Genomic DNA, 52,662 nt, shown 5'->3' on the forward strand with positions numbered 1-52,662 from the left:
CGCGGGCCCGGCCCGCCTGGGCGGGTGCTGGCCCGGGTGTGGTGGCCCAGGGGCGGGTTGCCCCGGCCGTGGCACTCCACTCACAACCACGGGAGCTGCAGGACCAGGTCCAGGTCGTCGGGCGCGGTGCCGTCGCGGACCAGCCGGTTGGGCTGGCGGTGGCCGCACGCGGTGCAGCGGTGGACCACCTGCCAGCCCTTGCCCGACTTCTCCACCAGCCCGATCGGCTCCATCAGCGCGCGGCACTCGCTGGCGCGGTCACCGGGCAGGTCGTCGACGTGCAGCGACCACAGGCAGTACGGGCAGTGGTTGCGGTAGTGCCCGTCGGTGTTGGCCGGCACCGGGGCCGAGCAGTGGCCGCACGTGAAGCCGGTGTTCTCCGCCCGCCGGGAGCGCGCGGTGCGGCTCACGCCGGCCTCAGGGGACGAACGGCTCGACGGCGACGACGTCGACGGTGATGGCACGGCCGTTGGGGGCCTGGTAGGTCACCGTCGCGCCCGGCTCGGCGCCGAGGATCGCCGCGCCCAGCGCCGACTCGGGGGAGTACACCGTCAGGTCGGTCGTGCCGGCGATCTCGCGGGAGCCGAGCAGGAACTTCTCGGTCTCGTCGTCGCCCTGGAAGCGGATGGTGATCACCGTGCCGGTGGCGGCGCGGTCGGCCTTGGTCGGCGGCTCGCCCACGTGCGCCTTGCGGAGCAGGTCGGTGAGCTGGCGGATCCGGCCCTCCTGCTTGCCCTGCTCCTCCTTGGCGGCGTGGTAGCCACCGTTCTCCTTGAGGTCGCCCTCCTCGCGGCGGGCGTTGATCTCGGCGGCCATCGCCGCCCGGCCGGCCACCAACTGGTCGAGCTCGGCCTTCAGCCGGTCGTGGGCCTCCTGGGTCAGCCAGATGCCCTGCTCGTTCTCAGTGGGGGTGGTCACGCGTGGAACTCCTGCACGTCGGGGAGCCGCCCCCCGGTCGGGAGGCGGCGATGTCGATCCGGCCAAGCTAACACCGGCCCGCGGAGGGGTGCACGGACCGAGCCGAGCGCCGCGGGAATGCGGAACGTACCCGACCCGTTGGTGACGAGCACCACATCCACCCGTCCGTGTGCCCCGACGGCGGCGGCGCCTCCCCGAGGCGGGGGATGATGGCCGGGTGACCGACGCAGACCAGCTGCGGCTGCTCGCCGTGCACGCCCATCCCGACGACGAGTCGAGCAAGGGCGCCGCGACGATGGCCAAGTACATCGCCGAGGGCGCCCGCGTCATGGTGGCCACGTGCACCGGCGGCGAGCGCGGCTCGGTGCTCAACCCTGCCCTCGACAAGCCGGAGGTGTGGGAGCGCCTGCCCCAGATCCGGGTCGAGGAGATGGCCCGCGCGCGGGAGATCCTCGGCATCGAGCAGGAGTTCCTCGGCTTCGTCGACTCCGGGCTGCCCGAGGGCGACCCGCTGCCGCCGCTGCCCGAGGGCTGCTTCGCCCTCGTGCCGGTGGAGGAGGCGGCCGCGCCGCTGGTCGAGCTGATCCGCCGGTTCCGGCCGCAGGTGATCACCACCTACGACGAGCGCGGCGGCTATCCGCACCCCGACCACATCAAGACCCACGAGATCTCGGTGCACGCGTTCGAGGCCGCGGGCGATCCCGATCGCTATCCGGAGCTCGGCGAGCCCTGGCAGCCGAGCAAGCTCTACTACCACATGAGCTTCACGCTGCCCCGCACGCGGGCGCTGCACGAGGCGATCCTGGCCTCGGGCGCCGAGTCGCCCTACACCGAGTGGCTGGCCAACTGGGATCCGGAGCACGACATCAGCCACCGGGTGACGACGAAGGTGCCGTGCGCCGAGTACTTCGCCGTCCGCGACGCCGCGCTCATCGCGCACGCCACCCAGATCGACCCCGAGGGCCGCTGGTTCGCCTGCCCGCTGGAGGTCCAGCAGCGGGTGTGGCCGACCGAGGACTACGAGCTCGCCCGGTCGCTGGTCGACTCCCCGACGCCGGAGGACGACCTGTTCGCCGGCATCCGCAGCGAGGTGGGCGTCCGATGATCGTCTGGGCCGCGAGCGAGCAGCTGCCGGAGGACGTCGGCAAGTCGGGCCCGCTGGGCCTGCTCCTGCTGGTGGTGCTGCTCATCGCCACGGCGCTGCTGGTGCGGTCGATGTCCAAGCACCTCAAGCGGCTGCCGCACAGCTTCGACGAGGACGACCAGCCGCGGGTGGCAGTGCCCGACACCCCGGCCGAGCTGGTCGAGGAGCGCCGACCCGGGCAGGACCTGCTCGACACCCTCCGCCGCGCGCCGCTGGCCATCGAGCCGCCGCGGCGGGAGGACGAGCGCCCGGAGTGACCGACCGGCCGGCCCGGGCGGGTGCCCGGGCCGGCCGGCGTGCTCACCAGGTGTGCGCGACGTCGAGGACGAGTCGTGCGTCCTCCCCGGACCCCACGACGAACGTGCGGAACGGCGTCCGCGCCCGCACGCCGACGCCGACGGTCGTCGTCGCCTCGTAGGAGCCACCCCACGCGACCTGCCGGAAGGTGTCGTACCCGCTGACGGGCACGACCTCGGTGCGGTTGGCCGGGGTGTAGGTGGCCCGGCCGTCGACGTAGGCGGGGACGTCGATCACGACCTGCAGGTCCGCCCCGCCGCGCAGCGGGATGGCGGTGCCGGAGCCGTCGGCGCGGAACGTCGGCACGTACCGGACGTCGTAGCCGACCGCGGAGACGCCCGCGGGCAGGTCGAGGTCGATCACGAGCCGGTCGTAGCACGCGTGCCGGCCGGCGCGGATGCCGTCGACGGTGCCGGTGCTCGCCGCGTCGGACACCTCGGGCGTGGAGCCCCAGGGCGTCGAGCAGGACGGCGCCGCGGCGGCAGGTCCGGCGAGGGTGGTGACCGCCAGTGCGGCGGTGCCCACGACGGTGGCCAGCCGTCGGGCGGAGCGGGAGCGGGTGCGGGTCATGGCAACCTCCGGTACGGGGTGGGTGGATGACCGGCAGGGTCCGCCGACACGCCGGGGACCGACAAGGTCGGGAGATGTCCAGGACCGCCGAAGCGCGACGCTTCCCGTTGGCGAGCTACTGCGCGTGTGACCGGATGATCACGACGGGCTCTGTGCAGACCTGCCAAGGGCGCCTCACCGCGGGTCGAGGTGCGGCTCGAGCGCCTGGAGGATCGCCGTCCGCGGGCGGGCGCCGGTGATGGAGGCGACCGGACGGCCGGCGCGGAAGAGCGTCATCGTCGGCATGCCGAGCACCGAGTGGGCGCGGGCGGTCTCCGGATCGCTGTCGACGTCGATCTGGACGACGCGCAGCCGGCCGGCCTCCTCGGCGGCGATCTGCTCCAGCACCGGGGCGACCATGCGGCACGGCGGGCACCAGTCGGCGGTGAACTCGACCAGGACGGGCACGTCGCTGGCCAGGACGTCGGCGGCGAAGGTGGCGTCGGTGGTGCGGGGCAGGGTGCTCATCGCGGTTCCTCCCGGAGGACGGAGGCGACCAGTCGGTCGCCGGGGGTGAGGTCGGCCCCGCAGTCGCACACCAGGTGTGCGCCCACGTGGCCTCCGCAGCCGCCGTGCCGGTAGGTCACGTCGGCGGGGCGGTCGTCGGGCAGGTGCCGGGCCGCCCAGTCGGAGAAGGCGGCCAGCACGGGCAGCAGGTCCAGGCCGGCGGGGGTCAGCCGGTACTCCTGGCGCGCGCGGGCGCCGGGCAGCACGTACTCGGACCGGTCGAGGACGCCGGCGGCGACCAGGCGCCGCAGCCGCTCGGCCAGCACCGACCGCGGAGCGCCGGTGGACGCCTGGAGGTCGGAGAACCGGCGGACGCCGAGCGCCACCTCGCGGACGACGAGCAGGGCCCAGCGGTCGCCGACGAGGGCGAGCGCGTCCTGGAGTGCCATGGTTCTGAGTATGGACCATGGACTCAGGCCGGTCCAGGCCCGTTTGACCCTGCCGTCGTCCGTGGCGTCCTGACACGCTCGCGGCGGAGGTGGGCCGGATGACCACTGCGACGTCGGCGCAGGCCGTGGAGGCCGGCACGTCGGGCAACGGGATGCCCTACCTGCGGTGGGGTGACGGGCCGAGGAGCCTGGTCTTCCTGCCGGGCGGGCCGGGAGGTGTGCCGCCGTCGCCGCGCTCGCTCCGGTGGTCCGGCGGCATGTACCGGCCCTACGTGGACGCCGGCTACGCGGTGTGGGTCCTCGTCCGGCGGCGGAACATGCCCGCCGGTCACACGATCGCCGACATGGCCGACGACGTCGCCGACGTCATCCGCGACGAGCTCGGCGGCCGCGTCGACGCCGTGGTGGGCATGTCCTACGGCGGGCTCATCGCCCAGCACCTGGCGGCGCGGCATCCCGGACGCGTGGGCAGCGTCGTCCTGATCGGGGCGGCGGCGCGGCTCAGCGACTGGGTGCAGGACGCCGACCTCCGCTGGGCCGTCGCCGCGTCGCGGGGTGACCGGACGGGCCTGGGGGTGGTGATCGCGGAGTACCTGGTGCCCGGCCGGGCGCTGAGTCCGGTCCGCCGGCTGCTCGCGCCCGTGCTGGGCCGCGCGATGTTCGACGAGATCGCGGGAGGCGTCCCGCCGGGGGACCTCCTCGTCGAGGGCCGGGCCGAGCAGGGGTTCGACGCGCGGCCGGTGCTGCCCCGGATCACCGCACCCGTGCTGGTGGTCGCCGGGGGGCGCGACCGCGCCTTCCCGCCGGCCGTCGTGGAGGAGACGGCCGGCCTCCTCGCCGACTGCCGGGTCGTCCGGTTGCCGAGGCGCGGGCACGTCGGGGCCGGGCTGAGCCGGCGCGGCCGCCGGGAGGTGGTGGCCTTCCTCGCCGAGCAGGAGCGCGCCGGGCGCTGAGGAGCTGCCGGCCGTGCCGTGAGGGGGTGTGTCCGCTGAGAGCGGACGCCCGACGGCTGCGGTTCGATGATTGCAGGCCTAACGTGTAAGCGTGTAATCAACGCTGGCGAGGAGGCCACCGTGTACGCATCCCGTTTCGCCGATCTGCCCTTCGGTCGCGGTGCCGGCCGGGCCCGCGGCCGCGCCCCGGAGGCGCCGCCCGTCGACCGCGCGGAGGTCGCCGGCTGGTTCGCCGGCCGGCTGCCCGAGGGCTGGTTCACCGGCCCGGTCGAGCTCACCGTGGACCGCGACGAGATCACCGTCGTCGGCACGCTCGCCGAGCCCGACGCCGGGGACGGCGACCCCGCCGCCGCCCGCGCCGGCCGCATCTCCCGCTTCCGGGAGGAGACCCGCGCCCAGCGCATGGCGATCGCCGACGCCGCCCAGGCGCGGTACGGCCGGTCCGTCGCCTGGGGAGCCGCCTGCGGGGAGACCCGCGAGCTGTTCACCACGCTGTCCGTGCCGGTCATGACCCGGCTGCGGCAGCCCGAGCGCCTGGTGCTCGACACCCTGGTCGACGCCGGCGTCGCCCGGTCCCGCTCCGAGGCGCTGGCCTGGGCCGTGCGGCTGGTCGGCCGGCACGCCGAGGACTGGCTGGCCGAGCTCCGGGCGGCCATGGCCTCGGTCGAGGAGGTGCGGGCGCGCGGGCCGCAGCCGGACTGAGGCACGCTGCGGGCATGACGCCCCCCGACCTGCTGCGCACCGCGTTCGCCGAGCTGGGCGAGGAGCTGTACCAGCTGGCGACCGCGCGGCAGGACTGGGCGCCCACCGGCTGCCGCGGCTGGGCGGTCACCGACCTGGCGTTCCACCTGCTCGGTGATGCCCGCCGCGCGCTGGTCGCGCTGGCCACCCCCGCCGAGGGGCCGGCCGACACCGACGCCGTCACCTACTGGCGGGCGTGGCGGTCGCCCGATCCGGACGACGACGAGGCGCTGCGTCGCACCCGCACGCTGGCCAGTGGCCTCTGGCTGGGCGACCTGGCCGAGGAGTACGCGGGGACGACGGCGGCGGTGCTGGTGGCCGCGGGCCGGGTCGGCGGCCGGGACCCGGTGCGCACCCAGGGCCGGGTCCTGACCGTCGACGACCTGCTGTCCACGCTGGTCGTCGAGGCCGCCGTCCACCACCTCGACCTCGTGGCGCACCTGGACCGGCCGGGCCCGGCCGGGGGGCCGCTGCGGGAGGTCCGCCGGGTGCTCGAGGGGCTGCTCGGCGCGCCGCTGCCGCCGGGCTGGGACGACGTCACCGCCGCCCGCCGCGGCACCGGCCGGGAACCGCTGTCCGACACCGACCGGGCGGCGCTGGGGTCGGCGGCGGCACGGTTCCCGCTGTTCGGGTGACGGGGCGCCGGCCCGCGTCGCGGCTCGGGGACACTGGGCCGGTGACCAGCACCGTCGTCCCCCCGGCCGTCACCGACGTCCTCGTCGTCGGCGCCGGCCCCGCGGGCGCGGCGGCCGCGGCGTGGGCGGCCCGCGCCGGACGCGAGGTGCTGCTGGCCGACGCCGCCGTCTTCCCGCGCGACAAGACCTGCGGCGACGGCCTGACGCCCCGGGCGATCGCCGAGCTGGACCTGCTGGGCCTGGGCGACTTCGCGCGGGGCCGGGCGCGCAACCGCGGCCTGCGCGCCGCCGGCTTCGGCCGGACGTGGGAGCTGCCCTGGCCCGGCGGGGAGTTCCCCGACCACGGCAGCGCGGTGCCGCGCACCGAGCTCGACGCCCGCATCCGCGACCGCGCGCTCGCCGACGGCGCCACGCCGCTGGACGGCGCGCGGGCGGTGGACGTCGTCCGCGACGGCGACCGGGTGACCGGCGTCGTCTTCGAGCTCGACGGCGACGTGCGGGCGACCGTGCGCTGCAACCGGCTGGTCGTCGCCGACGGGGTCCGCAGCCCGCTGGGCCGGGTGCTGGGCCGCCAGTGGCACCGGGACACCGCCTACGGGGTCGCCGCCCGCGGGTACGTGACCTCCGGCCGGGCCGGCGACGAGTGGATCTCCTCGCACCTGGAGCTGCGCGGCGCGGAGGACGAGCTGCTGTCCGGCTACGGCTGGGTCTTCCCGCTGGGCGCCGAGGCCGGCGAGGTGAACATCGGCGTCGGCACGCTGGCCACCGCCCGCCGTCCGGCCGGGGTGCAGCTGCGGGCGGTCATGGACGCCTACGCCGCCGCCCGCCGCGAGGACTGGCAGCTGGAAGGTCCGGTGCGCGCCCCGGCGTCGGCGCTGCTGCCCATGGGCGGCGCGGTCTCGGGGGTGGCGGGCCGGAACTGGGCACTGGTCGGGGACGCCGCCGGCTGCGTGAACCCGCTGAACGGCGAGGGCATCGACTACGGCCTGGAGACCGGCCGCACGATCGCCGCGATGCTGACCGAGCCGGACTGGTCGGCCGCCTGGCCGGCCACGCTGCGCCGGCACTACGGCGAGGCGTTCTCCATCGCCCGGCGGCTGGCCGGGCTGCTGACCCTGCCGCGGCTGCTCCCGGCGGCCGGGCCGGTGGGCATGCGCTCGCGGGGGCTGATGACCGTGGCGCTGCGCGTCATGGGCAACCTGGTGACCGACGCCGACCGCGACGTCGTCGCCCGGGCCTGGCGGGCCGCCGGCCGGGTGTCGGCGCGCGCCGACGAGCGTCCGCCGTTCTCCTGAACCGGGCGGCTCAGCCCAGGAACGGGGAGTTGTAGACCGCGAAGTACACCGCGATGTAGTGGCAGATCGCCGCCACGATCGTCATCGCGTGGAACACCTCGTGGTAGCCGAACACCCCGGGCCACGGGTTGGGCTTCTTGATCGCGTACGCCACGCCGCCGAGCGTGTAGAGCACGCCGCCGACCGCGAGCAGCACCAGCGAGGCCACCCCGGCGATGTGCAGGATGTCGGTGAGGATGAAGACCGCGACCCAGCCCAGGCCCACGTAGAGCGGCACGCCCAGCCAGCGCGGCGCGGTCGGCCAGGTCAGCTTCAGGCAGACGCCGGCCAGCGCGCCGGCCCAGACCCCGGCGAGGATCCAGTACCCCAGCGGCTGGTCGACCGCCAGCAGCGAGAAGGGCGTGTACGTGCCCGCGATGAACAGGAAGATCATCGAGTGGTCGAGCCGCTTCATCACCTTCCAGCCGCGGGGTGACCAGCGGCGGCGGTGATAGAGCGCGCTGATGCCGAACAGCCCGCAGATGGTGAGGCAGTAGACCGCGACGGAGAAGCCGGCCCGGGCGCCCTGCACCGCGGCCAGCGGGATGAGGACGGCGCCGGCGGCGATCGCGCCGAAGAACGCGAACAGGTGCAGCCAGCCGCGCATCCGGGGGCGGGTGTCGGGGTGGTCCCAGTCCTCGTCGGCGAAGTCCGACGCCGTCCACTCCCGCTGGACCCGCTCGCCCTCCTCGCGGACGGCGGTGAGGGCCTGACCGCGCGGGGCCTCGATCTCGGCGCTGTCTGCCTCCACCCGGATCGGTTCGCGTTCCTCGGGTGCACCGCTCATGGTCCGAGGTTACGGAGGCGTAGGTCGGCCCGCACGGCCGGTCGACTGTGAACTGCCTGTCAGTGCGCGGGGTCCCCGGCGGCGCGGGGAGGGACACTCGGGGCATGGGGACCGACGCCGGCTACCTGCCCAGCAGCGTGCCGTGGGTGCGCGACGAGGTGGCGCTCATCGAGCGCAGCGGGGTCGCCCTCGGCGGCCGGGCGGTCGTCGTCCTCACGACGCGCGGGGCGCGCACCGGGGCGGTGCGCAAGACGCCGCTGATGCGGGTCGCCCACGGCGGCGTCTACGCCGCGGTGGCCTCGGCGCGGGGAGCCGACCGGCACCCGGACTGGTACGCCAACGCGCTGGCGGACCCCGAGGTGACCCTGCGCGACGGCGACCGGGTGCTCGCCCTGCGCGCCCGTGAGGTCACCGGTGCCGAGCGGGCCGCCTGGTGGTCGCGCGCCTGCACCGTCTTCCCCTCCTACGTCGGCTACCAGAGCCGCACCCGCAGGCGGATCCCGGTGCTGCTGCTGGAGCCGGGAGCGGCGGGCTAGCGTTCCGGAACACCCCGCCGGCCGCGCCGGTTGGTCGGGGGGAGGGCCCGATCGGCGTCGAGCCGGTCCTGCGGGGGGATGTCCCGGCAGGGCGACGCTCCGCCTGGCGGGTCCACCGGCATCCGTACCTGCGCGGGATCCCCTGCGCGCGCACTGAGGAGAACCCCCTGTGAGGGCCAGCCAGACCGCCGTCGACGCCGCCGTCGACCCCGCCGGCGACAGGGAGGGGACGGCGCGCGCCGAGGCCGCCCGCCGCCGCACCTTCGCCGTCATCAGCCACCCCGACGCCGGCAAGTCCACCCTGACCGAGGCCCTGGCCCTGCACGCGCGGGTCATCGGCCAGGCCGGCGCGGTGCACGGCAAGGGCGGCCGGCGCGGCACGGTGTCGGACTGGATGGACATGGAGCGTGACCGCGGCATCTCCATCACCTCGGCGGCCCTGCAGTTCGGCTACCGCGGCGCCGTCGTCAACCTGCTGGACACCCCGGGGCACGCCGACTTCTCCGAGGACACCTACCGGGTGCTCACCGCCGTCGACGCCGCCGTGATGCTCATCGACGCGGCCAAGGGCCTCGAGGCGCAGACGATGAAGCTGTTCGCCGTCTGCCGGCACCGCGGGATCCCGGTCATCACGGTGGTGAACAAGTGGGACCGGCCCGGCAAGGACGCCCTCGAGCTGATGGACGAGATCAGCGAGCGCACCGGCCTGACCCCGACCCCGCTGACCTGGCCGGTGGGCATCGCCGGCGACTTCCGCGGCGTGCTCGACCGCCGCGACGGCACCTACCGCCGCTTCACCCGCACCGCCGGCGGCGCCACCATCGCCCCCGAGGAGGTCCTGCCCGCCGACGCGGCCGCGGCCCGCGAGGGCGGGGACTGGTCGCGGGCGGTCGAGGAGTCGGAGCTGCTGGAGGCCACGGGCGCCGCGCACGAGCAGTCGCTGTTCCTGTCCGGCGTCACCACCCCGGTGCTGTTCGCCTCCGCCGTCTCCAACTTCGGCGTCGGCATGCTGCTGGACGCCCTGGTCGACCTCGCGCCGGCGCCCTCGGGCCGCCCGGACGCCGAGGGGGCGCTGCACCCCGTCGACGAGCCCTTCAGCGCGTTCGTCTTCAAGGTCCAGTCGGGCATGGACTCCGCCCACCGCGACCGGCTGGCCTACATCCGCGTCTGCAGCGGCGTCTTCGAGCGCGGGATGGTCGTCACCCACGGGCGCACCGGCCGGCCGTTCACCACCAAGTACGCCCAGCACGTGTTCGGCCGCGAGCGCGAGAGCATCGACCTGGCCTTCCCGGGCGACGTCGTCGGCCTGGTGAACGCCTCGGCGCTGGGCGTGGGCGACTCGCTCTACAGCGACAAGCCGGTGACCTACCCGCCGCTGACGACCTTCGCTCCCGAGCACTTCGCCGTCGCCCGCAGCCTGGAGACGGCGAAGCACAAGCAGTTCCGCAAGGGCATCGAGCAGCTGGACTCCGAGGGCGTGGTCCAGGTGCTGCGGTCGGACCGCCGCGGCGACGGGGCGCCGGTGTTCGCCGTCGTCGGGCCGATGCAGTTCGAGGTGGCCGCGCACCGGATGGAGCACGAGTTCTCCGCCCCGGTGTCGCTGGAGCGCCTCGGCTACACCCTGGCGCTGCGCACCGACGAGGCCTCGGCGCCGCTGGTCGCCTCGGCCTCGGGGGTGGAGGTGCTCCAGCGCGGGGACGGCGAGCTGCTCGCGCTGTTCCCCGACAAGTGGGTCCTGCGGATGCTGCAGCAGCGCCACCCCGGGATCACGCTGGAGCCGCTGGTCGCCGCTCAGCTGGGCTGATGCCGGTGGTACGCGCGGCTCGCGCGGGACACCCCGGACGGTGCGGTTCGCTGCGTCCCGCGGGGGCCTAGGGTGGCCTCCGTGGGGGCCCGTCAGTTCGTGCGCGACGTCCTCACCGAGGTCTACGAGCGGCGCCTGGCGCGCGCCCTCGTCGGGGCCGACATCCCGCGGCACGTCGGCGCCATCGTCGACGGCAACCGGCGGTGGGCGCGGTCGATCGGCCTGGAGGACCCCAACGCCGGGCACCGCCGCGGCGCGGACCGGATCGCCTCCTTCCTCGGCTGGTGCGACGAGGCCGGCGTCGAGGTGGTCACCCTCTTCCTGCTGTCCACCGACAACCTCTCCCGGCCCGAGCCGGAGCTGACCCCGCTGATGCGGATCATCGAGGGCGTCGTGGAGGATCTCGCCGCCCCCGACCGCCGCTGGCAGCTGCGCCCGATGGGCGCGCTGGAGCTGCTGCCGGCCGAGACCGTCGCCGTCCTCAAGCAGGCCGAGGAGGCCACCCGGGGCCGGCCGGGGGCCACGGTCAACCTCGCCATCGGCTACGGCGGGCGGCGGGAGATCGCCGACGCCGTCCGGTCGCTGCTGGCCGAGCACGCCGAGCGCGGGACGACGCTGGAGGAGCTGGTCGGCTCGCTGGACGTCGAGCACATCGCCGAGCACCTCTACACCCGCGGCCAGCCCGACCCCGACCTGGTCATCCGCACCAGCGGCGAGCAGCGCCTGTCGGGGTTCCTGCTGTGGCAGACCGCGCACTCGGAGTTCTACTTCACCGACGTCTACTGGCCGGAGTTCCGCCGGGTGGACTTCCTCCGCGCGCTGCGTGCCTACGCCGCCCGGCACCGCCGTTTCGGCGGCTGAGAGACTCGGGCCCATGGCGGCCGGCGCGGTGGACCTCCCCCTCGAGTACGTGCGGCTGGGCCTGCGCTTCGACCGGCTGGAGAGCGGCTTCGTCGACGCCTACACCGGCGACAAGCGCATCCGGGCCGAGGTGGAGAGCGAGCCCGCGCCCACCCCGCAGGGGCTGCGCGACCAGGCCCGCGGCCTGCTCCGCGAGCTCGACGCGGCGGGGCTGCCGGCCGACCGCACCGCGTTCCTCCGCGGCCAGCTGACCGGCCTGGAGTGCAGCGCCCGCAAGATGAGCGGCGAGCCGGTCGGCTACCTCGACGAGGTCGCCGGCTACTTCCAGGTCGAGGTGGCCCTCGGCGACCCGGCCGAGTACGCGGCCGCGCACGCCGCCCTGGAGGAGCTGCTGCCCGGCAGCGGCACGCTGGCCGAGCGCTACGCCGTCCACCGGCGCCGGGAGGAGTGCCCGCCGGCCCGGCTGGAGGCCGCGGTGCACGCGCTGTCCAGCGCGCTGCGCGACCGGGTGCGCGACTCCTACGGGCTGCCCGACGTCGAGACGGTCCGCTACGAGGTGGTCACCGACAAGCCCTGGTCGGGCTTCAACTACTACGAGGGCGACTACCGGTCGCGGGTCGCCATCAACGCCGACCTGCCGCACCGGCTCAGCCAGCTGCCGCACCTGGTCGCGCACGAGGCCTACCCCGGCCACCACACCGAGCACTGCCGCAAGGAGATGGGCCTGGTCGAGCGCTCGGCGCGGCTCGAGCACACCGTCTTCCTGGTCAACACCCCCGAGTGCCTGATGGCCGAGGGGCTGGCCGACCTCGGCGTGGAGGCGTCGGTCGGCGACGGGTGGGGGAGCTGGGCGGCCGACGTCCTCGCCGACCTCGGGCTGCGCTTCGACGGCGGGCTCGCCGAGCGGATCGCGGCGGCCGCCGCGCCGCTGAACCGCGTCCGGCAGGACGCCGCGATCCTGCTGCACGACCGCGGTGCCGACGCCGACGAGGTGGTGGCCCACCTCCAGCGGTGGTCGCTGGTCAGCGCCGACCGCGCCCGCCAGCAGCTGCGCTTCCTCACCCACCCGCTGTGGCGGGCCTACATCACGACCTACGTGGAGGGGTTCGACCTGCTGCGCCGCTGGCTGGCCGCGCGGCCGGCCGGGCAGCCGGTGGCCGACCGGTTCCTCCGGCTGCTCGACGAGCCGCTGACGCCGGCGGGGGTCACCGCCGAGCTGGCCGCCGCCTGAGTCGTGGCACGTCACGCTCCGCGGGAGGCCCGGCTGCTCGGGCTCTGGACGGCGGCCTGGCTGGCCGTGCTGCTGGTGGCCGGCCTGCTCTGGGTCGGGGATCTGACGGTGCAGTGGCCGGTGCTCGCCGTCCCCGTGCTGTGGGCGCTGGTGGCGCTGCGGCCGCGGGGGGATCGCCGGCAGGGGTAGGCCCGGCTGCCCGCCGAGCGTCCCCCTCCCGGTGGGACGGGCGGTGCACGTGGTGCTCCGATCGGAGGACACGTGGCTCTCCGGACACGTTCCTGTCACCTCCCGGGCCTAGCGTCCGGGGTGGACGACGGGCCCGCCCCGGCGTCCACGGGAGGCCCGGTTGGTGCGACACAGTTCGTCGACCAGGGGGGCCGGGCCCCGGCCCTCGCGCCGGGGCCCGGTCACCTTCGAGCCGGGGTGCGCCCAGCGCCCCACGGGAGTCGACTCGTGAGCACTCGCCGTACGTTCGTCCTCGACACCTCCGTCCTGCTGTCCGACCCCGGCGCGCTGCGGCGCTTCGGCGACTCCGACGTGGTGCTCCCGCTCGTCGTGATCGGGGAGCTGGAGGACAAGCGGCACCACCCCGAGCTGGGCTGGTTCGCGCGGCAGGCGCTGCGCTTCCTCGACGACCTGCGGATGGCGCACGGCCGCCTCGACGCGCCGGTGCCGGTCGGCGACGAGGGCGGCACCCTGCACGTCGAGCTCAACCACAGCGACCCGGGCGTGCTGCCCGCCGGTTTCCGCAACGACAGCAACGACAGCCGGATCATGGTCGTCGCGCTGAACCTGCGGGCCGAGGGGCGCGACGTCTGCCTGATCACCAAGGACGTCCCGCTGCGGGTCAAGGCCGCCGCCGTCGGGCTGGACACCGACGAGTACCGGGTGGTGGAGGCCGTCGACGCCGGCTGGACGGGGATGGCCGAGCTGTCCCTCGACGACGCCGAGCTCTCCGCCCTGTACGAGGACGGCGAGGTGTTCGTGCCCAGCGCGGCGGAGCTGCCGGCGCACACCGGGCTGGTGCTGCTGTCCTCGCGCGGATCGGCGCTGGGGCGGGTCACCCCCGACAAGCAGGTGCGGCTGGTGCGCGGCGACCGCGAGGCCTTCGGGCTGCACGGGCGGTCGGCCGAGCAGCGGGTCGCGCTGGACCTGCTGCTGGACCCGGAGATCGGCATCGTCTCCCTCGGCGGGCGGGCCGGCACCGGCAAGTCGGCGCTGGCGCTGTGCGCGGGCCTCGAGTCGGTGATGGAGCGGCGGGCGCACAAGAAGGTCGTCGTCTTCCGGCCGCTGTACGCCGTGGGCGGGCAGGAGCTCGGCTACCTGCCCGGGAGCGAGGGCGAGAAGATGTCGCCCTGGGCGCAGGCCGTCTACGACACCCTCGGCGCGCTGGTCTCCCGCGAGGTGCTCGAGGAGATCGCCGCCCGCGACCTCATCGAGGTGCTGCCGCTGACCCACATCCGTGGCCGGTCGCTGCACGACTCGTTCGTGATCGTCGACGAGGCCCAGTCGCTGGAGCGCGGGGTGCTGCTGACCGTGCTGTCGCGGCTGGGCTCGGGCTCGCGGGTGGTGCTCACCCACGACGTCGCCCAGCGCGACAACCTGCGGGTGGGCCGGCACGACGGCGTGACCGCGGTGATCGAGGCGTTGAAGGGCCACCCTCTGTTCGCACACGTGACCCTGACCCGGTCGGAGCGCTCGGCGATCGCGGCGCTGGTCACGGAGATGCTGGAGGACCTCCCGGTCTGAGCCGCCGTCGCGGGCGTTCCTCGTGCACTGCCGGTGCTGCGGCACCGGCCGTGCACGAGGAACCCCGGCACTCCGGTCACCGCCGCCGGAGCAGACCGCGGCGGACGCGCTCGGCGAGCACTCCGGGCCGGCCGATGTCGGCCCACGTCCAGCGGACGACGCCCCAGCCCGCCTCCCGCAGGGCGTCCTCCCGGAGCTTCTCCTCGAACACCGCGTCACCGGGGGACAGGCCCGGCCGCAGCAGCCGGCCGTACTTGACCCGCCCGTCGAACTCCCCGAGCAGCCGCTCGGCTTCCCAGGCGAAGTCGGCCCGGCCCAGGAACCGGCCGGCGGGGTCGTGCACCGGCAGCTGCAACGTGCTGGGTGCCAGGCCGGCGCGGAGCAGCACCAGCCGGCTGCGGGACTCGCCGACGCTCTCGCTGCGCCGGTCGGCGAGGGCCACCGCCCGTGCCGCGGAGCGGCTGCCGCGGGTGCCGGCGATCCCGGGCAGGCGGGCCACCAGGTCGTCGTCCGCCAGTGCCCGCCGGTAGAGCGCGCCGTCCAGGGCGACGACCGCGGGCTCGACCGGCAGGGACCGCGCGAGGTCCAGGGCCGTGCGCACCGGATCGGTCACCGGGATGCCGTCCACCTCGACGACGTCCTTCTCGGACAGCCGGGCGACGTGGGAGCGCAGTGTCGTCCCGACCTCGCTCGAGGCCGGTGGCTGCCGGGTGACGTGCACGCGGTCGAGGTGGACGCCCCACAGCGTCCAGTCGTGGAGCACCGCGGCCGACTGGTGGCTGAGCACCGCGGGGCGGCGCAGCGAGGCCAACGTCGCCCGAATCAGCAGGCGGTGCCGCTCCACGACGTCGGTCGGCAGCTCCCCGGTCACGTACGCGCCCCGGCGCAGGCGGGTGAGGCGGCGGGCGCGCCGCGAGCGGGCGAGCTCGTCGTCGCTCCAGCCGGCGGCGACGAGCGAGCGGCGGAGGACGAGGTCACCGGGCAGCCGTGGTTCCACCCGCCGAGCGTCACGGCGGGGCAGCCGGCAGAGGCCCCGGGACGCGGATCCGTGGACGACGGGGCCGTCTGTGGACGGCCGATCCGGCCCACCATTGCCGGCGTTCCCCGTGCAGTGCGTGCACTGCAGCGCCGGCCGTGCACGAGGAACCCCGGCAATGGAACTCCGGGCCCCGGTCACGGGACCGGAGCCGACTCCTCCGCCCCGGACGACGACGACGCCGCGTCCGGCCGCTTCCCCCGCGGCTGCGGAGGCGGCGTGGTCGCCCAGCGCAGCAGCGCCACCACGACCCACCCGGCCAGCAGGCACCAGGGCAGCCGGCCGGCCACCTCGTCGGCGGACAGGTCGCCCCGGAGGCCGAGGCCGAGCACCGGCAGGGCCAGCACGAACCCCACCACGAGGACGTCCCAGCGCAGCGGGCTCATGCCTCAGCGGTCTCCAGCCGCTCGCAGAGCAGCGACGCCCAGCGGTGGGCGGTGGCCCGCACCCCGTCGAGCAGGGCGACCGGCGCCGTCGCGCGGCCGAGCACCGCGGCCGGGTCGGCGGTGAGGTCGGTGTCCTGCACCATCAGCGCGTCCACGCGGGGCAGCGCGTCCAGCCACGGGCCGACGTCCTCGGGCTTGCGGGTGGCCTCGACGACCGCCCACACCGCCGTCGGCGACCAGATCGCCAGCATCTGCTCGAGCCAGGTGCGACCGGAGGCGCGCAGCGGTGCGTCGACGGCGACGATGGTGAGGGTGCCGGCGTTCGCGGCCTGCTGCTTGCGCTCGAGCGCGGTGTCGACCGAGGAGATCCGGCTGGCCTCGGGCGCGAGCGAGGCGAGGTCGCCGCGGGTGGCCCACTGGAGGCGGTCGCCGTCCAGGCGCAGCGACGCCGCGAGCGAGCGGGCGGCGGCGAGGGTCTCCACGCCGGGCCCGACCACGAGCAGCACCTCACCGGGGCCGGTGGGAGCGGCCGGCGCGGTCGGGAGCGCGGCCGACAGGGCGCGGGTCAGCGCCGCGTAGGTGCCCTGGGCGGCCACCTCGCCGGCGAAGCCGCCGCCGAGCAGGTCCTCGGGGACGCCGAGCGCGCGCAGCCGCGAGACAGTGTTCGCGGCCTCGACCATGCGCGGGTCGACCAGCTCGCGGCCGGACGGGACGACCCCGGTGGCCGGGCGCTCGCGCACCGAGGTGACCACGACCGGGTTGCCCGAGTGCCAGGTGCTGCCCGGGCGGGCCGGCAGCGGGGTCACCGTGGCCAGGCCGGCCCGCGAGGAGGCCACCCGGGCCACCGACTGGCCCGGCACCGGCGGACGGCGCCGCGGCGGCGGCACGGGCGGGCGGGACAGCAGCGGCGGCACGGCCAGCTGCGTGCCGGGGGTGGGCGGCGGGAGCAGCGACAGCGGCGGGAGGACGGCGGTGGCGTCGAGCGGCATCGGGGCCGGGTCGCTGGCGGTGGGCGCCAGCACCTGGGTGTCGACCTCCCACTCGTCGGACTCCGCGGCGGCGTCGACCCACGCCAGCTGGTCGGTGCGGGTGGCGTAGGCCGGAACGGCCGGCCGGCGACCGGCGGAGGTGCTCGACAGCACCCCGCGCAGGATGTCGGTGAGGACGTCGTCGGAGGTGTCGTGCGCCAGCGCGGCGCGCAGCACCTCGGCGATGGCCTCCTCGCGCAGCGACGCCGGGCCGGCGGTCAGCTCCGGCTCGCTCATCCACTCGGGGACGACGGGCGTCGGGACGTCGACCGGCTCGGCGACCTGCTCCTGCACCGGCAGCTCCACCTCGGGCAGCTCCGGCACGACCACCGCGCGGGGCCGCAGCTGCACGACGTCGGGCAGCGGCACCGGCTCCACGACCAGCGGGACGACGACCGGCCGCGGGGCCAGCGGCTGCGGGCGCACCGCGGCGGGCTCGGCCCACATGTCGACGGCGGCGGTCACCGGCTCCGCGACGGGGAAGAGGGCGACGGGGGCGGCCGGCGCGGGCGCGACCACCGGGGCCGGCGCCGGGGGCACCGGCTCCGGCTCGGGCACGACGGCGACGGGCTCGGGCACCACGGCGACGGGCTCGGGCACCACGGCGACGGGCTCGGGCACCACGGCGGCGGGCTCGGGCACCACGACGGCGGGCTCGGGCACCACGGCGACGGGCTCGGGCACCACGACGGCGGGCTCGGGCACCACGGACACCGGCTCCGGAGCCGCGACCGGCTGCGCGGCAGCGACGGGCTGCGGCGCCACCACCGGCTGCTGCGCGACCACCGGCTCCGGGGCGACGGCGACCGGCTCGGGCTCGACAGCGGCCACCGGAGCAGGAGCCGGCGCCGGAGCGGCAGCAGCGGGAACAGGCGCAGGAGCCGGGGCCGGCGCCGGGCGCGGCGCCGCCTGGGCCGCGGCCAGGGCGTCGGCCAGCCCCATCACCGGCGCCGCCGGAGCGGCCGGGGTGCGCAGCAGCGCGGCCGCCGAGGGCCGCTCCTGCCGGCCGAGGGCGCGGGCGAGCCCCTGCGGCTCGGCCTGGGCCACCGCCACGTCGACGGCCTCGCGGACCTCGCGGTCGCCGGCCACCACCTGCGCGAGCGCGGCGGTGAACAGCGACGGCCCGGCGGGGGCCGGCTCGGCCACCGGGGTCGCCGGCGGCCGGGCGGCCGGGCGGCCGGCGGCCGGACGCGGCGCCGCGGCCCGGAGCGCGTCCGCGACCCCGGGGGCCGCGGCGGCGGTGCGGGGGGTGGTCGAGCGCGCGGCGGTCGTCCGGGCCGCGGCGGACCGCAGGGCGGCCGACCGGGCGGACCCGCCACCGGCGCCGGGGCGGGCGGCCGCGGTGCGCGAGTAGACGTCCAGCTCCGGCTCGGCGCCGCCGCCGAGGAGGCCGGCGAGCTCGTCGACCGGGTCGGGCAGGTCGTCGTCGTAGCGCACGGCGGGGCGCGCCGCGGGAGCGGTCCGGGTGCGGGCCCGCCGCTCCTCGTGCTCGCGCCAGACGTCGCGGGCGGAGCCGCCGGCGAGCTCGTCGCGGCGCAGCGCCTCCTCGATCCGGCGGGCCGACTGCGACAGCGGCGCGGGCTCGCGGCGCATGGCGGCGTCGTGCCGCGGGCGGGCGCGGCGGCCGGCCGGCTCGTCGTCCTCCGGCAGCTCGACCTCGGCGACGTACCGCTCGGTGGCGAAGAAGCCCATCACGCCGCCGGAGCGGACCTTGCGGACGCCCACGACGCGCGCCGACGGCCCGTACTGCTCGCGGGCGGCGGCGACGGCGGCTTCCCGCGTGGCGGCCTCAACGGATGGCAACGGCACCGCTCACCACTCCCAAGGACTCGATCTGGGCCGTCCGGGAGACCTCCGAGTAGGAGATCACCGGCAGCCGGGGCAGGACCTGGCGCATCAGGCGGGACAGCGCCGCCCGGACCTGGGGGGAGCACACGAGCACGGGGGAGAAGCCGTGGCGTTCGGCCTCCTCGAGCATGCCGGTGCACCCGGTGACGAGGGCGTCGACCGACCCGGCGTCGAGGGCCAGCACCTGGCCGGCCTCGCTCTGCCGCACCGCCTCGAGCAGCCGCTGCTCGAACGCCGGCTCCAGGGTCAGGACGTACAGCCGCTCGTCGGGCGTGACGTACGGGTGGCTGATCGCCGCGCCGAGCGACGCCCGCACCGCCTCGACCAGGCCGTCGAGGTCGGTCGACGTCTTCGCCCGCACCGAGAGCGCCTCGAAGATGCGCACCAGGTCGCGGATGGAGACGTTCTCGGCCAGCAGCGCGTGCAGCACCCGCTGCACCTCGCCGAGGGTGAGCAGCGCCGGCGTGAGCTCCTCGACGACGATCGGGTGGCTGCGGCGGACCATCTCCACCAGCAGCCGCACGTCCTCGCGGCCCAGCAGCTCGGCGGAGTTCTGCCGCACCACCTCGGCCAGGTGGGTGGTGATGACCGAGGACCGGTCGACGACGGTCGCGCCGGACATCTCCGCCTGCCGCTGCAGCTCGATCGGCACCCACTTGGCGGGCAGGCCGAACACCGGCTCGCGGGTGGCCTTGCCCGGCAGCCCGTCCAGCGCGTCGCCGATGGCGAGCACCGTGCCGGCCGGGGAGGTGCCTCGGGCGGCGGGGACGCCGTTGAGCCAGATGACGTAGGTCGAGGCGGGCAGGTCCAGGTTGTCGCGGGTGCGGACGAGCGGGATGACCAGGCCGGTCTCCATGGCGACCTTGCGGCGCAGCGCCTTCACGCGGTCGAGCAGGTCGCCGCCGCGGGCGGTGTCGACCAGGTCGACCAGGTCGAAGGCGACCTCGAGCTCCAGCGGGTCGACCCGCATCTTCTCGGCGATGGCCTCCGGGGAGTCCGGCTGCGCGTCCTCCTCGCCGGCGACCGGCGCATCGGCGTCCTCGTCGACCTCGACGACCTCCTGCATGCGCGCGGCCAGCAGCAGGAACAGGCCACCGATGATGATGAAGGGCAGCTTGGGCAGGCCGGGGATCAGGCACAGCGCCAGGGCGGCGCCGCCGGCGATCCGCACCGGCTGCTTGAACCGGCCCAGCTGGGCCAGCAGGTCGCTGCCCATGTCGCCCTCGGTGGCCGACCGGGTCACGATGATGCCGGTGGCGGTCGAGAGCAGCAGGGCCGGGATCTGGGAGACCAGGCCGTCGCCGACGGTCAGCAGGGAGTAGGTGGCGACGGCGTCCCCGGGCGCCATGCCCTTCTGCATGACCCCGATCGCGAACCCGCCGATCAGGTTGATCAGCGTCACGATGATGCCGGCGATGGCGTCGCCCTTGACGAACTTGCTGGCACCGTCCATCGAGCCGTAGAAGTCGGCCTCGGCGGTGACCTCGGAGCGGCGCTTGCGCGCCTGCTTCTCGTTGATCAGCCCGGCGTTGAGGTCGGCGTCGATCGCCATCTGCTTGCCCGGCATGGCGTCGAGGGTGAAGCGGGCGCCGACCTCGGCGACGCGGCCGGCACCGTTGGTGATGACGACGAACTGGATGATCGTCAGGATCACGAAGATCACCAGGCCGACGATCAGCGAGCCGCCGATCACGAAGTGGCCGAAGGCCTCGATCACCTTGCCCGCGTAGCCGTCGCTGAGCACCAGCCGCGTCGAGGAGACGTTGAGGGCCAGCCGGAACAGCGTGGCGATCAGGATCAGCGACGGGAAGACGGCGAAGTCCAGCGGCTTCCTGATCTGCATCGCGACGAGCAGGATCAGCAGCGAGCAGGTGATGTTGAAGCCGAGCAGGACGTCCAGCAGCGTGGCCGGCAGCGGCACGACCAGCATGAGGACGATGGCCACCACGCCGATCGGGACGGCGGCCTTCGTCAGTCCTCGCACGTGCAGGTCATCGGCAGCCGGCGGGGGCCGGGCGACCGCGGTCGGCCCACCCGTCACAGCCGTACCAACGCCCCGGTCGGTCAGGAGGACGACGGCGCGGGGATCCTCCGGCGGCCGGCCTTGGGCAGGTCGCGCACGTCCGGCGCCTCGAACCCCGGCCGGTGGAAGCCGCCGACCACGCCGCGGGCCCCCAGCTGCATGACGAACGCCAGCACCCGGGCGACGGCGGTGAACAGCTGCGGCGGCACCTCCTGGCCGATCTCGCAGGAGGCGTGCAGCGCCCGGGCCAGCGGGATGTCCTGCACCAGCGGCACCCGCGCCTCGGTCGCCCGCTCGCGCAGCCTGGCGGCGATCTCGTCGGCGCCCTTGGCGACCACGCGCGGCGCGCCGCGGTCGGCCTCGTACTTCAGCGCGACGGCGACGTGGGTGGGGTTGACCAGCAGGACGTCGGCGGCGGCGACGTCGCTCATCATCCGGTTGCGGGACATGGCCAGCGCGGTCGAGCGCCGCTGCGCCTTGACGTGCGGATCGCCCTCGGACTGCTTGTGCTCCTGCAGGATCTCGTACTTGCTCATCTTGAGCTTCTTCATGATCTGCCGGCGCACGATCACGTAGTCGGCGATCGCGATGACCAGGCCGGTGATCGCCACGACGCGGAACATGAGCACCGCCGAGGCGGTGAAGGTCTCGGTGATCACCGACAGCGGCAGCGCGCCGGCGGCCGACACCAGTTCCTGCGCCCGCCCGCTGGTGACGATGACGACCGCCCCGAGCGCGGCGGTCTTGATGACCGCCTTGGCCGCCTCCCAGAGGCCGTGGCCGCCGAACATCCGCTTCATCCCGCTCAGGGGGTTGAGCTTCTGCAGCGTGGGCTTCATGCCCTTGGCCGAGACGGTGACGCCACCCTGGGCCGCCGAGGCCGCCGTCCCGACCAGGAGCATCCCGAGCGCCAGCGGCAGCACCGCGGACAGGAACGCCGACAGCGCCTGCCCGAACAGCTCGAACAGCGCGGCCGGCTCGGGGTGCCGGGCCACCGAGCCGACCTGCACGAACAGCTCGCCGATGGCGTCGTAGGCGTTGCCGACCAGCATCGGCAGCAGCACGCTGGCCGCGGCCATGGACAGCCAGGTGCCGAGCTCCTGGGTCCTCGGGATCTGCCCGTCCTTGCGCGCCTTCTTCAGGCGCTGGGGAGTGGGCTTCTCGGTCTTCTCACCACCCGGTCCGTCAGCGGCCATCAGCCGGTCCTGATCGAGACGACGGCGCGGGTGGCCTGCTCGATGAGCGCGTCGAGGGCCGGCGGCAGCAGCGGGAAGGTCAGCCCGAGCAGGGTCAGGGTCAGCATGATCTTGACCGGGTAGCCGAGGGTGAAGACGTTGAGCGCCGGGGCGGCCCGCGACAGCAGCGCCATCGCGACGTCGGCCAGCAGCAGGACGGCGACCATCGGGCCGGCGATCTGCAGCGCGGCCAGGAACATCATCGAGAAGGCGGTGATCATCACCTCGCCGAGCTGCTCGGTGGGCAGCGAGGCGCCGACCGGCAGCCCCTCGTATGAGGTGGCGAAGCCGCGCACGATCATCATGTGCCCGCCGCTGGTGAACAGCAGCGCCGTCGCCAGCAGGTAGTGCAGCCGGCCGATCGAGGAGTTCATCGTCATGGCCAGCGGGTCGTAGGCCGGCTGCAGGCTGAAGCCGCCGCTGACGTCGATGAGCTCACCGGCGAACTGGACGGCGGTGAAGAACAGCTGGACGACGAAGCCCAGCGCCGCCCCGATCGCCACCTCGGTGAGCCCGCCGAGCACCAGGAAGCTGGTGGTGATGTCCGGCAGGCCGGCGGCGACCCGGGCGTACAGCGCGACCGACAGCGCCAGCGCCAGCGCGCCCTTGACCGGCGCCGGGATGCTGCGGGTGTTGAACGGCGGGGCGACCAGCACGAACCCCGCCGCGCGGGCCGTGGTCAGCAGGACCGCCGCGAGGGAGACCGCCGGGACCTCGAGGTCCATCGCCGCCTCAGGTCCGGCCGAGGAGGCCGGGCAGCTCGTCGAACAGGTGGTGGGTGAACGACACCAGCTCGGACAGCACCCAGTTGCCCGTGACGAGCAGCGCGATGGCGACGGCGATCATCTTCGGCACGAAGGAGAGCGTCGCCTCCTGGATCTGGGTGGCCGCCTGGAACAGCGAGATCAGGAAGCCCACCAGGAGCGCGGTCAGCAGCACCGGGGCGGCCACCTTGGCGGCGACCCACATGGTCTGCATCGCGATGTCGGTGACGTCGGCGTCGCTCATCCGTAGCTCCCCACCAGGGCGGTGGTGATCAACGCCCACCCGTCCACGACGACGAACAGCAGCAGCTTGAACGGCAGCGACACGATCGACGGGGGGACCATCATCATGCCCATCGACATCAGCGCCGCGCTGACCAGCATGTCCAGCACCAGGAACGGGATGAACACGACCAGCCCGATGATGAAGGCGCTCTTGAGCTCCGACAGCACGAAGGCCGGGATCAGGGTGGTCATGCTGACCGACTCCCGGTCGGCCGGCTGCTCCTCGCCGGAGAGGTTCACCATCAGCTTGAGCTCGTCCTCGCGGGTGTTGTCCAGGAGGAAGGACTTCAGCGGGACGACGCCGGCGTCGTAGGCCTGCGACACCGTCATCTGCCCGTCCAGGTAGGGCTGGACGGCCGACTCGTTGATGTCGGAGAACACCGGGCCCATCACGAACAGGGTCAGGAACAGCGCGATGCCGGTCAGGACCGAGTTCGGCGGGGAGGACTGCAGCCCGAGCGCGTTGCGCGTGAGCGACAGCACCACCGCGATCTTGGTGAACGAGGTGGCCAGCAGCAGTACCGACGGCGCCACCGACAGCACGGTGATCGCGAGGATCAGCGTGATCGAGGTGCTCGGGCTGCCGCCGCCGACGGAGATGTCCACGCCGCCGTCGACCGCGGGGACGACCGGGGCGGTCGGCGCCGTCGGGGCGGTGGGCGCGTCGGGGGCGGCCGCGGCCGGGCCGGCCAGCAGCACGGCGGCGACGGCGAGGCCGGCCAGCGCGAGCAGCAGCAGGGCGACCCGGCGCAGGCCGGGGAGGAGCGCCCGCGACGTGCCCGGGGGCGCGCCCCGGAGCAGGGCGGGGGAGGAGCTCATCAGCGGCGCACCGTCCGCTCGCGCATCGACTGGACGAAGCTGGCCCAGCCGCCGCGGTCGAACACCGAGCCGGCCAGGGCCCCGCCGCTGCGGGGGGCCGGCAGCCGGGTGCCGGTGCCGGCCGGGCCGGCCGTCGCGCCGGCGAGCTCGCGCTCGGCCAGCGAGGTCTCCACGGCCTCGCCGTCGAGCTCGGCGAGCAGGGTGACCGACTCCTCGGTCGCGCCCACCACGAGCACGCGGTCGGCGATCCGCACGACGCTGACGCTGCTGGCGCGGCCCATGCGCTGCCGGGCGACGACCTCGACCAGGCCGTTGGCCTGGCCCAGGCCGCGCTTCCTGGCCAGGCGGGCGGCGAACCACAGCACGCCGCCGACGAAGGCCAGCGACAGCACCAGCCGGATGACCATCCACGTCACGGCGTCTGCTGCCCGATCTCGGAGGCGTCGGCGACGATCTCGCTGATCCGCAGCCCGAAGTCCTCGTCCACGACGACGACCTCGCCGCGGGCGATCAGCGTGCCGTTGACCAGCAGGTCGGCCGGGGCGCTGGCGGCGCGGTCGAGCTCGATGACCTCGCCCGGGTGCAGCGACAGCAGCTCGCCGACGGTCATCCGGGTGCGGCCGATCTCGACGGTGACCTCCATGGCCACGTGCCGCAGCAGCTCCAGGCTGCCGCGCTGGGCGCGCGGCGCCGTCGGCAGGGTGACCTGCAGGGCGAGCGTGGCCTGGTGGTCGGTCTCGCCGACCAGCGGGACGGCGACGAACATCCCCTTGTCGCGCAGCCCGTCCAGCGCGGTCACCGGGTCCTCGGTGCGCTCGGAGTCGATCCGCACCCGGCCGAGGGTGGCCGCGGCGGCCTCGAGGGCCGGGCGCAGCGCGGTGGCGACGTCCATGGGGCCGACCGGCGAGTTGTCGAGGGCCTCGACGACGTCGGCCGACAGCACCAGGACGACGTCGCCGGTGACCTCGCCGGAGAGCCGGGCGGTGACCGCCGCGGCGGCGGCCGGCGGCAGCGGGACGGCGTCGGGGTCGGTGACCGCCGGGCCGGCCTGCAGCTCGGTGGTGGCGGGGACCAGGGCGGCGGCGGCGCGGGCGGCGGCCACCACGACCGCGGCGATCGTCTCCGAGGCCTGGGTGTGGTCCAGCGTGGCGGTCATGCGGTGTCCTTCGCGGCGTACGGGGTGGGCACGATGGCGGCGGCGAGCCGGCGGCGGTGGTTGCTCGCGATCGCGTAGGCGAACGTGACGTCGTTGGTGGTGACCTCGAGGGGGCTGTCCCTCGGGTGGCGCAGCAGCAGGACGTCACCGACGGCCAGCGACAGCAGGTCGGAGGAGGAGACCTCCAGCGGCGTGAACCGGACGCTCACGTCGACCGGCACGAGGTTCAGCCGCTGGGTGAGCAGCTCGGCGGCCCGCTCCCGCTTGCGCTGCGCGGACTCCGACAGGTGCGGGGAGGCGGCGTTGTTCAGCGCCTGGTGGAACGAGGAGAAGGGCAGGACCAGCGTCGCGGTGCCCTCGCGGCTGCCGACGGCCAGCTCGAAGCTGGCGACCATCACGGTGTCCGAGCCGGCCGCGGCCTGGGCGAGGGCCGGGTTGTACTCGATGCCGTCCGGCACCGGCTGCATGTCGGCGATGTGCGCGAACGCCGCCTGGAACTCCTGCAGCAGCCGCCGGTGCAGCTGGCCGGTGATGGTGGTCTCCATCGCCGTCATGGGCCGCTCGGGCTGCTGGGCGGCGCCCGAGCCGCCGAGCATGTGGTCGACGGTGGCCATCGCGATGTCCAGCGGATAGGCCAGCAGCCCCTTGCCGGCCAGCGGCTCGAAGGTGAACGTCGTCATGAAGTACGGGTTGGGCAGCGTGGCGACGTAGTCGTCGTAGGAGTGCTGCTCGATGCCCAGCAGCTCCATCCGCGCGCCGGTGCGCAGCAGGGTGGTGAGGACGGTCGTCGCCTGGCGGGCGAAGGCCTCCTGGGCGATCTGCAGCACCCGCACGTGCTCGCGGCTGAGCTTGGTCGGCCGGCGGAAGTCGTAGGTCCGGGGTTCGCCGCGCCGGCTGCGGCCGCCGGCGGCGGTCCCCGGAGCCGGCGCGAAGGGCGCGGTTCCGATGTCGGGGCGGGTCACGCTGGAGGTATCGGCGGGGCCCGGACGCGAACTGACCGGCGGCGCGGTGCGCCGCCGGTCAGCCGGGGTGGGTGGTGCGGATGGGACGGACGGGGCCGCCGGGGGAGCTACTGCGTGACGTACTCGGTGAAGTACAGGTCCATGACCATCTCGGTGCCCTCGTCGTCGGTGTAGGCCTCGACGATCTGCTCGGTGAGCGACTCCTTGAGCGCCTCGCGGGCGCCGGTGACGTCGGCCGGGTTGGCCTGCGAGTAGGTCGAGATGACCAGGTCGAGGGCCTGGGCGCCGTCGACGCCCCCGCCGCCGTGCCCGCCGCCGGCCGCGGCCTCGGTCAGCTGCAGCGCGATGCCGACCTTGAGGTAGCCGCCGCCGGCGAGGTTGACCGCCACCGGCTCGAGGGTGAGCACCTCGCCGGCCACCGGCTCCTCGGCCTCGGCGGAGCCGCCGGAGAAGAGGAAGAACCAGGCGGCGCCCGCGGCGGCCAGCACGACCACCAGGCCGATGATCAGCAGCTTGGCCTTGCCGCCGCCCTTGACCTCCTCGCCGTCCTCGGCCGGCTTCTCGTCCTTCTTCTTCCTGCTCACGGGTGACCTCCCTGGGCCGCGGCCTCCAGGCCGGGCAGCAACTCGTTCGCCTCGGCGGAGGCGGTGGACAGCACGACGATGTCGACGCGGCGGTTGAGCGCCAGCGCGTTCGGATCGGTGATCGGGACCAGCGGCCGGGTGTCGGAGTAGCCGGTGCCCGCCATCCGCTCCTGGGGGACGCCGTCCCCGGCCAGGTACCGGACGACGGTGGTGGCCCGGTAGGCCGACAGCTCCCAGTTCGACGGCCACTGCCCGCCGGGGGTGACCGGCAGGTGGTTGGCGTGCCCCTCGACGGCCAGCTGGTGGGTCAGGCCGGCCAGCGTCGGCGCGATCGCGTCGAGGATGGCGCGGCCCTCGGGGCGCAGGTCGGCCTCCTCGGCATCGAAGAGGACGGGGTCGGAGACGATGTGCACGACCAGGCCGCGCTCGTCGATCTCGTAGCGCGCCGCGCCCGCGAAGCCGGCGGCCGACAGCGCCTGGTCCAGCTGCTCGCGGACGCCGTCCAGCTGCGCGTACTGGGTCTGTGCCTCGGCGCTGACCTGCCGGGCCGCCGCCTGGGCGGCCTGGGCGGCCGCGGCGTCGACCTCGGCCTGCTCGACGGTCGGGTCCGGCGGGATGGAGGAGGCGACGTCGATCGCGCCGGGGAGGCCGTCGAGGACCGACCCCTCCGGGGTGGCCTGCGGGATGACCGACACCGGGGTGCCGAACGCGTCGGACAGGCCGCTGGCGAGTGCGGCGAACTTGTCCTTGTCCACCTGGCTCATCGCGTAGAGGACGATGAAGAGGACGAGGAGCAGCGTCATCATGTCCGCGTAGGACACCATCCACCGCTCGTGGTTCTCGTGCTCCTCGTGCTCCTCGTGCTTCTTGCGGCGCGACCCGCCGTGGCCCGCGCTCACGCGGCTTCCTTGGCAGCCTCACTGGGCGGGATCAGGGAGGTGAGCTTCAGCCGGACCGCGCGGGGGCTGGTGCCGGCCTGGATCTCGGCGATGCCCTCGACCAGCAGCGCCATCTGCGCGGCCTGCAGCTCGCTGACCCGGGTGATCTTGGCGCCCATGGGGAGGAACCAGAAGTTGGCCGCCATGACGCCCCACAGGGTGGCGACGAACGCCGCCGCGATCATCGGGCCCAGCGACTCGGGGTCGTTGAGGTTCCCCATCACGTTCATCAGACCGACGATGCAGCCGACGATGCCGATGGTCGGGGCGTAGCCGCCCATCGTGTTCATGAACTTGGCGGCGACCTTGTCCTCGGCCTTCTTGGCCGCGATCTCGCTCTCGAGGACGTCGCGGAGCTGCTCGGGGTCGGTGCCGTCGATGCCCATCTGCAGGCCGCGCTTGAGGAACGGGTCCTCGATCAGCTTGACCTGGGCCTCGAGCGCGAGCAGGCCCTCCTTGCGGGCCTTCTCGGCCAGGCTCACGAGCGTCTGGATCTGGTCGCTCGCCGGCGGCACCTTGGCCGGCATGACGGCCATCTTGAACCAGCTGGGCAGCTTCTTGAGGTCGTCCATGGTCTGGCCGGTCATCGCCGCGCCGAAGGTCGCGACGATGACCAGGATGATCGCCGGCAGGAAGATCAGCGAGCTCGGGTCCGCGCCCTCCATGATCATGAAGACCAGGAGTGCGACCAGCGAGAGGACGATGCCGATCAGGGACGAGGGATCCACGGGTCAGCGCTCCTCGCGGGACGGGAAGGGGACGACCGAGCCGGCGGCCTCGTCGCTCGGCGCGACGGGCGAGCGGTAGGTGCCCCGGTCCATCTCGTAGGCGGTGGCCAGGATGCTGGCCCGGTACTCCCGGATGGCGGTGAGCACCTCCTCGACGCTCTCGCGGGCCACGTACTTGGTGCCGTCGACGAGGAAGACGACGGTGTCGGGGTGGCCCTCGACCCGCTCGATGAGGTCGGGGTTGAGCGCGAACTGCTCCCCGTTCAGGCGCGTCACTCGGATCACGGGAGGGTCCTCTTGCTCGGTGGGGGAGGGGCGGAGAGCGCCGCGTCGCTGCGGTGCCGGCTGTTCTGTCATCGGCCCGCTGACGTGCGTGCTTGAGCCGAACGGGCGGTGCCGAGCGGCCGGGCCCCACCCGATCGGGGGACGCCGGGGACGGGTGACCGGCCCCCGGACACGCCGCGGCCCGGCCCCCGGGCGGGGACCGGGCCGCGGCGTCCCTCAGGAGGTCGTCTGCGATTACCGCTTGAGGTTCACCAGGTCCTGCAGCACCTCGTCGGAGCTGGTGATGACGCGGCTGTTGGCCTGGAACCCGCGCTGGGCGACGATGAGGCCGGTGAACTCCTCGGAGAGGTCCACGTTGGACATCTCCAGCGCGCCGGCCAGCAGCGAGCCGCGCCCACCGGTGCCGGCCAGGCCGATCAGCGGGACGCCGGAGTTGTTGGCGGGCCGGTAGGTGCTGCTGCCGGCCTTTTCCAGACCACCGGGGTTGGCGAAGGTGGCCAGGGCCAGCTGGCCGAGCACCTTGACCTCGCCGTTGGAGAACACGCCGCTGATCGTGCCGTCGTTGCCGAGGCTGAAGGTCTCGAGCACGCCGGCGGTGTAGCCGTCCTGGTCCGACGCGGTGACCGTCGTGGCGCTGCCGTACTGGGTGATCCGGCTGGTGTCGATGGTCACCGGGCCGGTCCACCCGGCGGGGAGGTCGTCGAGGGCGACCGACAGCGGGCCGGTCAGGTTGCCGCTGCCGTCGAAGGTCAGCGCCACGGGGGCGGACATGAGCGGCACCGGCGGCGCGGTGGTGGCGGGGGGCACCGGGGTGCCGGGCATGTTGGCGCTGACCGTCCAGCCACCGGCGGTGCGCTCGAAGACGTAGGACACCGCGATCTCGTTGCCCAGGTCGTCGTACATGGGAATCGAGGTCTCGATCCGCTTGCCGACCTCGGCACCGGCCGAGAGGTTGCCCATGACGGTGCCGGCGGCGGTGGGGCGGGGCTCGGTGCCCTGGCCGAACGGGATCCTCAGCCCGCCGATGCGGCCGTTGGTGTCGACGACGCCGTCGGCGTCGGCGGGCCAGCCCTGGAGGATGGCGCCGCTGTCGGTGATCAGGTTGCCCGTCGCGTCGAAGCCGAAGGAGCCGGAGCGGGTGAACAGCTGCTGGTTGCCCGACTGGACGACGAAGAAGCCGTCGCCCTCGATCATGAAGTCGGTGGTGCGGCCGGTGCTCTGGGTCGCGCCCTGCGCCCAGTTGGTCGAGATGCCGGCGACCTTGACGCCGAGGCCGACCTGGGCCGGGTTGGTTCCGGCGTTGTTCTCGCCCGGCGCGCCACCGGCGCGCAGCACCTGCGAGAGGGCGGCCTCGAAGACGGCCTGCTGGCTCTTGTAGCCGACGGTGTTGACGTTGGCGATGTTGTTGCCGGTGACGTCGAGCTTGGTTTGGTGGGCCTTCAGGCCGGAGATGGCCGAGAACATGGAACGCAGCACGGGGGGCTCCTCGGGGTCGCGCGGAGGCTGGGGTGGACGGATCCCCGGCAGGGGGTCCGGAACGGGTCAGGAGGTGGGGAGGGAGACCTCGGTCAGCCGGCCGAAGGGCACCTCGGTGTTCCCGATGACGGCGACCGGCTCGTCGCCGCCGAAGCGGACGGAGGTGACCAGGCCGGTCTTGGCCAGGCCGTCGGTGCCGGTGTAGCCGACGGTGTGGCCCACGAGCGCGCCGGCGGACAGCGAGCGCTGCAGGGACAGCAGGGACGCGTTCTGGCCGGCGATCTCCTCCAGCTTCTCGACCTGGGTGAACGTCGCGGTCTGCGACATGAACTCGGTCGTGCTGGCCGGGTTGCTGGGGTCCTGGTAGCGCATCTGCGCGACCAGCAGCTGCAGGAACATGTCCTTGCCGCTCTGGTCGGGCCGGTCGACGGTCGTGGTGGGCGTGACCGTCGGCACGCCGACGCCGCTCACGGGGCTGGTCATGGCTGGCGTTCCTCCTCAGACCCGGACGTCGAGCCCGGTCGACCCGGCATGGGTGCTGGTGGCGGGGACCGGGCGGCCCCCGTCGGGTCCGTCGCCGCGCAGCCACGGGCGCGCGCGGGCGTCGGACTGGTCGCGGCCACCGGGCCGGTCGCCGGTGGCGCCCTGCCGCGGCTCGGTCCAGGCGCCGCCGCTCGCGTCGCGGTCGACGTCCATGCGCGAGCAGGAGATGCCGGCCGCCTGCAGGTCGCGGCGCAGGTCGGGCAGCGCGTCCAACAGCGCGGCCCGGCCGTGCTCGGAGGCGCCGCGCAGGGTGAGGTCGACGGTGCCGTTGTGCACGGTCACCCGGACCTCGACCGGCCCGAGCGTCTCCGGGGTGAGGACGACGGTCATCGTGTGCTCGCCGTCCGGGCCGGTGGCCAGCTGCGCGACGGCTGGGGCGACCTGGGTGGCGACCGGGGCCGGTGCGGGCGCCGGCGCGGCGTCGGCCCGCGCGGTGGCGACCGGGGCGGCCGGCGCGGTGCCGGCCGGCGGCTGCGGCGTGGCGGGCGCGCCGTCCGCGGTGCCGGCGTCGGCCCCGGGCTGCTCCGAGCCGGCGGCCGCGACCGGTGCGGGCACGGCCTCCGCCGCCACCGCGGGCGCGGTCGCCCCGGCCGGGGTGGCCGGGCCGGTCGCCGGGGCCGTCGGAGCGGCCGGCTCGGCGGCGGGGGCCGCGGTGACGACCAGGCCCGCGGGCAGCGCGGCGGCCGCGGCGGGCTGCGCCGCCGCCGGAGCGGCGGGGACGGCGGCGGGGAGCTGGGCAGCGGTGTCGGCGGCCGGGGCCGGGACGGCGCCGGGCAGCGGGGGAGCCGTCGCGGGGAGCGGCGCACCGGCAGCGGCCGCGGTCGCCCCGGGGCCGACCGGGGCGACCCCGGTCCCGGCGGGGGCGGTGCCGTCGGCGGCCGGCTGCGCGGGGGTGGCCAGCGCGAGCGCGAGCGCCCAGCCGGCGGTGAGCACCGCGGCCGAGGCCAGGGCCGGGTCGGTGACCGGAGCGGGAACGGGCGCGTCGGCAGCCGGCGTGCCGGGAGCGGGGACGGTGTCCTCGGGCGCGTCGTCGGCGGCGGGGTCGCCGGCGCCCGAGGGGGCCGCGCCGCGGTCGCCGGCGAGGGCGTCGTCCAGGGCCGAGGCGAAGCCGGCCGCCGAGCCGGGCGCGCTCGCGGAGCCCCCGGCGGCCGCGGCGGGCGCCGCGGCCGGGAGGACGGCGGGCAGGGCAGGTGCTGTCATCGGTAGGACTCCGCGGCGCCGAGGACCTTGGACACGTAGTTCTGCGTCTCGCCGTACGGCGGGATCCCGCCGTAGCGCGACACCGTGCCCGGCCCGGCGTTGTAGGCGGCCAGCGCGAGGCTGGTCGAGCCGAACTGGTCGGTGAGCTGCTTGAGGTAGCGCGCCGCGCCGTCGATCGCCGACGCCGGGTCGCGCGGATCGACGCCGAGGCCGCGGGCCGTGGCCGGCATGAACTGCATGAGCCCGGTGGCGCCGGCGGAGCTGACCGCGGAGGTGTCGAACCCGCTCTCCACCTTGGCCACGCCGGCCAGCAGCGCCGGGTCGATGCCGTGCCGGTTGCCGGCCTGGACGAACAGGTCGGAGTACGGCACCCCGGCCAGCGACCCGGTGGCGCCGGCCGGAGCGGCGGCGGCCGGCGCGGCGGCGGGGAGGACGCGGCGGATGAGCGTGGGGTCGCCGACCGACTGCACCTTGACCGTCTCGCCGGCCTGGGGGGCGGCGATCATCTTGCCGTCGCCGATGTAGATGCCCACGTGGTCGATGCCCGGCCGCGAGGAGGAGTGGTCGAAGAAGACCAGGTCGCCGGGGCGGGCGTCGGCGAGGCTCGCGACGGGGGTGCCGGCGGTGGCCTGCTGCGAGGAGGTGCGGGGCAGGTCGATGCCCAGGTTGCCGTAGACCAGCTGCACGAGGCCGGAGCAGTCCAGCCCGACCGAGGGGTCGGTGCCGCCCCAGCTGTAGGGGACGCCGAGGTACTTGCGGGCCTCGGCGACCACGGCGGCCTCGGCGCTGCCGCTCCCGGCGGCGGCCGCGGTCGTCCCGGTGGCCGCCGCCGGACCGGTCAGCCCGGCGGCCGCGGCGGCGCTGGCCCACGAGGAGGCGGTGGCCGAGACCCGGTTGGCCGAGAGCACGAGCATCCGGTTCTGGATCTCGGCGATCCGGCCGTGCACCGCGCTCACCCCGTCCACGGGTCCTCCTCCCTCGTCTCGTCGTCGGCGGCCCCGGCGTGCTGCCGGGTCACCAGGTCGTCGATGGCGCGCGCCTCGGCGGCGTCCTCGGCGGACCGCGCGGCCAGCTCGTGCCGGTCGCGCAGCTTCTCCAGGGCCTTGGTGGCCTGGGCGGCGGCGGTCCACCGCTCCCGGAGCAGCTCGGCGTGCTCGGCCGAGGCCTGGGCCATCGACCGTGCAGCTACCACATCGGCAGCCGCGGCCCGGGACGCGACCATCGCGGCCACGAAGCCGGGGCCCGACAGCGAGCCGGGCATCGTGCGCGCCTGCAGCGCGGCCACCTGCTCCTCGACCCGGCGGCCGGCCTCGTGCGCCGCGGCCACGGCCTCGGCGTGCGCCAGCGAGGCCGCCCGCTCGGCGGCGGCGCGCACCCGCAGGACCGGCTCGAGCCGGAAGGCTGCCCGCTTCACGTCATCCCGCCGTCACGAGCCGGTGCAGCATCGACCACGCGTCCTCGGGGGAGGTCGCGTCGTCCAGCGACTGGCGCAGGAAGGCGTCGAGGGCGGGGGAGAGCATGCGGGCGCGGTCGACCAGCGGGTCGCTGCCGACCTGGTAGGCGCCGATCTCCACGAGCTCCTTGACGTCGCGGAGGGCGCCGAGCAGCCGGCGGGCCTCGCGGGCGTCGGCCATCCGGGCCGGCTCGACGACCGCGCCGGCGACCCGGGAGATCGACTCCAGGACGTCGATGGCCGGGAAGTGGCCGGTGGTGGCGAGCTTCCGGGTGAGGACGACGTGGCCGTCGAGGATCGACCGCGCGGTGTCGGCGATCGGCTCGTTGTGGTCGTCGCCCTCCACCAGGACGGTGTAGAGCCCGGTGATCGACCCGACCGCGCCCGGCCCGGCCTTCTCCAGCAGCTTGGGCATCATCGCGAAGACGCTCGGCGGATAGCCGCGGGTGGCCGGCGGCTCGCCGGCCGAGAGGCCGACCTCGCGCTGGGCCATCGCCGTGCGCGTGATCGAGTCCATCAGCAGCAGCACGTCGCGGCCCTGGTCGCGGAAGCCCTCGGCGATGCGGGTGGCCACGAACGCGGCCTTGAGCCGCACCAGCGGCGGCTCGTCGGAGGTGGCGACGACGACGACGGTGCGCGCCATGCCCTCCGGGCCGAGGTTCTCGTCGAGGAACTCCTTGACCTCGCGGCCACGCTCGCCGATCAGCCCGATGACGCGCACGTCGGCCTCGGTGCCGCGGGTGATCTGGGCCAGCAGCGTCGACTTGCCCACGCCGGAGCCGGCGAAGATGCCCAGCCGCTGCCCCTTGCCGATCGGCACGAGCGTGTCGAGGGCGCGCACGCCCACCGGCAGCGGCTCCTCGACCCGGCGGCGGGACAGCGCGTGCGGCGTCTCGCTGGCGAGGTCCACCCAGTCGATGCCGGCGCCCAGGGCGGGCCCGCCGTCGACCGGCCGGCCCAGGCCGTCGAGCACCCGGCCCAGCAGCGCCTCGCCGACGGGCACCTGCAGCGGCATGCCGGTGGTCCGCACCGGCGCACCGGCGTGCACCCCGCCGAGCTCGCCCAGGGGCATGCAGGTCAGCCGCTCGCGGCCCACGGCGACGACCTCGGCCAGGAGGCTGCGCGGGCCCGGGTTGACCTCCACCAGGTCGCCCACGGCCGCGGTCAGGCCGTCGACGGAGAGGGTCAGGCCCATGGCGCCGACCACGGAGCCGGTCAGCTCCGGGCGGGCGGCGGCGCGGGCGCGGTCCAGGACGCCGGCGAGGCTCACGGGCGCAGCACCGCCCGGACGCGGGCCAGCGCGGTGCCGAGCTGGGCGTCGATCCGCCGGGTGCCGCACTCGGCGACCGCGCCGGCGCGCTCGACGCCCGGGTCGCCGGTGACGGTCACCGTGGCCGGCAGGCCGGCCAGCGCCTCGGCGGGCACCTCGGCGAGGTCGTCGGGGTGCAGCCGGACGACGGTGGGGGTGTCGGCCGGCACCAGGGTCAGGGCGCGGCGCAGCGCGTCCACGCCGGCGGAGTCCACGCTGGCCAGCTCGCGGCCGAGCAGGTCGGTGACGAGGGCGAAGACCGCGTCCAGCACGGTGTCGCGGACCTCCTCGGCGACCGGCACGGCGGTGGCCTCCACCTGCGCGACCGCCGAGCCGAGCGCCGCGGTGGCCGAGACCAGCCGGCGCTCCCAGCGCTCCTGCACCTCGGCCAGCCGCAGCTGGGCCTCGGCCTCGGCCTGCGCCACGACGTGCGCCGCGGCCGCCGTCCCCTCGGCGTAGCCGGCGGTGAAGCCCTCCCGGTGCGCGTGCTCGCGCAGCCGGGTCAGCTCCTCGGCGTAGACGTCGCCCAGCCGCAGCACGCCGCGGCCGTTGGGCACCGGCAGGTCCGCGGCGCGGCGGACGGTGGTCCGCCGCTCGACGACCGGCTCGGCGGGCAGCTGCTCGGCCGCCGGCGGGGGCGCCGGGGCCGGCACCGGCGGCGGGAAGACCGCCGTGGCCGCCCGGTAGGGCTCGGCGACCGCGGCCGAGGCGCCGCGCAGCAGCACCGGCTCGCGCTCCCGCGCGGCCCGGCGCGCGGCGTCCCCGCGGCTGTCGTCAGGCAACGACCTCCGGCCTGACTCCGCGCCGCGGTCCGCTCCTCGCTCGTACCTCGCTGCGATGCTCCCGCGGCTGTCGTCAGGCAACGTCCTCCGGCCTGACTCCGCGCCGCGGTCCGCTCCTCGCTCGTACCTCGCTGCGATGCTCCCGCGGCTGTCGTCAGGCAACGAACTCATCGTCCCCGCCGCGCGAGATGGTCAGCGCACCCTGCTCCTCGAGCGTGCGGATGACCGCGACGATCTTGCCCTGGGCCTCCTCGACGGTCCGCGTGCGGACCGGGCCGAGCAGCTCGATCTCCTCGGCGAGGTTCTCGGCGGCGCGCTCGGAGAGGTTGCGGACGACCTTGTCCCGGACGTCGGGGCGCACGCCCTTGAGCGCGGTGGCCAGGTCGTTGGCCTCGACCTCGCGGAGCACCAGCTGCATCGACCGGTCGTCGATCGTGACGATGTCCTCGAAGACGAACATCTGCGCCCGCACCTGGTCGGCCAGCTCCGGGTCGGTGCTGTCCAGCCACTCGAGGATCGAGCGCTCGGTGGGCCGCGGCGAGCGGTTGATGATCTCCACGAGGGTCTCGACGCCGCCGACGGTGGACATGTCCTGGTGGGCCAGCAGCGACCCCATGCGCCGGCCGAGCTCCTCCTCCACCAGCCGCACCATCTCGGGGGAGGTGCGGTCCATGGTGGCGATCCGGTGCGCGACCTCGGCCTGCTGCTCGGGGTTGAACCCGGAGAGGACCTCGGCCGACTGGGCGGCGGTCAGGTGGGCCAGCACCAGCGCGATGACCTGCGGGTGCTCGTCCTTGAGGAAGGTGACCAGCTGCCGCACGTCGACGTTGCGCAGCGAGGCGAAGGGCACCTCGGTGTAGACGACGTTGAGCCGGGCGAGGATGCCCTCGGCCTTGTCCTCGCCGAGACCCGCGGCGAGGATCTCGCGCGCGAAGTCGACGCCGCCGCGGCCCACGTAGCGCTGCGCGCTCATCATCTGGTGGAACTCATTGAGCACGTCGTCGACGTCGGTCGGCTCCAGCGAGCCGAGCTTCATGATCTCGCGGGTCAGCGACTCGACCTCGCGCGGGCGGAGCTTGGCCAGCAGCGTGCCGGCCTCCTCCTTGCTCATCTGCGCCAGGAAGACCGCGGCCTTGCGCAGGCCGGGCATCTCCGGGCGGGGCGGCGCCGGTGGCAGTGCGGGCAGGTTGGTCCCGCCCATGCCGACCAGCGGCTCGACACTGGCGAGGGTCACGCGGTCACCTCAGGTGCGGTCGGGACGGGGGAGGGGGTGCGGTCGGTGCTCACTTGGCCTCGCTCAGCCAGCCGCGCAGCATGGCGGCGACCTCGTCGGGCCGCTCGCTGACCATGGTCGAGATCTCGCCGCGCACGCGGGCGCGCTCGGCGGCCTCGATCTCCAGGGCCCGGGTGTCGATGACCGCGGTCTCGTCGCGGGTGCTGGCCACCCGCAGCCGCTCGAGCTCGGCCATGACGTCGTCGTCCAGCTGGAGGGCGAGGTCGTCGTCCTCCTCCTCGTCGCGGCCGCGCCGGGAGCGCAGCCAGACGACCAGCACCAGGAGCGCGATGCCCAGCGCGATGCCGCCGGTCTTGATCAGCGACCACATCTGCGCCTGCTGCTCGGCCTCGTTGGCCGCCGCCATCGCCGCCGCTGCCTGGTCGGCCGCGGTGGTGTCGAAGGGCATCGAGGCCACGGTGATGTCGTCGCCGCGGGCGGGGTCCAGGCCGACGGCGTTGCCGATCAGGTCCTGCACCTGCGCCTGGTTGAGGTTGCCGGCGACGGTGCCGTCCATGACCACCGAGACGGTCAGCCGGTTGATCGCGCCGGGCGCGCCCTGCACGGTCTCCACGGTCTGGCCGACGGCGTTGTTCTCCGTCGTCGTCTCGGACTCGTAGTTCGAGTCGCCGGCCCCGGCGCCGGCGTCGGCGGCGTTCTCCGGGCCCAGCACGCCGCCCACCGCGGCGCCGTTGCCGGTGTAGGTCTCGGTGCTCGACTGCGAGCTGATCGGCGGGGTGCCCTCGGTGTACTGGTAGGTCGTCGAGGTGCTCTCGCGCTGGTTGAGGTCCAGGTCGGCGCGCACCGAGACGCGGGCGTGGCCCGGGCCGAGGACGGTGTCGAGGATGGCCTGGGCGTTGGCCGCCAGCCGCTTCTCGTAGTCGGTCTCGAGCTGGCTGCGCGCGTCGCCGGCGGCCGCGGTGACCCCGGTGCCGGCGGCGGCGAGCACCGAGCCGGTCTGGTCGGAGACGGTGACCTGCTCGGGCTCCATGCCCTCGACGCTCGAGGAGACCAGGTTGGTGACCGCCTGGATCTGCTCGCCGGTCAGCGTGGTGCCGGGCGCGACGTCCAGCAGGACCGAGGCGGTCGGGGTGCCCTCGTCGGTGGCGAAGACGTCGTCGTCGGGCAGCGCGACGTGCACGACCGCCTGGTTGACGCCGTCCAGCGCCTCGAGGGTGTTGGCCAGCTCGCCCTCGATGGCGCGCTGGTACTGCACCTGCTGCTGGAACTCGCTGGTGGTGATGCCCTGCTGGTCCAGCAGCGCGTACCCGGTGTCGTCGCCGGCGGGCAGGCCCTTGCCGCCCATGGTGAGCCGGAGGTCGTACAGCTGGTCCTTGGGCACCATGATCGTCTGCCCGCCGTCGGCCAGCTCGTAAGTGGTGCCGGCGGCGTTGAGCTCGTCGACGATCGCCGAGGCGTCGCTGGAGGAGAGGTTGCTGAACAGCGGGGCCATCGTCGGCGCGGTGATCCAGCTGTAGAAGTAGAAGCCGCCGAGGCCCAGCCCGACGACCAGCAGGCCGATGACGACCTTCTGCCCCAGGCTGATCGTGGACAGCGCGGAGCGGAGCCGCTCCAGCGGTCCAGCGAGAACGGCAGGCATCAGATCGGCATCCTCATGATCTCGGTGAAGGCCTCAACGGCCTTGTTCTTGATCGTCACGACCATCTCGGTGGCCAGGGACGCCTCCTGCGCCGCGATCATGTAGTCGTGCACGTCCTTGAGGTCGCCGGTGGCGGCCTGGACGGCGAGCGCGTTCGACGTCGACTGCAGGTTCTGCAGCTGGTCCACCGAGCCGGCCAGCACGTCGGCGAAGCCGCCGTCGCCGGTGCCGGCCGCGGGGGCGGTGCCGGCGGCGGCCACACCGGCGGTGCCGGTCAGCGCGGAGAAGCTGGGGATGGAGATCCCGCTGATGGGGGAGGTCATGATCAGCCCTTCCCGAGCTGCAGAGCGGCCTGGTAGGCGTTCGTCGCGCGCTCCATGGCGGCGAGGTTGGCCTGGTAGCCGCGTTGGGCCATGATCAACTGGGTCATCTGCTCACCCAGGTCGATGTCGGGGTAGCGGACGTAGCCGTCGGCGTCGGCCAGCGGGTGGTCCGGTTCGTGGACCAGCCGGCCCTCGGCGTCGCCGAACTGCGCCCCGGTGACCCGGACGCCGCCCTCGCCGGACCCGTAGTCGACGGCCTGCACCTGGATGAAGCGCTCCTGGAACGCGGCGCCGTCGGTCGAGCTGACCGTGTTGATGTTCGAGATGTTGTCCGAGACGGCGTCCAGCCACTTGCGGTGCGCGTAGAGGCCGGTGCCGGCGATGTCGAGGCTGTCGAACATCACTGCGTCCGGAGGGAGCTGCGCAGCAGGCCGTACTTGCCGTCCAGCGCGTTGAGCGCCAGCTGGTAGCGCAGGCCGGTCTCGGTCGCGATGACCGTCTCGCTGTCGAGGTTCACGTTGTTGCCGTTGGTGTTCGTCGGCTCCAGCGACCGGGCGATCGAGCCGCCGCTGATGCTCGGCGTCCGCCCATGGGCCAGCTCGCTGCGCAGCGTCGACTCGAAGTCGGTGCGCCCGGCGAGGAAGCCCGGGGTCTGGATGTTGGCGATGTTGTCCGAGGTGACGCGCTGGCGCTCCGCGAGGCCGGAGAGGGCCGCGTGCAGCGTCGTCATGGTGACGTCGCTGATCATGGGGCGGTCGTCAGACGGGCAGGACGGCAGGACACGACGAGCCTCCGGGTACGAGGAAGACACTCGCGAGCGAGTGGGGGTCCGCCGATCCGTGGCGAGAGTGGTGCTGTCCGTGCAGGGGGAACATCGGCACCCTGGAGTTACCGGTTGACCACGCTCCGCCACTCGGGTGACACCAGGGACGGCGGGAGCGAACGAGCCGGACGAGGGCGGTGCGCCGGCTGTGACTGCTGTGCCGCACCGGTGGCCCCGGCCGCCCCGGGGGCCCCACGCACGACGGCGCCCCCGGTGCTCCCTGAGCGGGAGCGCCGGGGGCGCGGGGTCGTGCGGAGCGGGTCTAGAGGGCCCGGTCGATGAACGAGGCGACCGGCCGGGTGGGGGCGTAGGACATGCGCGCGGCGACGTTGCGCTGCTGGCGCGACTGGGTGATCCGCTCGACCAGCTCCTCGGCCACGGCCAGCTGGTGCTGGAGCAGCCGGGCGGCGCGCTCGCGCAGGTCCAGGGGCAGCGGGCCCAGGTGGCTCGGCGGCACCCAGTCCTGGCTGCGCCGGCCCCACGCGGCGATCTCCTCGGCGTTGTCACCGGTCAGGGTGCGCTGCGCGTCGAGGACCTCGCCCTCCAGCTCGTCGAGGACCGTGGCCCAGTCCGAGGACCTCCCGTCCCGTCCCTCGCCGGCACCGGGGCCGGGTCGGCCGGTCGTCATGCCGGTCCGGCCGCCAGCGAGGCGGCGGCCTGGCGCCACGCGTCGCGCAGCGGCTCGACGACGAGCAGGCAGGAGGCGACCCGGTTGCGGTCGCCCTTGACGTTGGCCTGGACCAGCTCGGTGAGCAGCCAGCTGTAGAGCGAGGCGAGGCGGGGGCCGCCCTCCCACGCGTCGACGTCCAGGCTGCTGCGCAGCTCGATGACGATCTCCTGCGCGTGCTGCAGCTGCTCGCCGGCCTCGTCGCGCTCGCCGCGCTCCAGCGCGCTGGACGCACGCTCGAGGTCGAGGGCCAGCCGGTCGTACAGCATCACCAGCAGCCGCTGCGGCGACGCGGTGTGCACGGTGTCGCCGAGGTAGCGGGCGCGGAGGGAGGTCGTGCTCATCTGGGGGGCTCCAAGGGGGTCACGCGTCAGCGGGAAGAGGGGCCGGGACCTGTGCGGTCGGGGCTAGGACCGGGACCAGGACGGCAGGCCGCCGATCTGCGAGGCGAGCCAGGACGACTGGTTCTGCAGGGTGCCCAGCGCGGTCTCCATCGCGGTGAACTGCCGCGTGAGAGTGGTCTTGCGCAGTTCCAGGCGGATGTCCCAGTCGGCGATCCGCGCGGTGAGGTCCTTGGCGGTGGTGTCCCGGCTGTTGGCCAGCAGGGTCAGCGTGCCGGTCGTGGAGTCCGACGCGGTCCTGGCCAGCACCTCGAGCTGGGCCACCAGCCCGGTGGCGGAGACGACGTCGTCGGGAGTGCCGGCCTTGCCGTCGGTGCCGTTGGAGACGGTGGTCTTCTTCGTCAGCATGTCGCGGACGGCGGCCGGGTCGGCCGCGAGCTTCTCCGTGAACGTGGCCTTGGTGAACAGCAGCCGCCCGTTGTCGGTGAGCTGGAGGCCGAGCGTCGCCGCGGAGACGCCGTTGAACCCGCGGGAGACGATGTCCAGGATCTGGCCGGAGAGGTTGCGCAGCGTGCTGTCGCCCTTGAGCGTGGCCGCGGTGCTGTCCACCTTCGTGTAGGCCGCGATCGACTCCAGCAGCCCGTTGGCGGTGTCGACCAGGCTCTGCAGCTTGCCGGCGGCGGCGTCGGGGTCCTTGCCGACCGAGATCGTCGCGGTCTCGCCCTTCTTGCTCACCGTGACGGTGGTGTCAGGCATCAGCCCGGCGAAGGTGTTGCTGGTCGAGGTGACGCTGAAGGCGCCGGGGCCCGAGCCGATCGTGAGCTTGGCGTCGGTGCCGGTGTTGAGCGGAACGAAACCGGCGGCGCCGGAGATCTCGAACGCGCCGTCCTCGCCGGCGGTCTTCGTGACCACCTGCATCCGGTACTCGCCGGGGGCGACCTGGACGACGCTGGCGGTGAGCCCGAGGGAGGTCTTGGCGTTGATCGCGGCGACGGCCTCGGCCAGCGAGGCGGTGCCGCTGGCGTCGGTGTCGAGGGCGATCGAGGTGGTGGTGCCGCCCACCTTCACGTCGACGGAGGTCTCGCCGAAGTCGACGTCGGCGGCGGTCTTGTCCGAGGGCACCGTCCACGTCTTGGTGCTGCGCACGGAGTGCGCGCTGGCCAGCTCGTCGACGGTGAAGGTGACCGAGCCGGGCAGCGCCGTGGAGCCGGAGCTCGCGGCGACGGAGGTGTTCGAGCTGGTGGCCTTGGTGGCGCTCCAGATGCCGTCCGCGGTGAGCGCGGCGGCGGCGGTGCGCAGCGCGTCGAACCGGGTGTTGACCGCGCGGTAGGCGGCGGCGTCGGCCTGGGTGGCGCTCAGCTTGGTCTTGAGCAGCGTCTGCGGGTTGGCCTCGACCTGCATCAGCTGGCTGATGAGGGAGGCGGTGTCCAGGCCCGAGATCAGGCCGGTGCTCAAGCTCATGCCCGCCACGGGGGTACCTCCGGTTCTCGGGAGCTGGGACGTGCAGTGAGGGGGGAGGCCCGAGGGCCTCCCCCCTCACCGGGTGGTGCTCAGGTGGTGCGGGTGGATCAGCCGAGCAGACGCAGGATGCCCTGCGGAACCTGGTTGGCCTGGGCCAGCATGGCGGTGCCGGCCTGGGTCAGGATCTGGGTCCGCGTGAAGTTGGTCATCTCCTGAGCCATGTCCGTGTCGCGGATCCGGCTCTCCGACGCGGTCAGGTTCTCGACCGCGACGTTGAGGTTGTTGATCGTGTGCTCGAACCGGTTCTGGATGGCACCCAGGTCGGCTCGGGTGTTCGACACGGTCTTGATGGCCTCGTCGATCGCCTTCAGGCCCTCGCTGGCACCCGTGGACTGGGTGAACTTGAGGTCGTACTTGGCAACGTCGTCCGCGGTCGTCGCGGTGGTGGCCGTGAAGCTCACGGCACCGCCGGTCACGGAAGCGACGACGTCGCTGCCGAAGACGTTGGTGACCGCGTCCTGCAGGGCGGAGGCGCGAGCGGCGGACCCGGCGGTGGCCTCGTAGGTCACCGAGGACAGGTCGAGGGTCTTGCCGTTCATCGACAGCGTGCCGTTGAGCTTGCTGAAGTCCTCGGCCTTGGTGAGGTCGGCCGTGCCGCTGGCGATGGTCACGACGGCGGCGGTGGCGACACCGGCCGCGGTGGCGGCGGCGGTGATGCCCTGGGCGTCGGTGGTGACGTCGACGCCGTCGACACCCAGGCCGGCCGCGCCCATGGCGGTGCTGACCTTGACGCTGATCGACTCGCCGACGTTGGCGCCCACCTGGAAGGTGCCGTCGTAGTTGCCGTCCAGCAGCTTGGTGCCGTTGAACTTCGTGGTGTCCTGGATCCGGGTCAGCTCGTTCTTGAGCTGAGTGATCTCGGACTGGATGTTCTTCTTGGCGTCGCCGTTGAGCCCACCGCCGTTGCTGGCCTGGACGGTCAGGTCGCGCATGCGCTGGAGAAGGCTGTGCGTCTCGGTGAGCGCACCTTCAGCGGTCTGCACGACCGAGATGCCGTCCTGGGTGTTGCGGACGGCGACCTTCAGGCCACCGATCTGCGAGCGCAGGCCCTCGGAGATGGCCAGACCCGCGGCGTCGTCCGCCGCACGGTTGATGCGGAAGCCGGAGGAGAGCTTCTCCAGCGACTTGCTCATCTGACCGTCGGTGACCGACAGGTTGCGGTACGAGTTCATCGCCGCGATGTTGTTGTTGACGCTGAGACCCATGGTGTTCCTCCTTGGACGGGGTCCGTGCTGAGCTCCCGCTGCATCCGTGCTGCGGGCCGTGCAGAGAGATCTACGGCTGGAGCCGGGTCGTTCTTGAGGCGAACGGGACGGGATTTCCGTCCGTTCTCACCCGGACGGGCTCAGGCGTAGCGGCGCTGCGCCCGCGCGCGGTGGTCCAGCGCCCGGCGCCAGGCGGTGACCCAGCGCTCGGCGGTGTGCTCGGTGAGGTGGCCGGCGAGCACCGCCTCGCGGTCGCGCGCGGCGTTCTCCCGCCGGCGGTCGGCGTTGTCCACCAGCGAGGCCAGGCTCTTCGCCCAGTCCTTGGGGGAGGCGGCCTTGCGGCCCAGGCCCAGCCGCTCGTACTCGGCGCTGGGGGAGCGGACGAAGGCGACGCCGCGGGCGGCGTACTCCAGCGCCTTGAGCCAGCTCTTACAGGTGTTGAACCGGTCGATGCGCAGCGGGGCGATGCCGATGTCGAAGGTCTCGCCGACCGCCGTCACGTAGGCGTCGATGCCGTCGATCCACGGCACCTCGTCCGGCTCGTCGGACAGCCGGAGCCGCGCCTGGGCGTCGCCCTTCTGGCCGAGCACGGTGAACCGGCTGCGCCCGCGGGTGCGGTCGAGGGCCTGCTGCAGCCCCGAGCCGATCTCCTGCAGGTCGTAGGGGTGGAAGTAGACGCTGCCGGTCCACCCGATCGTCGCCACCTCCGCCTCCCGCTCGTAGGCCGGCGGCAGCTCGGCGACCCGCCGGGGGACGGCGTTGGGGATGACCGCGCCGCGCCCGTGGGTGGCGTACTCCTGGAGCAGCGCGGGGGTGGTCGTCGTGACGAAATCCGCCTCGCGGGCGCACTCCGCGGCACGGCGGGCCATGCCCTTGCGGACGAGGATGTCGTGGCTCGGCGTGCCGAACGGGATGCCGGAGAGCAGGTCGTCCATCTCCACGACGACGGCGACGCCCTGGTCCTGCAGGACCCGGATGGTCTGCACCATCGCGACGGTCTTGGGCAGCTGGAGGACGACGACGTCGGCGCCGCGCGCGTCGGCGTCGACCACCTCGTTCTCGCCGCTCGCGCCCGGCGCCACGGTCGTGGTGATGCCGCGGGTCGTCTCGATCTCGATGCCGAGGCCGGCGGCCTCGATCTCCTTCACGGGCTCGCGGACGCGGTAGTAGTCCTGGGCGTCCTGCCCGGCGTGCATGAGCAGCACCTTCACGGCGCACTCCTCTGGGGTCGGGGGCCCGGGGAGAGCCGGGCGGGTGGGGGAGGGGTCAGGCGGGCCGGGCGGCGCCGTAGCGCTCGCGGACCGTGCGGGCGGTGGCGGCCGGCACGCGGGGCCCGGGCACCGGCGGGGGCGGCGGCGCGTTGCGCCCGGCCACCCGGTCGACGTAGGAGCGCTGCTGGTTGCGGGCGCGGACGCCGCCGTCGGCCGGCACCGCCCGGCCCTCCCACACCTCGCTCATCGCCGCGTGCAGGAGGGTCAGCGCCCGCGCCCGCATCTGCGAGACGCGCGACAGCGTGACGCCGAGGCTCTCGGCGATCTCGGTGAGCGACTCGCCGCCGAAGAAGTTCCGCTCGACCACCTCGTCGAGCCGGTCGGGCAGTGCCCGGATCGCCTTGTCGAGGTAGCGGGCCCGCTCGCCGCGCAGCATCGCGCGCTCGGGGGACTCGCCGGGATCGGGCAGGTCGAGCCCGCCGCCGCCCTCGCTGCCGGAGTCGGCGTCGATGCTCACCATGACCGCGCGGTGCACGTCGACCTGCAGCGCCTCGAGCTCGCCGCGCGCCATGCCGAGGCTCTGCGCGAGCTCCTCGCGGGTGGGTGGCCGGCCGAGGCTGATCGTCAGCGCGTCGGCGGCGGCGTCGGTGCGCCGCGCCGCCGCCCGCACCGACCGGCTGGCCCAGTCCCCGGAGCGGAGCTCGTCGAGCACGGCGCCCTGCAGCCGGGGCAAGGCGTAGGTCGCGAACGTCGCACCGGCCGTCGGGTCGAACCGGCGGGCCACCTCGACCAGCGCCACCTTCGCGCAGGACAGCAGGTCCTCGCGGCTGACGTGGCTGGGCAGGGAGATCCGCGAGGCGACCGCGTTGACCGCGAAGGAGCACAACGGCAGGTGCTCGGTCACCAGGGCGTCGACGTCGTGCGCCGACCGGGGCGCGGGGGACGACGACCCGAGGGCCGGGGGCCGCTCGGGGGCGAGGTGTCGGGCTGCTCTCACGCCCTCTCTCTCGGCGGGCCGGGGCCCGACCGGCACCGCGTGATCGGCACGAACATCTGCCAACTTGAGGACCTCGGCTTGAGGAGCCGCTGCCCGGTGCCGATGCCAGTCCTGCGATCGCGGGTGGTCAGAGGCCCGCAGGGGACGACGGAAGGCGGTGGGACGCGTGGACTACCAGCACCTGTCGACGTTGCTGTGGCGGGAGCAGGAGCTCCTGGATCTCCTGCTGTTCAAGGCCGAGGAGAAGCAGTACCTGATCGTCACCGGCAAGACCCGGTGGCTGGCGCGGATCGCGCACGAGATCGAGGTCGTGCTCGACCAGCTGCGCACGCTCGAGGTCGAGCGGGCCGCCGCCACCGAGGTGCTCGCCACCAAGCTGGGCCTGGACGTGAACCCGTCGCTGCGCCAGGTGGCCGAGGCCGCCCCGGCGCCGTGGAACGACCTGTTCGCCAAGCACCACGAGGCGCTGCTGGTGCTCATCACCGACCTGCGCAGCCTCTCCGACGCCAACCGCGAGCTGATCGAGGGCGGCCTGGCCGCCATCGGCGACGCGCTGCTGTCGGTGAAGACGCCGTCGGCCGGCACCTACGGCGCCACCGGCCGCAGCACGGGCGGCGCGCACCGCGCGGTCACGCTGGACGGTGCCCTGTGAGCACGTTCGGTGGGCTGAACCGGGCGACGACCGCGCTCTGGGCCGCGCAGCGCGGCCTCGACGTCACGGGCCAGAACGTCGCCAACGTCAACACCCCCGGCTACTCCCGGCAGCGGGTGGAGCTGCAGTCGCTCAACGGTGCGACCGTCCCGGCGATCCACTCGGTGGGCGACGGCGTCGGCTACGGCGTCGACTCCAGCACCGTCACCCGCATCCGCGACGTCTTCCTCGAGGCCCGGGGCCGCACCCAGGCGGCGGTGACCGGCCGGCTGACCGTCGAGGCGAACACGCTGTCCGGCGTGGAGAAGGCCTTCCGCGAGCCCGGCGACACCGGCATCCAGAGCATGCTGTCCGACGTCTGGGCCGGCTGGAGCGACGTCGCCAACAAGCCCAAGGACCTCGCCGCCCGCAGCCAGGTGCTCAACCGGCTGGAGACCCTCGCCGCCGGCATCCGGACGACGGCCGGCACCCTCGACCAGCAGTGGAGCGACGGCCACGACGCGCTGTCGGCGATGGTCACCGACGTCAACACGACGGCCACGACGATCGCGTCGCTCAACTCCAAGATCCGGCTCGCGACGCTGTCGAACCAGCCGTCCAACGAGCTGGCCGACCAGCGCGACGCCCTGGTCATGAAGCTGGCCGGGCAGGTCGGCGCCACGGTCAAGGAGGGCGAGAACGGCACGATCACCGTGCTGGTCGGCGGCTCCACCCTGGTCTCGGGCACCAACGCCGTGCAGCTGGAGCTCCAGGGCGCGACCGACCTGGCCGGCGCCGCCGCCGACCCGCCGCGGATCGTGACCAAGCCCGGCGGCACGACGATCTCGGTGAACGGCACCGCGGAGGGGCAGATCACCGCGCTGACCAACACCCTGCCCGAGTACCGCAGCCAGCTCGACGGCATCGCCCGGCAGCTCGCGCAGAGCCTCAACGACACGCACGCCGGCGGCACCGACCTCGACGGTGCGGCGGGCCAGCCGCTGCTCGGCAACGGCCCCGGCACCGGCGCGGTGGACCCGGCCGACGTCGACGCCTCGAACATCACCGTCCGGCTGACCGACCCGCGCAAGGTCGCCGCGGCGGGTCCGTCGCCCACCGGCGCCGCCACGGTGAACGGGGACAACGCCGACAAGCTGTACCAGCTGAGCCTGGCCGCCGGCGGGGTGGACGCCAACTACCGCCAGATGATCGTCTCGCTCGGCGTCCAGTCGGCCGTGGCCACGCGCAACCTCGACGTCCAGACCACGATCAGCAGCCAGATCGACGCCGCCCGTGAGTCCGTCGCCGGGGTCAACCTCGACGAGGAGATGACCAACATGCTCTCGTTCCAGCACGCCTACAGCGCGGCAGCCCGCCTGGTGACCACGATCGACGAGGTCCTGGACACCCTGATCAACATGGCGCGGTGACGGGGATGCGGATCACCCAGCGCGCCGTCGTCGAGACCAGCCTGCTCGGGCTCAACCGGAACCTCTCGGCGGTCGGCAAGCTCCAGCAGCAGCTCACCTCCGGCAAGCTCATCAGCACGGCGTCGGACGACCCGACGGGCACCAACACCGCGATGCAGGTCCGCCAGGACACCCGCGCGGTCGCCCAGCAGGCCCGCAACATCTCCGACGGCAGCAGCTGGCTGGACGCGGCGGACACCACGCTGTCGTCGATGCTGACCACCGTCCGGCGGGTCCGCGACCTGACCGTGCAGGGCCTGAACTCCGGCTCGACGAACGAGCAGTCCCGGGCGGCGATCCAGACCGAGGTCGTCCGCCTGCGCGACAGCCTCCTCGGCCTGGCCAACCAGTCCATCAACGGCCAGCCGCTGTTCGGCGGCGCGACCGACTCCTCGGTCGCCTACGACGCCGACGGCGCCTTCGTGGGCGTCGGCGGCACGTTCGTCGACACCTCGGGCACCGAGATCGACGTGACCGTGCCCCTGAACCGGCGGGTCTCGGACACCGAGGTCATCCGCGTCGACATCACCGGCCCGGAGGCGTTCGGCGACCCGCTGAAGGGCCGCGACCTGTTCAGGATCGTCCAGGACATCGCCGACCACGTGATGACCGCCGGCAGTGGCGACACGGCGCTGCAGGACGACCTCACGGCGCTCGACGCGGCCATGAACCGGCTGCTCACCGCCGCGGCCGACATCGGCACCCGTGCCAAGCGCATGGAGGACGCCGCGACGATCAACACAGACCTCCAGCTGACCCTCAAGGACCAGCTCAGCGAGGTGGAGGAGATCGACCTGCCCAAGACCATGATGGAGCTGAACCTCCAGAAGACCGGCTACGAGGCGGCGCTGGCGGCCACCGCCCAGGCCATCCAGCCCTCGCTGCTCGACTACCTGCGATGAGCGCCGTCCCCCTGCCGGCGTCCTCCTCGCGCCCGACCCCGCCGTCTCCCCACGGAGGTCACCCCGCATGACGCTCGCCCCGGTGGCGACCCTGCCGCTGCTCGGCATGGTCCAGCCACTGCCCGGCTTCCCCGACCACCGCGACTACGTGCTCGTCACGGCGGACGGGGACGGGCTGCTGTTCTGGCTGCAGTCGCTGGACACCGATGGTCCGCGGTTCCTGGCCGTGCCCCCGGCCAGGTTCTTCCCGGACTACGCCCCGGTGCTGCCCCGGTCGGTGCTGGCCGACCTGGACCTCGCCGACCCGGCCATGGCCCAGGTGTTCTGTCTCGTGACGGTTCCCCCGGCCGGCCCGGCTGCCGCCACGGCCAACCTGCGTGCCCCCGTCGTGGTCAACCCGGCCAACTGGCGGGCCGTCCAGGTGGTCCTGCAGGACGCCGCGCATCCCATCCGGCGCCCGCTCCGCCGATAACCGAAGAGGACGACGCCGGCGGTCCGCCGGCCCGTCGTGCCCGCTTCCCGCGGGCACTGCCACGGAGGCCAACGACACCCATGGAGGGGTACTCGTGCTCACACTGACCCGCAGCGTCGGCGAGACGATCCGCATCGGCGACGACATCGAGGTGCACGTCGTCGAGGTCCGGGGCGGCACCGTCCGCCTCGGCTTCAAGGCTCCGCGCGAGGTGACCATCCACCGCGAGGAGGTCTACCGGCAGATCGCCGAGGCGAACCTGCTGGCCGCCCAGGTCACTGCCGACACCCTGGGCGCGCTCGCCGCGTTCGCCCCGACCGCCTCCTCCGCCCCCGCAGCCCCGCCCGTCGCGGAGCCGGCCGCCGGGAGCGTGGACGCCGCCGGAGGCAGCCCCACGGCCTGACGCAACTGCATGGGTACGCCGTCCTGTCGTCGGCAGGAGTTGCCAGCGACAGGGCGGCGTCGATCTCCGAGGTCAGCGACACAGGCAAGACCTGCCGAAGAGTCGCCCCGACAACTGCGCTGGGCACAGCATGTCTTGTGCCCGTGGTGGCGTCGTCGTACGCCAGAGTTGCCCCCAAGCACGTAACAGGGGGCGATCACCATGCAACGCAGCGCAGCACAGGCCGGTTCGATCCGCGTCGACGACGAGCAGTCGGTCGACCCTGCGGTCGGCGGTCCCGTCGGCGACGAGGCGGACACCGTGGTGGTCCACGTCCAGCTGCGCCCGCGGCGCGGCTCGACCCGGCGCTGCCTGGCCGCGCTCGGCGCGCTGGCCGCCGCGCACCCCGCCGTCCCGCTGACGGTCACCGGGCTGAGCAAGGACGACCGCGTGGTCCGCGTCACCGTCGGCGTCGACCTCGGCCCGCGCGCCGGCGTCGCCCGCTTCTCGCCGCAGGCGCAGGCGGCCTACGCGCTGGTCAGCGACGTCTTCACGACGCTGTACGACCACATGCCGGTGTACGCCGCCGAGCCCACCGGCGCCGAGCGGGCCGCCGCGCTCGAGCTCATGGCCTGCCTGCACTCCGACGGCGAGCCCACCGCCGTCGCCGGGCTGCCGGCGGCCGGCGAGCGCGTCCCCGCCTGAGGCGGGCCCGTCCCTCGCCGTCCCCACGATCGACCTTCCCCGCGATCGACCAGGAGTACCCCGGTGCACACCTCTTCCCCGACCGCAGTCCTCCCCTCGGCCGACGACCTCGACCGCTCGGCCGCCCGCACCCGCCAGCCGCTGGTCTTCGGCGGCATCCCGGAGGCCGAGGGCTTCGCCCTCGTGCCGATCACCCCGCGCGACCGCGTCCACTTCCGCGTCGACCGGGAGCTGCCGCTCGAGGCCCTCCGCGCCGACCTGCCCGACGGCGTGACGGTCAGCTACGACCAGGGCGAGGGGCTGTACCGCGTCGACGGCGCGACCGGCTCGGCGTCGGTGCTCGCCGACTGGGTGCGCGCCTGGTGCGCCGGCCGCGGCATCGGAACCGTCGGGCTGCGCGCGGAGACCGACGTCCGCCGGCGGGCGCCGCGCGACCTGCCGCCGGCCTTCCTCGACCAGCTGTGCCGGCACTACGGCCCGCTCAGCCTCAAGCGCCTGCAGCGCAACATGAGCACGATCCGGCTGCACCTGCCCGACCCGGACGACCTGGTCCAGCAGGTGTCGGAGTGGATCCTCAAGGCCGTCGCACAGTACGACGAGACCAAGGGAGTTCCCTTCGGGGCCTTCCTCGCCACCCAGCTGTCCAAGTGGGTGCACGACCTCGGCCGCAACGCGCACGGGCGCACCGCCGCCGACACCGAGCACAAGCAGCAGAAGGCGATCGCCGCCTTCCAAGCCGAGCACCAGCGCCGTCCCACGGAGAAGGAGCTCGCCGCCTACATGGGGCAGAGCGTGGCCACGCTGCGGCGCAACTCGCAGACCGTCGCCACCCTGAACGGGCTGCGCAACCTGCAGTCGCTGGACGGGGCGCCCGACGCGGCGGAGATCCTGCTCCCCGACAGCAGCGAGGCCCCCGACGAGATCATGGGGGAGGCCGAGCAGACGCTGCTGTCGCACGCGCTGACCGCCGCCTGCGCGCCCGACCCGACCGCCCGCCGCGACCAGCGCGCCGGCCAGCCCAACGTGCTGGGGTGGGCGACCTGGTACATGACCACCTGGGGTGGCCGCACCAAGACGCAGCTGTCGGCGGAGCTGTCCACCTCCGTGCGGAACATGAACGTGCACGCCGACCGGGTCGAGCGGGCGCTCAAGCTGCACCTGGCCGAGCTGGCCGACTAGCCGCAACCCTCCCCGAGGACCCCGGCCGCCACGACGGCGCCCGGGGTCCTCGTCGTGCCCGCCGGGGCCCGCCCGGCCGGCCCCATAGCAGACGTCGTCGTTCCGTTCGGGATTTCGGTGCGCCGTCCGGGTCGATCCGGGGCGCCGCCTGCCGATATCGAAGCTGTGAGAGCACGGCGCGACGGGGAGGGGGGATCCGGTGAGCGCACTCGCCGCGGGTGACCCGGCCCCCGACGTCCTGGTGCCCTACTGGCTGGCCGCGCCCGCGCGTGCCCAGCTCGCCGCCGCCGTGCGCACCGCGCTGGCCGGCGAGCAGGTGCACCCGGTGGCCGCCATCCACCTCGCCGACGTGCTCACCGAGCTGCACGTGGCCATGGCCCGCGACGCGGTGTGGCCGGGACCGGCCCAGCGCGTCCGCCGGGTCACCGGCTGGGACGACGACGTCCTGCCGGTGCGGCTGAGCGCGGTCGAGCTGGACGCCGTGCTGGCGCTGCCCGGGCTGCCCGATCCGCTCCGCGCGGCCCTGCGCCTGGGACCGCGGTGACCAGCGCCCCCTTCGGCCGGTCCTCCGCGGGGCTGCTCGCTCGCCTGCGCCCGGTGCCGGTCGACCTGGCCGAGCTGCGCGAGGTGGCCGAGGACGTGCTGCCGGAGCTGGCCACGGCCGCGCTGCGCATCGTGCTCGTCGAGGACCCCCTGCTCGGACCGGTCGTCGTCCTGCGCGAGGGGGAGCGGTCGCTGCGCACGCCGCTGCGCGACCTCGCGGAGGACATGACCGACGCCGGCGTCCGGCCCACGTCCGGGGCGCTGGCCGCGGCGCTGTGCACCTGGGTCGCCCACCGGCCGGTGCCGGACGCCGCGGCGGCCGCGGCCGGGATCGCCGTCCTCGACTGGACCGACGCCTCCGAGACCGCCGTCGGCTGGCGGGTCGTCGTCCGCCGTGGCGAGCTGGCCCTGCCGTGGACGCCCTCGGCCGCCGTCGCACCGTCGGACGTCGACCGCGTCCGCGCCGGCGCCACCGTGCGGGCCGCGGAGGTCGAGCTCTCGCTGCACGTCGAGGGCCCGGTGGCGCTGTGGTCGCACGCGGCCGTGCCGCTGCTGGCCTCGGCCGCGCTCGCCGCGCCGGACCGGGTGCTGGCGCGGGTGGCGGTCGCCGGTCTGGAGACCGCCGATCTGCAGGTCGTGGTGACCCCGGGCCGCCCGCTGGCGTGCGCGCGGGCCGGCGTGGCCGCGCGGCTGGCGGGGGAGACCGGCGAGGCGTGCGTGCGCCTGCCGTGGCAGCAGGTCGCCGCGCTGCCCTGGGTGTAATCAGCACCTTCCGCTCGACCCCGGAAACTGTCGTACCCGCAGGTCAGACTGCTGGTGTGGTCGACACCCAGCCGCCGCGACCGCCCCTGGTGGGTGTGCCGTGGCCGGTGTCGCCGGGGGAGGTGGTGCCGCGGTGGTCGACCGAGTCGGACCTGGTGTGTGACATCTGGTCCACCGATGCGCGGATGGCGCGGGAGCACGCCCGGCAGGCGGCGGCGATCGCGGAGCTGGCCCGCCGCCGGGCGGTCGAGCGGGGTGCTGACCCGCTGGGGCGGGGTCCGGATGCGGCGGCGGTGCGGCCGTTGGCGTTGGCGCACC

61 protein-coding genes are annotated in these 52,662 nt (G+C 74.5%); 22 read left to right on the plus strand and 39 right to left on the minus strand.

Going from position 1 to position 52,662, the window contains the following annotated elements:
* Positions 1-80: 80 nt before the first annotated feature.
* A complete protein-coding gene (locus ACI79R_RS21760; protein WP_456575765.1) occupies positions 81-410 on the minus strand; it encodes an RNHCP domain-containing protein in 330 nt (109 codons plus the stop codon).
* A gap of 7 nt (positions 411-417) precedes the next feature.
* Positions 418-918: a transcription elongation factor GreA gene (greA, locus tag ACI79R_RS21765; protein WP_456575766.1), complete on the minus strand. Its 501-nt coding sequence runs from the start codon at positions 916-918 to the stop codon at positions 418-420.
* A gap of 217 nt (positions 919-1,135) precedes the next feature.
* On the opposite strand from greA, the gene mca reads away from it, so the two are divergent.
* Together mca and ACI79R_RS21775 are read left to right on the plus strand one after the other, a co-directional pair.
* On the plus strand, positions 1,136-2,023 hold the full coding sequence (mca, locus tag ACI79R_RS21770) for a mycothiol conjugate amidase Mca (RefSeq protein ID WP_456575767.1): 888 nt from the start codon (positions 1,136-1,138) through the stop codon (positions 2,021-2,023).
* Positions 2,020-2,319 carry a hypothetical protein gene (locus ACI79R_RS21775; protein ID WP_456575768.1) on the plus strand — a complete coding sequence of 100 codons (300 nt, stop codon included), beginning with the start codon at positions 2,020-2,022 and terminating at the stop codon, positions 2,317-2,319. The genes mca and ACI79R_RS21775 overlap by 4 nt, the downstream gene beginning before the upstream one ends.
* A gap of 43 nt (positions 2,320-2,362) precedes the next feature.
* Here the strand turns inward: ACI79R_RS21775 and ACI79R_RS21780 are convergent, their stop codons facing one another.
* The 3 genes from ACI79R_RS21780 to ACI79R_RS21790 all read right to left on the minus strand — a co-directional run bounded on the left by ACI79R_RS21780 (position 2,363) and on the right by ACI79R_RS21790 (position 3,864).
* Positions 2,363-2,929 (minus strand): AMIN-like domain-containing (lipo)protein, encoded by a 567-nt coding sequence (locus ACI79R_RS21780; RefSeq protein ID WP_456575769.1) that lies wholly within the window; start codon positions 2,927-2,929, stop codon positions 2,363-2,365.
* Between the two features lie 174 nt (positions 2,930-3,103).
* Entirely contained in the window at positions 3,104-3,436 is a 333-nt protein-coding gene (locus ACI79R_RS21785; protein WP_456575770.1) for a thioredoxin family protein, read from the minus strand.
* Entirely contained in the window at positions 3,433-3,864 is a 432-nt protein-coding gene (locus ACI79R_RS21790; protein ID WP_456575771.1) for a winged helix-turn-helix transcriptional regulator, read from the minus strand. Before ACI79R_RS21790 ends, ACI79R_RS21785 begins: the two co-directional genes overlap by 4 nt.
* A 98-nt stretch (positions 3,865-3,962) precedes the next feature.
* Here ACI79R_RS21790 and ACI79R_RS21795 point away from each other — a divergent pair, with 98 nt between their 5' ends.
* The 4 genes from ACI79R_RS21795 (at position 3,963) to ACI79R_RS21810 (ending at position 7,488) form a co-directional block, all read left to right on the plus strand.
* Positions 3,963-4,817, plus strand: coding sequence for an alpha/beta fold hydrolase (locus ACI79R_RS21795; RefSeq protein ID WP_456575772.1), 855 nt, complete (start codon positions 3,963-3,965; stop codon positions 4,815-4,817).
* A gap of 120 nt (positions 4,818-4,937) precedes the next feature.
* Positions 4,938-5,519 (plus strand): hypothetical protein, encoded by a 582-nt coding sequence (locus ACI79R_RS21800; protein ID WP_456575773.1) that lies wholly within the window; start codon positions 4,938-4,940, stop codon positions 5,517-5,519.
* A gap of 14 nt (positions 5,520-5,533) precedes the next feature.
* Entirely contained in the window at positions 5,534-6,193 is a 660-nt protein-coding gene (locus ACI79R_RS21805; protein ID WP_456575774.1) for a maleylpyruvate isomerase N-terminal domain-containing protein, read from the plus strand.
* Positions 6,194-6,234: 41 nt separating this feature from the next.
* Positions 6,235-7,488, plus strand: a complete 1,254-nt coding sequence (locus tag ACI79R_RS21810; protein WP_456575775.1) for a geranylgeranyl reductase family protein — start codon at positions 6,235-6,237, stop codon at positions 7,486-7,488.
* A 10-nt stretch (positions 7,489-7,498) separates the two neighbouring features.
* On the opposite strand, the gene trhA is transcribed toward ACI79R_RS21810, so the two are convergent.
* The gene (gene trhA / locus ACI79R_RS21815; RefSeq protein WP_456575776.1) at positions 7,499-8,314 is read right to left on the minus strand and encodes a PAQR family membrane homeostasis protein TrhA; all 816 of its coding nucleotides are present in this window, start codon (positions 8,312-8,314) and stop codon (positions 7,499-7,501) included.
* A gap of 104 nt (positions 8,315-8,418) precedes the next feature.
* Between trhA and ACI79R_RS21820 the strand changes: the two genes are divergently transcribed.
* The 6 genes from ACI79R_RS21820 (at position 8,419) to ACI79R_RS21845 (ending at position 14,498) form a co-directional block, all read left to right on the plus strand.
* Positions 8,419-8,850 carry a nitroreductase family deazaflavin-dependent oxidoreductase gene (locus ACI79R_RS21820; RefSeq protein ID WP_456575777.1) on the plus strand — a complete coding sequence of 144 codons (432 nt, stop codon included), beginning with the start codon at positions 8,419-8,421 and terminating at the stop codon, positions 8,848-8,850.
* 169 nt (positions 8,851-9,019) lie between these two features.
* Entirely contained in the window at positions 9,020-10,654 is a 1,635-nt protein-coding gene (locus ACI79R_RS21825) for a peptide chain release factor 3 (RefSeq protein WP_456575778.1), read from the plus strand.
* An 81-nt stretch (positions 10,655-10,735) separates the two neighbouring features.
* The gene (locus ACI79R_RS21830) at positions 10,736-11,515 is read left to right on the plus strand and encodes an isoprenyl transferase (protein ID WP_456575779.1); all 780 of its coding nucleotides are present in this window, start codon (positions 10,736-10,738) and stop codon (positions 11,513-11,515) included.
* 13 nt (positions 11,516-11,528) lie between these two features.
* The gene (locus tag ACI79R_RS21835) at positions 11,529-12,746 is read left to right on the plus strand and encodes a DUF885 domain-containing protein (protein ID WP_456575780.1); all 1,218 of its coding nucleotides are present in this window, start codon (positions 11,529-11,531) and stop codon (positions 12,744-12,746) included.
* Positions 12,747-12,749: 3 nt separating this feature from the next.
* The gene (locus ACI79R_RS21840) at positions 12,750-12,935 is read left to right on the plus strand and encodes a hypothetical protein (RefSeq protein WP_456575781.1); all 186 of its coding nucleotides are present in this window, start codon (positions 12,750-12,752) and stop codon (positions 12,933-12,935) included.
* 267 nt (positions 12,936-13,202) lie between these two features.
* A complete protein-coding gene (locus tag ACI79R_RS21845; RefSeq protein WP_456575782.1) occupies positions 13,203-14,498 on the plus strand; it encodes a PhoH family protein in 1,296 nt (431 codons plus the stop codon).
* A gap of 76 nt (positions 14,499-14,574) precedes the next feature.
* On the opposite strand, the gene ACI79R_RS21850 is transcribed toward ACI79R_RS21845, so the two are convergent.
* The 33 genes from ACI79R_RS21850 to ACI79R_RS22010 all read right to left on the minus strand — a co-directional run bounded on the left by ACI79R_RS21850 (position 14,575) and on the right by ACI79R_RS22010 (position 45,299).
* Complete coding sequence (locus ACI79R_RS21850; RefSeq protein ID WP_456575783.1) at positions 14,575-15,495, minus strand: hypothetical protein; 921 nt, start codon at positions 15,493-15,495, stop codon at positions 14,575-14,577.
* 176 nt (positions 15,496-15,671) lie between these two features.
* Positions 15,672-15,920 (minus strand): hypothetical protein, encoded by a 249-nt coding sequence (locus tag ACI79R_RS21855; protein WP_456575784.1) that lies wholly within the window; start codon positions 15,918-15,920, stop codon positions 15,672-15,674.
* On the minus strand, positions 15,917-18,751 hold the full coding sequence (locus ACI79R_RS21860) for a hypothetical protein (RefSeq protein WP_456575785.1): 2,835 nt from the start codon (positions 18,749-18,751) through the stop codon (positions 15,917-15,919). The genes ACI79R_RS21855 and ACI79R_RS21860 overlap by 4 nt, the downstream gene beginning before the upstream one ends.
* Positions 18,738-20,780, minus strand: a complete 2,043-nt coding sequence (gene flhA, locus ACI79R_RS21865) for a flagellar biosynthesis protein FlhA (protein WP_456575786.1) — start codon at positions 20,778-20,780, stop codon at positions 18,738-18,740. Before flhA ends, ACI79R_RS21860 begins: the two co-directional genes overlap by 14 nt.
* 80 nt (positions 20,781-20,860) lie before the next feature.
* Positions 20,861-22,015: an EscU/YscU/HrcU family type III secretion system export apparatus switch protein gene (locus tag ACI79R_RS21870; protein WP_456575787.1), complete on the minus strand. Its 1,155-nt coding sequence runs from the start codon at positions 22,013-22,015 to the stop codon at positions 20,861-20,863.
* Positions 22,015-22,779: a flagellar biosynthetic protein FliR gene (fliR, locus tag ACI79R_RS21875; protein WP_456575788.1), complete on the minus strand. Its 765-nt coding sequence runs from the start codon at positions 22,777-22,779 to the stop codon at positions 22,015-22,017. Before fliR ends, ACI79R_RS21870 begins: the two co-directional genes overlap by 1 nt.
* Before the next feature lie 7 nt (positions 22,780-22,786).
* Complete coding sequence (fliQ, locus tag ACI79R_RS21880) at positions 22,787-23,062, minus strand: flagellar biosynthesis protein FliQ (RefSeq protein WP_456575789.1); 276 nt, start codon at positions 23,060-23,062, stop codon at positions 22,787-22,789.
* Complete coding sequence (gene fliP / locus ACI79R_RS21885) at positions 23,059-23,922, minus strand: flagellar type III secretion system pore protein FliP (protein WP_456575790.1); 864 nt, start codon at positions 23,920-23,922, stop codon at positions 23,059-23,061. Before fliP ends, fliQ begins: the two co-directional genes overlap by 4 nt.
* The gene (locus ACI79R_RS21890; RefSeq protein WP_456575824.1) at positions 23,922-24,329 is read right to left on the minus strand and encodes a FliO/MopB family protein; all 408 of its coding nucleotides are present in this window, start codon (positions 24,327-24,329) and stop codon (positions 23,922-23,924) included. The genes fliP and ACI79R_RS21890 overlap by 1 nt, the downstream gene beginning before the upstream one ends.
* Positions 24,330-24,334: 5 nt before the next feature.
* Complete coding sequence (fliN, locus tag ACI79R_RS21895) at positions 24,335-25,078, minus strand: flagellar motor switch protein FliN (RefSeq protein WP_456575791.1); 744 nt, start codon at positions 25,076-25,078, stop codon at positions 24,335-24,337.
* Positions 25,075-26,040, minus strand: a complete 966-nt coding sequence (locus ACI79R_RS21900; RefSeq protein WP_456575792.1) for a flagellar motor switch protein FliM — start codon at positions 26,038-26,040, stop codon at positions 25,075-25,077. Before ACI79R_RS21900 ends, fliN begins: the two co-directional genes overlap by 4 nt.
* Positions 26,041-26,147: 107 nt before the next feature.
* Positions 26,148-26,624, minus strand: a complete 477-nt coding sequence (locus ACI79R_RS21905) for a flagellar basal body-associated FliL family protein (RefSeq protein WP_456575793.1) — start codon at positions 26,622-26,624, stop codon at positions 26,148-26,150.
* A complete protein-coding gene (locus ACI79R_RS21910) occupies positions 26,621-27,523 on the minus strand; it encodes a flagellar motor protein MotB (protein WP_456575794.1) in 903 nt (300 codons plus the stop codon). Before ACI79R_RS21910 ends, ACI79R_RS21905 begins: the two co-directional genes overlap by 4 nt.
* Positions 27,520-28,290, minus strand: coding sequence for a flagellar motor protein (locus ACI79R_RS21915; protein ID WP_456575795.1), 771 nt, complete (start codon positions 28,288-28,290; stop codon positions 27,520-27,522). The genes ACI79R_RS21910 and ACI79R_RS21915 overlap by 4 nt, the downstream gene beginning before the upstream one ends.
* 3 nt (positions 28,291-28,293) lie before the next feature.
* Positions 28,294-28,575, minus strand: coding sequence for a flagellar FlbD family protein (locus ACI79R_RS21920; protein WP_456575796.1), 282 nt, complete (start codon positions 28,573-28,575; stop codon positions 28,294-28,296).
* Positions 28,576-28,809: 234 nt separating this feature from the next.
* On the minus strand, positions 28,810-30,051 hold the full coding sequence (locus ACI79R_RS21925) for a flagellar hook protein FlgE (RefSeq protein WP_456575797.1): 1,242 nt from the start codon (positions 30,049-30,051) through the stop codon (positions 28,810-28,812).
* A gap of 66 nt (positions 30,052-30,117) precedes the next feature.
* Positions 30,118-30,534, minus strand: coding sequence for a flagellar hook capping FlgD N-terminal domain-containing protein (locus tag ACI79R_RS21930; protein WP_456575798.1), 417 nt, complete (start codon positions 30,532-30,534; stop codon positions 30,118-30,120).
* Between the two features lie 15 nt (positions 30,535-30,549).
* Positions 30,550-31,794, minus strand: coding sequence for a flagellar hook-length control protein FliK (locus tag ACI79R_RS21935; RefSeq protein WP_456575799.1), 1,245 nt, complete (start codon positions 31,792-31,794; stop codon positions 30,550-30,552).
* Positions 31,791-32,759 carry a transglycosylase SLT domain-containing protein gene (locus ACI79R_RS21940; protein ID WP_456575800.1) on the minus strand — a complete coding sequence of 323 codons (969 nt, stop codon included), beginning with the start codon at positions 32,757-32,759 and terminating at the stop codon, positions 31,791-31,793. The genes ACI79R_RS21935 and ACI79R_RS21940 overlap by 4 nt, the downstream gene beginning before the upstream one ends.
* Positions 32,747-33,208: a flagellar export protein FliJ gene (locus tag ACI79R_RS21945; RefSeq protein ID WP_456575801.1), complete on the minus strand. Its 462-nt coding sequence runs from the start codon at positions 33,206-33,208 to the stop codon at positions 32,747-32,749. Before ACI79R_RS21945 ends, ACI79R_RS21940 begins: the two co-directional genes overlap by 13 nt.
* Before the next feature lies 1 nt (position 33,209).
* Positions 33,210-34,517 carry a FliI/YscN family ATPase gene (locus tag ACI79R_RS21950; RefSeq protein WP_456575802.1) on the minus strand — a complete coding sequence of 436 codons (1,308 nt, stop codon included), beginning with the start codon at positions 34,515-34,517 and terminating at the stop codon, positions 33,210-33,212.
* Positions 34,514-35,338 carry a FliH/SctL family protein gene (locus ACI79R_RS21955; protein ID WP_456575803.1) on the minus strand — a complete coding sequence of 275 codons (825 nt, stop codon included), beginning with the start codon at positions 35,336-35,338 and terminating at the stop codon, positions 34,514-34,516. The genes ACI79R_RS21950 and ACI79R_RS21955 overlap by 4 nt, the downstream gene beginning before the upstream one ends.
* Positions 35,339-35,492: 154 nt before the next feature.
* Positions 35,493-36,572 carry a flagellar motor switch protein FliG gene (gene fliG / locus ACI79R_RS21960; RefSeq protein WP_456575804.1) on the minus strand — a complete coding sequence of 360 codons (1,080 nt, stop codon included), beginning with the start codon at positions 36,570-36,572 and terminating at the stop codon, positions 35,493-35,495.
* A gap of 49 nt (positions 36,573-36,621) precedes the next feature.
* Complete coding sequence (gene fliF, locus ACI79R_RS21965; protein ID WP_456575805.1) at positions 36,622-38,211, minus strand: flagellar basal-body MS-ring/collar protein FliF; 1,590 nt, start codon at positions 38,209-38,211, stop codon at positions 36,622-36,624.
* Entirely contained in the window at positions 38,211-38,534 is a 324-nt protein-coding gene (gene fliE, locus ACI79R_RS21970) for a flagellar hook-basal body complex protein FliE (RefSeq protein WP_456575806.1), read from the minus strand. Before fliE ends, fliF begins: the two co-directional genes overlap by 1 nt.
* Before the next feature lie 2 nt (positions 38,535-38,536).
* Positions 38,537-38,935: a flagellar basal body rod protein FlgC gene (gene flgC, locus ACI79R_RS21975; protein WP_456575807.1), complete on the minus strand. Its 399-nt coding sequence runs from the start codon at positions 38,933-38,935 to the stop codon at positions 38,537-38,539.
* Positions 38,935-39,282, minus strand: coding sequence for a flagellar basal body rod protein FlgB (gene flgB / locus ACI79R_RS21980; RefSeq protein ID WP_456575808.1), 348 nt, complete (start codon positions 39,280-39,282; stop codon positions 38,935-38,937). The genes flgC and flgB overlap by 1 nt, the downstream gene beginning before the upstream one ends.
* 337 nt (positions 39,283-39,619) lie before the next feature.
* Entirely contained in the window at positions 39,620-39,985 is a 366-nt protein-coding gene (locus ACI79R_RS21985; protein ID WP_456575809.1) for a hypothetical protein, read from the minus strand.
* On the minus strand, positions 39,982-40,368 hold the full coding sequence (fliS, locus tag ACI79R_RS21990; protein WP_456575810.1) for a flagellar export chaperone FliS: 387 nt from the start codon (positions 40,366-40,368) through the stop codon (positions 39,982-39,984). The genes ACI79R_RS21985 and fliS overlap by 4 nt, the downstream gene beginning before the upstream one ends.
* A 63-nt stretch (positions 40,369-40,431) precedes the next feature.
* Complete coding sequence (gene fliD, locus ACI79R_RS21995) at positions 40,432-41,826, minus strand: flagellar filament capping protein FliD (RefSeq protein ID WP_456575811.1); 1,395 nt, start codon at positions 41,824-41,826, stop codon at positions 40,432-40,434.
* Between the two features lie 107 nt (positions 41,827-41,933).
* Positions 41,934-43,091 (minus strand): flagellin N-terminal helical domain-containing protein, encoded by a 1,158-nt coding sequence (locus tag ACI79R_RS22000; protein WP_456575812.1) that lies wholly within the window; start codon positions 43,089-43,091, stop codon positions 41,934-41,936.
* Between the two features lie 140 nt (positions 43,092-43,231).
* The gene (locus ACI79R_RS22005) at positions 43,232-44,302 is read right to left on the minus strand and encodes a glycosyltransferase family protein (RefSeq protein ID WP_456575813.1); all 1,071 of its coding nucleotides are present in this window, start codon (positions 44,300-44,302) and stop codon (positions 43,232-43,234) included.
* 55 nt (positions 44,303-44,357) lie between these two features.
* Positions 44,358-45,299: a sigma-70 family RNA polymerase sigma factor gene (locus tag ACI79R_RS22010; protein WP_456575814.1), complete on the minus strand. Its 942-nt coding sequence runs from the start codon at positions 45,297-45,299 to the stop codon at positions 44,358-44,360.
* 166 nt (positions 45,300-45,465) lie between these two features.
* Between ACI79R_RS22010 and ACI79R_RS22015 the strand changes: the two genes are divergently transcribed.
* The 10 genes from ACI79R_RS22015 to ACI79R_RS22060 all read left to right on the plus strand — a co-directional run.
* On the plus strand, positions 45,466-45,951 hold the full coding sequence (locus ACI79R_RS22015; RefSeq protein WP_456575815.1) for a flagellar protein FlgN: 486 nt from the start codon (positions 45,466-45,468) through the stop codon (positions 45,949-45,951).
* A complete protein-coding gene (gene flgK, locus ACI79R_RS22020) occupies positions 45,948-47,360 on the plus strand; it encodes a flagellar hook-associated protein FlgK (RefSeq protein WP_456575816.1) in 1,413 nt (470 codons plus the stop codon). Before ACI79R_RS22015 ends, flgK begins: the two co-directional genes overlap by 4 nt.
* Positions 47,361-47,365: 5 nt before the next feature.
* Positions 47,366-48,301: a flagellin N-terminal helical domain-containing protein gene (locus ACI79R_RS22025; RefSeq protein WP_456575825.1), complete on the plus strand. Its 936-nt coding sequence runs from the start codon at positions 47,366-47,368 to the stop codon at positions 48,299-48,301.
* Between the two features lie 67 nt (positions 48,302-48,368).
* On the plus strand, positions 48,369-48,773 hold the full coding sequence (gene fliW / locus ACI79R_RS22030; protein WP_456575817.1) for a flagellar assembly protein FliW: 405 nt from the start codon (positions 48,369-48,371) through the stop codon (positions 48,771-48,773).
* A gap of 94 nt (positions 48,774-48,867) precedes the next feature.
* On the plus strand, positions 48,868-49,176 hold the full coding sequence (gene csrA, locus ACI79R_RS22035) for a carbon storage regulator CsrA (protein WP_456575818.1): 309 nt from the start codon (positions 48,868-48,870) through the stop codon (positions 49,174-49,176).
* A 201-nt stretch (positions 49,177-49,377) separates the two neighbouring features.
* Positions 49,378-49,860 (plus strand): hypothetical protein, encoded by a 483-nt coding sequence (locus ACI79R_RS22040; protein ID WP_456575819.1) that lies wholly within the window; start codon positions 49,378-49,380, stop codon positions 49,858-49,860.
* A 63-nt stretch (positions 49,861-49,923) separates the two neighbouring features.
* Positions 49,924-51,039 carry a flagellar biosynthesis protein FliA gene (locus ACI79R_RS22045; protein ID WP_456575820.1) on the plus strand — a complete coding sequence of 372 codons (1,116 nt, stop codon included), beginning with the start codon at positions 49,924-49,926 and terminating at the stop codon, positions 51,037-51,039.
* A 199-nt stretch (positions 51,040-51,238) separates the two neighbouring features.
* Positions 51,239-51,583: a hypothetical protein gene (locus ACI79R_RS22050; protein ID WP_456575821.1), complete on the plus strand. Its 345-nt coding sequence runs from the start codon at positions 51,239-51,241 to the stop codon at positions 51,581-51,583.
* On the plus strand, positions 51,580-52,344 hold the full coding sequence (locus ACI79R_RS22055; RefSeq protein ID WP_456575822.1) for a hypothetical protein: 765 nt from the start codon (positions 51,580-51,582) through the stop codon (positions 52,342-52,344). Before ACI79R_RS22050 ends, ACI79R_RS22055 begins: the two co-directional genes overlap by 4 nt.
* Positions 52,345-52,400: 56 nt before the next feature.
* On the plus strand, positions 52,401-52,662 hold a 262-nt coding region (locus ACI79R_RS22060; protein WP_456575823.1), incomplete at its 3' end, for a hypothetical protein.

The sequence above is a fragment of the Blastococcus sp. SYSU D00820 genome (assembly GCF_054050695.1).

What these genes read in the sequence shown, in the direction of transcription:
- ACI79R_RS21930 (WP_456575798.1), bottom strand. Translation starts at nt 30,534, where the DNA reads ATGACCAGCCCCGTGAGCGGCGTCGGCGTGCCGACGGTCACGCCCACC.
- fliS (WP_456575810.1), bottom strand. Translation starts at nt 40,368, where the DNA reads ATGAGCACGACCTCCCTCCGCGCCCGCTACCTCGGCGACACCGTGCAC.
- ACI79R_RS22000 (WP_456575812.1), bottom strand. Translation starts at nt 43,091, where the DNA reads ATGGGTCTCAGCGTCAACAACAACATCGCGGCGATGAACTCGTACCGC.
- ACI79R_RS21870 (WP_456575787.1), bottom strand. Translation starts at nt 22,015, where the DNA reads ATGGCCGCTGACGGACCGGGTGGTGAGAAGACCGAGAAGCCCACTCCC.
- ACI79R_RS21835 (WP_456575780.1), top strand. Translation starts at nt 11,529, where the DNA reads ATGGCGGCCGGCGCGGTGGACCTCCCCCTCGAGTACGTGCGGCTGGGC.
- ACI79R_RS22040 (WP_456575819.1), top strand. Translation starts at nt 49,378, where the DNA reads ATGCAACGCAGCGCAGCACAGGCCGGTTCGATCCGCGTCGACGACGAG.
- ACI79R_RS21935 (WP_456575799.1), bottom strand. Translation starts at nt 31,794, where the DNA reads ATGACAGCACCTGCCCTGCCCGCCGTCCTCCCGGCCGCGGCGCCCGCC.
- fliP (WP_456575790.1), bottom strand. Translation starts at nt 23,922, where the DNA reads ATGAGCTCCTCCCCCGCCCTGCTCCGGGGCGCGCCCCCGGGCACGTCG.
- ACI79R_RS21785 (WP_456575770.1), bottom strand. Translation starts at nt 3,436, where the DNA reads ATGAGCACCCTGCCCCGCACCACCGACGCCACCTTCGCCGCCGACGTC.
- fliD (WP_456575811.1), bottom strand. Translation starts at nt 41,826, where the DNA reads ATGAGCTTGAGCACCGGCCTGATCTCGGGCCTGGACACCGCCTCCCTC.
- ACI79R_RS22025 (WP_456575825.1), top strand. Translation starts at nt 47,366, where the DNA reads ATGCGGATCACCCAGCGCGCCGTCGTCGAGACCAGCCTGCTCGGGCTC.
- ACI79R_RS21775 (WP_456575768.1), top strand. Translation starts at nt 2,020, where the DNA reads ATGATCGTCTGGGCCGCGAGCGAGCAGCTGCCGGAGGACGTCGGCAAG.
- fliN (WP_456575791.1), bottom strand. Translation starts at nt 25,078, where the DNA reads ATGACCGCCACGCTGGACCACACCCAGGCCTCGGAGACGATCGCCGCG.
- ACI79R_RS21985 (WP_456575809.1), bottom strand. Translation starts at nt 39,985, where the DNA reads ATGACGACCGGCCGACCCGGCCCCGGTGCCGGCGAGGGACGGGACGGG.
- trhA (WP_456575776.1), bottom strand. Translation starts at nt 8,314, where the DNA reads ATGAGCGGTGCACCCGAGGAACGCGAACCGATCCGGGTGGAGGCAGAC.
- flgC (WP_456575807.1), bottom strand. Translation starts at nt 38,935, where the DNA reads ATGTTCGACAGCCTCGACATCGCCGGCACCGGCCTCTACGCGCACCGC.
- fliF (WP_456575805.1), bottom strand. Translation starts at nt 38,211, where the DNA reads ATGCCTGCCGTTCTCGCTGGACCGCTGGAGCGGCTCCGCTCCGCGCTG.
- fliE (WP_456575806.1), bottom strand. Translation starts at nt 38,534, where the DNA reads ATGACCTCCCCCATCAGCGGGATCTCCATCCCCAGCTTCTCCGCGCTG.
- ACI79R_RS21805 (WP_456575774.1), top strand. Translation starts at nt 5,534, where the DNA reads ATGACGCCCCCCGACCTGCTGCGCACCGCGTTCGCCGAGCTGGGCGAG.
- ACI79R_RS21780 (WP_456575769.1), bottom strand. Translation starts at nt 2,929, where the DNA reads ATGACCCGCACCCGCTCCCGCTCCGCCCGACGGCTGGCCACCGTCGTG.
- ACI79R_RS21795 (WP_456575772.1), top strand. Translation starts at nt 3,963, where the DNA reads ATGACCACTGCGACGTCGGCGCAGGCCGTGGAGGCCGGCACGTCGGGC.
- fliQ (WP_456575789.1), bottom strand. Translation starts at nt 23,062, where the DNA reads ATGAGCGACGCCGACGTCACCGACATCGCGATGCAGACCATGTGGGTC.
- fliW (WP_456575817.1), top strand. Translation starts at nt 48,369, where the DNA reads ATGACGCTCGCCCCGGTGGCGACCCTGCCGCTGCTCGGCATGGTCCAG.
- ACI79R_RS21890 (WP_456575824.1), bottom strand. Translation starts at nt 24,329, where the DNA reads ATGGTCATCCGGCTGGTGCTGTCGCTGGCCTTCGTCGGCGGCGTGCTG.
- flgB (WP_456575808.1), bottom strand. Translation starts at nt 39,282, where the DNA reads ATGATCAGCGACGTCACCATGACGACGCTGCACGCGGCCCTCTCCGGC.
- ACI79R_RS21855 (WP_456575784.1), bottom strand. Translation starts at nt 15,920, where the DNA reads ATGAGCCCGCTGCGCTGGGACGTCCTCGTGGTGGGGTTCGTGCTGGCC.
- ACI79R_RS21820 (WP_456575777.1), top strand. Translation starts at nt 8,419, where the DNA reads ATGGGGACCGACGCCGGCTACCTGCCCAGCAGCGTGCCGTGGGTGCGC.
- fliR (WP_456575788.1), bottom strand. Translation starts at nt 22,779, where the DNA reads ATGGACCTCGAGGTCCCGGCGGTCTCCCTCGCGGCGGTCCTGCTGACC.
- ACI79R_RS21790 (WP_456575771.1), bottom strand. Translation starts at nt 3,864, where the DNA reads ATGGCACTCCAGGACGCGCTCGCCCTCGTCGGCGACCGCTGGGCCCTG.